The organism is Microbacterium sp. NPDC006705 (assembly GCF_044903545.1).
Taxonomy (GTDB): Bacteria; Actinomycetota; Actinomycetes; order Actinomycetales; family Microbacteriaceae; genus Microbacterium; species Microbacterium plantarum.
This window is the reverse complement of the sequence record NZ_JBJDQQ010000002.1, coordinates 1-54,515: the sequence shown is the minus strand read 5'-3', so window position 1 is coordinate 54,515 and position 54,515 is coordinate 1. Positions and strand designations below refer to the sequence as shown.

The following is a 54,515-nucleotide window of genomic DNA, read 5'->3' as shown; positions in this document are numbered from 1 at the left end:
ACGTCTCGCGTGCGGGCGACCTCGAGCGCCTCGCCGACGAGGCGGAGACGGTGTTCGGGCGCATAGACGTCTGGGCGCACAACGCCGGCGTCGGCACGATCGGCCTGTTCGGCGACGTCCCGATCGAGGAGCACGTCCGCGTCGTCGAGACGAATCTCATCGGGGCCATGCGCGGAGCGCACGTCGCGCTTCGTCGATTCATCGCGCAGGGATCCGGCGTGCTCGTGAACACGGCCTCGGTCGAGAGCGTCGTGCCCCTGGCCTACCAGGCCTCGTACGCGGCGGCCAAGGCCGGGCTGCTCAGCCTCACCCAGACGTTGCAGCAGGAGCTCCGGCTCACGGGAGTCTCAGGCGTCGCGGTGGCTGCCGTGCTGCCGTGGGCCGTGCGGACACCCTTCTGGCGGCACGCGGGCAACCACGCGGGCCGGGCGCTGCGGATGCCGCTCATGGATGAGCCGGAACCGGTCGTCGACGCCATCCTTCGTGCGGGCCTGCACCCGCGGGTCGCGCAGCCCGCCGGCTGGAAGGCACGGGCCTCGCTCATCGGTGCGCGGCTGGCGCCTCGGGTGACCGCGCGCCTGTCCGCCGACATCGCCGACGCGCGCGTCCGTCGCGGTGCGAAGACGCCGCCGAGTGACGGCGCGCTCTTCGAACCCCTCGCTGATCCGGCGACCGTCGCCGAGACACCGCGGCGCTGACCGCCCGCCCGGGCTAGCTCCGCCGAACTGTGCGACGCACGACGCGGAACACGCCCCACACGGCGAGCACCCATGGGCCCGCGACGAGAACGGGGTCGAGCCAGGTGTGGCGCTGATCGACGCGGCCGCGTCCGAACCGCGACCGGATCGGATGCCGCCGGGCCTCGCTCAGAACACCCGTCTCGGTGATCGGGTTATCGGGCCGCGTGGTCGCGAACGAACGCAGATGCGCACCGATCGCCTCGACGCGATCGCCGGCGATGAGGAGCAGCCAGTGCGCGGCGCGCCCCTCGCTGAACCGGACGTATCCGAGCCTGCGGATACGACCGGACAGTCCGTGAAGCGGCTGCGCCGTGCCGTAGACGGGGGTGAGGAAGGCATGCTCGATCGAGCGCTCGCGGCGCGGGTCGAGGCCCTGGCGTGGCGGCATCCCGCGCTCGGCGGCGGCCTCGTCGATTCTCTCGACGGTACCGGAGGGACGGTCGGCGGGATCGAGGTCGACGCCCCATCCCGGTATGCGGGCGCGCAGCGCCGCGCGGTCGGGAGCCGGGCGGGGCACGCTCGCGGTGTACGGGGTCGGCACGTCAGAGCGGTTCGAGGTCATGGGTCAGCCTTCCGAGGGGACGATGACCGTCTTCACGCAGTCATCGAGCTTGGACGAGAACATGTGGTATCCCTCGGCGATGTGGTCGAGAGGGATGCGGTGGGTGATCATGTCGCTCGGCGAGATGTACCCCGCACGGATGTGCTCGAACAGGCGCGGCCACTGCCGTTTGACCGGTGCCTGGTTCATCCGCAGCGTGAGTCCCTTGTTGAGCGCGTCGCCGAACTTCACCGCGCTGAACAGCGGACCGTACGCACCGATCACCGAGACCGATCCGCCTTTGCGTGCCCCGTCGATGGCCCAGTTCAGGGCGACGGGCGAGCCTCCCTGCAGCTTGAGCTTGGCAGAGGTGACGTGCTGGGTGACGTTGCCGTCCGCCTCGGCACCCACGGCATCGATGACGACGTCGGCGCCGAGGTAGTCGGTCATCCGCTTCATCTCGACGACGACGTCGCGGTGCTCGGAGATGTTCACCGTCTCGGCGTGCGCGAACTCGCGCGCCTTCGCCAGCCGGTAGTCGAGGTGGTCGAACGAGATGACCCGCCCCGCCCCCATCAGCCAGGCCGACTGCGCCGCCGCGAGGCCGACGGGCCCGGCACCGAGCACCATGACGGTGTCGCCCTCGACGATGCTCCCCAGCTGGGCGCCGAAGTAACCCGTCGAATAGGCGTCCGTGAGCATGAGCGCGTCCTCGTCCGACATCCAATCCGGGATGATGGTGGGTCCGACATCCGCGAAGGGAACGCGCACGCGCTCGGCCTGACCGCCGTCGTATCCGCCCGCCGTGTGCGAATAGCCGTAGATGCCGCCGACCGCGGTCGCGTTGGCGTTGACGTTGTGGCAGTTCGAGAACAGCCCGCGTGCGCAGAAGTAGCACGATCCGCAGTAGATGTTGAACGGCACCATGACCCGGTCGCCGACGGCGAGGTTCGTCACCGCACCGCCCAGCTGTTCGACCACGCCGATGAACTCGTGGCCGAAGGTGTGACCGATCCGGGTGTCGGGCATCATGCCGTGATAGAGGTGCAGGTCCGAGCCGCAGATGGCCGCGAGCGTCACCCGCACGATCGCGTCATGGGGGTGTTCGATGCGCGGATCGGGCTTCTCTTCCACACGGACCTTGTACGGTCCGCGGTAGGTCATGGCTTTCATCGATCGCCTCTCTGCCGGGGTTCGAGCGGACACGGTGCCGCCACGATGCGGCCGCAGCCCGGCGACGGCCCACGGGCTGGACGAGCCGACGACTGCGCGCTATCGTCCGCGCGCGTCGCGCCCGTTCCGTGAGGTGAGCTTGCATACGCGGATGATGCCGGTCAACCCGCTCGAAGGATGCCGCGCGGGGCACGTACGGTCACGGCTGTCACCCCCGAGGAGCCCCATGAGCACCACCATCGAGACCGTCCCGATCGATCTCGGCGTCGCCGACCCCCTGCCGTTCTGCTCGAGGGGACCTGTCAGCGCCATGCTCCAGCGGGTGCTCGTCGCGCCGGCGACGAGCGGTCTGCCCGTCGATGCTCCCGAGATCGTCGGTCGCGCGCTCGCCGAGACGGGCGACATCCTCCGCGACGATGATCTGCAGCTCGCCCTGTTCCTGATGTACGCCCTCCACTACGGCTCGCTGCCCGGCCTCGACGCCTCGTGGGAATGGGAGCCGTCGCTCATCGCCGCGCGCGGCCGCATCGAGCGCGCCTTCGAAGCGGCCCTGCGTGATTCCGCCGAGGTCATCGACCCGCCCGAGCCCGACCGTGACGCCGTCGCTCGCTGGCTGTTCGACCTGACCGCCCCGACCGCGGGGCCCGGCATGTCGCGATACGTCGCGAAGAAGGCCTCGCTCGAGCAGCTGCGCGAGTTCCTCATCCTCCGCACCGTCTACACGCTGCGCGAAGCGGACCCGCACTCGTGGGCGATCCCGCGGCTCAGCGGTCGCTCGAAGGCGGCGCTCGTCGAGATCCAGTCCGACGAGTACGGCGGCGGTGACCCGGCACGCGTGCACGCGACGATCTTCGCCCAGACCGTGCGCGGCGCGGGCATCGACGACACGTACGGCGCGTACATCGACACGGTGCCCGCCGTCGTGCTCGCCAGCCACAACGCCATGTCGCTGTTCGGGCTCCACCGTCGCCTGCGCGGCGCGATCGTCGGTCACCTCGCGGCGTTCGAGATGACCTCGTCGATCCCCAATCGCTCCTACGGTGACGGCTTCCGCCGCCTCGGATTCGGGACCGACGTCACGTGGTACTTCGACGAGCACGTCGAGGCCGACGCCGTGCACGAGCAGATCGCCGGCCGCGACCTCGCGGGATCCCTCGCCGAGGACGAGCCCGACCTGCTGCCCGACATCCTCTTCGGCGCCCGCGCGTGCCTGGTCCTGGACGACCTCGTGGGCGACCATGTGCTTGCCGCCTGGGAGGCGGGGCGCAGCGTGCTCCGCGGCGGCGTTCTTCCCGACCTGACGGCGTGATGCGCGGGGACGTCGAGTACGTTCTGCCGCTGCGCTGGGATGACGAGACCCATCGGGCCGATCAGGCCGAGCTGGGGGAGTACCTCGCCTGGCTCGCCCGTCGCGTCGACGTCACCGTCGTCGACGGCTCGCCCGCGCACCTGTTCGCCGCCCACCGCCGAGACTGGGACGCCGTGCGGGTGGTTCCGCCGTCGGTCCCCGGCCGCAATGGGAAGGCACGCGGAGCGATGACGGGGCTTCTCCTCGCCCGGCATCCGGTGACCGTGATCGCCGACGACGACGTCCGGTACGACGACGGCGCGCTGCAACGGGTGGTTGCGGCGCTGGCGGATGCCGACATCGTCCGGCCTCAGAACATCTGGCAGCGACCCCGCCCGTGGCACGCCCGCTGGGATACGGGCCGAACCCTCATCAACCGGGCCTTCGGGGGAGACTTCTCCGGAACCGTCGCCGTGCGGACCGCCCGCGGACGCCCCGGATACGACACCGACGTCCTCTTCGAGAACCTCGAGCTCGAACGCACGATCCTCGCCCGCGGCGGCCGCCGTCGCATCGTACGCGACATTTTCGTCGCGCGCCGGCCCGCGACTGCCGGCCGCTTCGGCGAGCGGCGGGTGCGCCAGGCGTACGACAGCCTCGCGCAGCCCGCTCGGCTCGCGGTGGAGCTGGCAGTCGTTCCGCTCATCCTCGCGCTGCGCCGGCGACCGGCAGCACTCGCGCTCGCCGGGGTGGCGGTCATCGCCGTCGCGGAGGCCGGGCGCCGCCGCGACGGGAGCCATGGGGTGTTCGGGCGGATGGATGCGTTGTGGGCCGTCCCCTGGGTCGTCGAGCGAGGCGTGACGAGCTGGGTGGCGCTGTCTCTGCGCCTGCGCGGCGGGGTGCCCTACCGGGGCACGCGACTGCGGAAAGCGGCGAACAGCATGAGAACGCTACGGAAGAAGGAGACACGATGAGCGAGCACCGCGGTGCATCCGTGACCATCACCGCGTGCCCCGACGGGCCGCTGCTCGTGCGGGGCGACGTGGAGCTGCTCGATGACGCGGGCAACCCGATCCCGCGCAACCGGCGCACGATGGCTCTCTGCCGGTGCGGCGTGAGCGCGATCAAGCCGTTCTGCGACGGCACGCATAAGCTCTCGGGCTTCAGAGCCGACTAAGCGCGCGCCCGCCCGGGCCACGGCGCGCGCCGATGCAAGGGATCACCATCGACACCCCGGCCGGAACGGCATCCGACCGGGGTGTCGAGTGAGATCCCTTGCATCGGGGCACGGCCGCGCGCCGGCGACCGTGCCCCGCCGAGGATCAGAGCTTGTCGCGGATGACGCCCTCGGCCTTGTCGAGGAGATTCGGCTTCGCGTCGGTGCCGTAGAACCGGGGGTCCGGCTGCGTGGGCGGGGGCATCGGAACCGAGGTGTCGGGTCCGTCGAGGTACGTGAACTCGCCCTTGCCGTCGGGGGTGGGACCCGATGCCCACGAGCCCTCGGCTGCCGCGGCACCGTCGGAGAAGTTGATGTACTTGTACGCGTGCTCGCGCGCCTCGTTCGAGAGCGGGAAGTTCGACGGCACGGGGATGTCCTCCACTCCCTCTTCGCGCAGCTCCTGCGCCGCGCGGATCCACTGGTTCTGGTGCATCGTGTCGCGCGCCAGGAGGAACGAGAGCATGTCCCGGACCCCCTTGTCGTCGGTCATGTGGTAGATCCGCGCGACCTGCACACGGCCCTGCATCTCGGCGTTGGCGTTGGCCGTGAAGTCGGCGAGCAGGTTCCCGCTCGCGGTGATGTACGAGCCCTGCCACGGGTTGCCGTTCGAGTCGACCGGGCGCGCACCGGCCCCGGCGACGATCGCGGACTGCACATCCATGCCGCCCATGACGGCGCCGAGGACGGGGTCGGACTTCGCCGCAGCCTCGGACTGCTCGGCCGGGGCCTTCTCGAGCAGCTGCGCGATCATGATCGCGAGCATCTCGACGTGGCCGAACTCCTCCGCCCCGATGCCGTAGAGCAGGTCGCGGTACTTGCCCGGGATGTGGGCGTTCCACGCTTGGAACCCGTACTGCATGGCCACGGTGATCTCGCCGTACTGGCCGCCGAGCACCTCCTGCATCCGTCGCGCGAAGATCGCGTCGGGCTTCTCCGGACGGGCCTCGAACTGCAGTTCCTGTCGATGAAAGAACATCTCGCCTCCTGGGGATCGGCCGAACGCCGAGTGCGCCGGCGCCGCGAACGTACGTCGGGCCCGCGGCGCACGCCACGGGCCTTGACTCCTCCCGGGCTCGGTGCAACCATCACGCCCGCGCGGCGGGTGGCGGCGGATCGATCTGTCAAGCCCCGCGCGCTCCTCCTAGCCCCCGCGGATCATCGGGCGGGACCGGAGGGGGAGCCATGACCGATCACCGACCGCGCGTGACCGAGGTCGCCGAGGGCGTGTATCAACTCGCCCGCGGCGGCGTGAACGCCTACCTCGTGGCGTCCGATGACGGGCTCGTCCTCATCGACGCGGGCCTCCCGCGCACGTGGCCGCTCCTCGAACAGGCCCTCGCGGCTGTCGGCGCCCACCCGTCCGACATCGACGCGCTACTGCTCACCCACGGCCACTTCGACCACGTGGGGATGTGCGAGCGCCTCGCAGACGAGCACCACCTCGTCGCCGACGTGCACCCCGGCGACGAGGAGCTGGCGCGGCATCCATACCGCTATGCGCACGAGGCCGCCCGGTTCCCGTATCCCTTCCGCTACCCGGCGGCGCTCCCGATCCTGGCGAGGATGGTTGGCGCGGGAGCGCTCGGGGTGAAGGGCGTGCGGACCGATCCGTCGATCGTGCCCGGACACTCCATCCCGCTCGCGGGCGGCATCCTCCCGATCGCGACACCCGGCCACACCGACGGGCACTGCGCGTTCCTGCTCGAATCGGCCGGGATCCTGCTGACCGGAGACGCACTGGTCACCCTCGATCCGTACACGGGACGCACCGGTCCGCGGGTCGTCGCTCGCGCGGCCACGGCGCACAGCGACGAGGCGCTGGACTCGCTCTCGCTGCTCGCCGAGACGGGTGCACACCTCGTGCTGCCCGGCCACGGCGCGGTCTGGCGGGACGGCGGCATCGCCCCCGCTGCGGCCATCGCCCGCTCGCGGGGCGTCGACTGAGGCGGCCCCGCACGGTCGCGCGATGCCGGACTCGGCCCTCTCGTGTCAAGCCCCGTGAATCCGACGGCCGAGGGGGATCGGGTAGAAGCACCGTTCGACGACAGAGAGGGATGACCATGGAACCCCAGCAGCAGAACGTCCCGGGAACCGATCAGGCGATGGTGCCGAAGCCCGACTACGGCGAGGAGACCTACCGCGGCTCCGGGAAGCTCGCCGGCAAGCGCGCGCTCATCACCGGCGGCGACAGCGGCATCGGCAAGGCTGTGGCGCTCGCCTACGCCCGCGAGGGAGCGGATGTCGCCATCAGCTACCTCGAGGAGCACGAGGATGCCGAAGAGGCCAAGCGCTTCGTCGAAGAGGCCGGGCGCCGCGCCGTCCTCATCCCGGGTGACATCTCCGACCCGGCCCACTGCCGTGAGGTCGTCCGCCGCACCGTGGAAGAGCTCGGCGGGATCGACATCCTGGTCAGCAACGCCGCCTTCCAGATGAACCGCGAGACGCTCGAGGAGATCCCCGACGAGGAATGGGACTTCACGTGGGCGACGAACGTCGACGCGTACTTCCACCTGACAAAGGCTGCGCTGCCGCACATGGGGCCGGGGTCGTCGATCATCGGGTCGAGCTCGGTGCAGTCCGACCAGCCCTCGCCCAACCTCCTGCCCTACGCGGCGACGAAGGCGGCCATCGCGAGCATCACGGCATCGCTCGCGCAGATGCTGGGCGAGCGCGGCATCCGCGCGAACAGCGTCGCCCCGGGGCCCATCTGGACCCCGCTGATCCCGGCGACCCTGCCGGCGGATGCGGTGGAGAGCTTCGGCGAGCAGACGCCGCTGGGACGCGCCGGGCAGCCCGCCGAGCTCGCCTCGGCCTACGTGCTGCTGGCGTCGGACGAAGCGTCGTACATCTCGGGCGCACGTCTGGCGGTCACGGGAGGCAAGCCCATCCTCTGAGCCCGGCTCTCGGGACCGGCGTCCGGCGCCGTTCGTTCACGCAACGCTCGTCCGCGGTTCACTCGCCGCGGGCGGGCGTTGCCGCACGATGGATCGCACCCGCCGCGTCGATCCCGAAGGTCCTGAATGAGCGCTCCGCTTCGCGTCCTCTCCCTCACCGAGGGCTTCTTCGCCGGCGGGGCTCGAATCCTGCACAACGATGTCGTCGCCGGCCTCCACGCGCGGGACGAACAGCACCACAGCGTGCTCGCCATCGCGTCGCGGGCGCGGCGCGAGTCGACCGTCCAGCACATGGCCGGCGACCCGCGGTATCGGGCGCTGCGCGCCTCGGGCATCGGGATCACGTCTCTGGGAAAGACGGCGGGGCCGGTACCGCACGCGCCGCACGCCTTCTCCTCGCGGCAGTTGCGCACCGCGGCGCGCGCTATCGCCGCGGCCGACGTCGTGCTCACCCTCAAGGAGCAGCCGCTCGGACTCCTGCTCGCTCTCGACGAGGCGATGATGCTGCCCGACCGGCCTGTCGTGACATGCCTGCACCGGTCCGACCCGGAGCATTCGGGCGATGCTCTGGAGTGGCTGGGTGAGAGCGTCCGTCGTGGGATCGTCACGGCGGCGGTGTCATGCGCGCGGTCGACGGATGCCGCCTACGCGTCGGTCCTGGGCGACACGCAGCGTCATGTCGTCGACAACGGCATCGACCTCTCGCGCTTCGAGCCGTCGGTCACCCGCGGGGGTGACCGCGTGCGGCGTGAGCTCGGCATCCCCGACCGGGCGGTCGTCGTCGCCTATGCGGCTCGGTTCGACGCGATGAAGGATCCCGAGCTGTTCCTGCGGTCGGTCGCCGCGCATCGAGCGCTCGTGCCCGATGCGCACTACGTCATGTGCGGAGCGGGGATGACGCGCGAGAACCCCCGTCTCACGGAGCTGCTGGAGGTCATCGGCGGCGACCGCATCCATGCTCTCGGCATCCGTGACGACATGCCCGCGATCTACCGCGCCGCGGACGTCGTCTCACTCACGAGCGCGTTCGGCGAGGCGGCCCCCCTGTGCCTGCTGGAGGGGGCGGCGAGCGGCGCGGTACCGGTCACGACGGATGTCGGCGACGCGGCCCGCCTCGTCGAGGGGATCGGCATCGTCACCCCGCGCAACCCGGATGCGATCGCGGCCGGTTGGGGTCGTGCCGTCGAGGAGCGCGTCGCGTTCGGAGGTGCCGCGCTCGCCGCTCGGGACCGGTTGGGTCGAGACCGGATGATCACGGAGTACGGCGCCGTCATCGCCGAGCAGGTCGCCGGCCTGCGCATCGCCGCCTGAATCCGCGGTCAGGGCAGCAGGCCGAGACGCCGCGCGCGCGCGACGGCCGCATGACGGGTCGACGCGTCGAGCTTGGCCATCGCCGCCTGGAGGTACGACTTCACGGTTCCCTCCTTGAGGCTCAGAGCCGCGCCGATCTCCGCGTTCGTCGAGCCGAGGGCGCAGCAGGCGAGAACGTCGAGCTCCCGCGGAGAGAGCTGCACCTCGGCATCCTTCGCCGACGCCGCCCCGTCGCCCGCGACTGTGGTGAGCCGGCGCTCGATCGCCGCCAGCCGCGCCCGCAGGTCGGCGTCGTCGATCGTCGCGGCGATGCTGCGCAGCTCGGCGAAGCTCTCGCGCAGGTCCTCTCGCGCGGCGGGGGAGAGGCCGGCCGCGGACTCGGGTGCCGGCGCCAGCGCCAGCCGGCGCTGCACCTCGTCGCGGATGCGCAGCTCGGTGCTGATCGCGTCAGCCGCTCGGAACGCCGGATGCGCCACGAGGTCGCCCACCGGAGCCTGCGACCAGGAGCCGCAGTACAGCACCCCGCGCGCCCGGCCCTCGGTGACGATCGGTACGGCGAAGAGGGTGGCGATGCCCTCGCCGAGAATGGCCCGGTCGTAGTCGTGGGTGATGGTGCGCGCGGTGCGGTAGTCGAGAGCGAGCCGCGGACGCCGTTCGACCATCGCGGCGCCGCCCAGCCCGCGGCCGACGCGCACCACCAGATCGTCGATGGAATGCGACCGCGCTCCGGCGATCGCGGTGACGTGAACCGAGCCCTGGCTCTCGAGGCCGCCGAAGACGACGGGAAAGCGTGTGCTGCGCGCGAGGTCATCGACCGCGCGGGAGACCAGTTGCGCGTCGTTCTCGGGTGCCGCCAGTGCCGTCACGCACTACCTACTTCCGGGGGTGACGGCCTCGTTGCCGCCTTTCGTAGCGTCGACCCTACCATCGCGGTCGCTCGACGACGACGACCGCTGGAGAGCTGCTCACCATGAGGCAAGGAGGCCACATGACCGCATCGCCCACCCACTCGCCGCCTCCCGGCGGAGTGGACTATGTCGCCGTCGAGGAGTCGGCGCCGTTCCGGGAACTCAAGCGCAAGCACCGCAGCTTCGTATGGCCGCTGACGATCGTCTTCCTCGTCTGGTACTTCGTCTACGTGCTGCTGTCGTCGTTCGCGACCGACTTCATGGCGCAGCGTGTCTGGGGTGACATCACCGTCGGTCTGCTGTTCGGGCTCGGCCAGTTCGTCACGACCTTCGCGATCACCATGGGCTACGTCTGGTACGCCAACCACAAGCTCGACCCGATCTCGTCGGCGATCCGGAACGATCTCGAGCGACAGGAGGCCGGATCGTGAACGGATTCTGGGAAGCGGTGAACGGCCTGGGGGCGGCCGTCGTCGCGGCGGGGGAGACCGTCGACAACAACCCGGTGCTGAACATCTCGATCTTCGGCGCATTCGTCGCGGTGACGCTGTTCATCGTCATCCGTGCCAGCCGCAACAACAAGACCGCGGCCGACTACTACGCCGCGGGCCGCTCGTTCACCGGACCGCAGAACGGCTTCGCGATCGCGGGCGACTATCTGTCGGCGGCATCCTTCCTCGGCATCTGCGGCGCGATCGCGATCAACGGATACGACGGGTTCCTGTACTCGATCGGATTCCTCGTGGCCTGGCTCGTCGCGCTGCTGCTCGTCGCCGAGCTCATGCGGAACACCGGAAAGTTCACGATGGCCGACGTGCTGTCGTTCCGGCTGAAGCAGACGCCGGTGCGGATGGCGGCCGCCATCACCACGCTCGCGGTGTGCTTCTTCTACCTGCTCGCGCAGATGGCGGGAGCGGGCGGTCTGGTCTCACTGCTGCTGGGCATCACCGAGCAGGTCGGCCAGTCGATCGTGGTCGCCGTCGTCGGCGTGCTGATGATCGTCTACGTGCTGATCGGCGGCATGAAGGGCACGACGTGGGTGCAGATCGTCAAGGCGTTCCTGCTCATCGGCGGCGCGCTCGTCATGACGATCTGGGTGCTGGCGATCAACGGGTTCAACCTCAACACGCTCCTCGAGAGCGCGGTCGCCGCCTCGCCGAAGGGAGAGGCGATCCTCGGACCGGGCCTGCAGTACGGCGCCAACCCGTGGGACTTCATCTCGCTCGCGGTCGCGCTCGTGCTGGGAACGGCGGGTCTGCCGCACGTCCTCATGCGCTTCTACACGGTGCCCACCGCGAAAGAGGCCCGTCGCTCGGTGGTGTGGGCGATCTGGCTCATCGGCGTCTTCTACCTCCTCACCCTCGTGCTCGGCTACGGTGCGGGCGCCCTCGTCGGTCCGGAGCGCATCGCCTCGGCGCCCGGCGGGGTCAACTCCGCTGCTCCACTGCTCGCCCTCGAACTGGGTGGCCCCCTGCTGCTCGGCTTCATCTCGGCGGTGGCTTTCGCGACGATCCTCGCGGTCGTGGCGGGCCTCACGATCACGGCGGCGGCGTCGTTCGCGCACGACATCTACGCGAACGTCGTCAAGAAGGGGAACGTGCCGCCCGACGGCGAGGTCAAGGTCGCTCGCCGCACGGTTATCGTGATCGGCATCCTCGCGATCGTCGGCGGCATCGGCGTGCAGGGACAGAACGTCGCGTTCCTGGTGGCCCTCGCCTTCGCCGTCGCGGCTTCGGCGAACCTCCCGACGATCATCTACTCGCTCTTCTGGCGGAAGTTCACGACGCGTGGCGCGGTGTGGAGCATGTACGGCGGCCTGGCGGCAGCCATCATCCTCATCATCCTGTCGCCCGTGTTCTGGGGCACCGAGACCAGCGTGTTCAAGAACGTCGGCACGGCCATCTGGCCGCTCAACAACCCGGGCATCGTGTCGATCCCGCTGGGCTTCTTCCTCGGCTGGCTGGGTTCGGTCACCGAGCGGCGGCGGGAGGACCCGGTGAAGGCGGCCGAGATGGAGGTGCGTTCTCTGACCGGTCATGGCGCGGAGAAGGCGGTCGATCATTAGGCCGCGACACCTCGCTGATCGAGACGACGGCCCCGGGCGCGCTGGCCGGGGCCGTCGCCGTTCCGGCGCGGCCTACACGCGGCCGGAGTCGGCTCTGCTCTCGAGGTCGAGCAGGAATCGCTTGCGCTCGGGATGGCCGCCGTACTCTCCGATCGACCCGTCGCTGCGGACGACACGGTGTGCGGGCACGACGATCGAGATCGGCGTCCGCGCGCACGCAGACCCGACGGCTCGGTGCGCTCGCGGTGAGCCGGCGGTGATCGCGATCTCGCCGTAGGTCGCCACCTCGCCGTAGGGAACGCGGCAGACCGCGCGCAGTGCGTCGCCGGCGAATCCCGGCGGGGCCAGGAGCCAGTCGATCGGCGTCCGGAAGTGCCGCAGCCGGCCCGCGAAGTACTCGTCGAGTTCGGCGGCCACGTCGGCAGCCGCGCCGGGGTCGTGGACCGGGAGCGCGCCGAGGCTGAGGGCGAGGTCGGCGAGGGCTATTTCGGCGGGGCGGTCGAGGATGTCGAGGTGGGCGAGGCCGGTCTCGGTCACGACCAGGAGGGCATCGCCGATCGGCGTGGGGTGCACCGCGAATGCTGCGTCGGTCATGGCTCCATCATCCCGGGCGGCCCCGCTGCGCCCCGCGCGCGGCGACGATGCGGGGGATGGGCGGCGGCGACAGGCGCCGGGGGAGGAACCGCCGATCGTCCGGCGTGTCGGAAATAGCGCGAAACTCGGCGGCGCCTGAGGGCCGGATGCAGGCGCGCCGCTTAGGGTGTGTGCTGTGTGGCGAGGAGATCGAGGAGCCGTCCGTCCGGACGCAGCCGACGAGGTTCGGGTCGATTCGGTGACCCCGGCGCAACTCGATGTCGCCGAAGACGACGTCGCCGTCGCCCACGTGGCCGACCCGGAGCGTGAACGCATCCGTGTGCAGGCCGCCCGCCTCGGCGGCCGTTCGACGCTGCTCCACTACATCGCTTCCGACGATGTCGGCATCGACATCACCAAGGCGCATCCGGGCAGCCTCCCGCAGTTCATCACCGGCCGTTCGACGCTCCTGTCGAACCTCTTCCGCGACGAGGTGGCGCTGCGCACGGCCCGCCTCGCCGCCGGGCGCATCACCGCGAAGGACGTCGAACTCCGCACCACGCGCGGCCTCGACACCGTCCACCTCGGCGTCGGATTCGCCTCGTGGCGGGCCGGAGGTCTCACCTACAACGCCCCGGTCCTTCTCCGACCGCTCGCCATCCGCCGCCATCACGGCGACTTCGATCTCAAACTCCACGGCTCGTTCTCCGTCAATCCCGAGCTCGTCGAGATCGCGCGTGCGCACTTCGGAATCGACCTCGACCGGCGCGGGCTCGCCGCGCTCGCGTACGACGGCGGCGTCTTCAAGCCGCAGCCCGTCATCGACCATCTGCGCGCCCTGACCGCCCATGTCGACACCTTCACGGTTCAGCCACGGCTGATCGTCTCGACGTTCGCGGATGTCGCCGCTCGCGCCGAGCGCGATGCGGCAGACCTCGACGTCCCCGTGCTCAACGCTCTCGCCGGCCACGAGGACGACCGCGCGCTCGTGGCGACTCGTTACCCCGTTCCCGACGCCATTCCCTCGGACGACCGCCCGCCGGCATCCGACCGACTGCTGCTCGACGCCGACGCCGAGCAGGAAGGCGTCCTCGACCGGATCGTCGCCGGGCAGTCGCTCGTCGTCCACACGCTGCCGGGCACAGGGGGCACGCAGACGATCATCAACGCCGTCGGCGAGCTGGTCCGCCGCGGCAAGCGCGTCCTCGTCGTCAGCGCTCGCCGCTCCACTCTGGAGGGAGTCCGTCACCGCCTCGCCGGCATCGGGCTGCCCGGGCTGGCCGTCTCGCCACGGGGCGTCCACCGCGACCTCATTCGCGCGATCGCCCGCAACGAGAAGGCGCAGCACCCGAAGATGGGCGAGATCGACGACGCCCTCGTTCGGCTGCGCACGGTTCTGCGCGACTATCGCGTCTCGCTGACGCAGCGGCATCCCATGCTCGGCGTCTCGCCGCTCGAAGTGCTGCAGAAGCTGACGACGATCGCGGCCGAGTCGCCGCAGCCGTCGGCAGCCACGCGCTTCGATGCCGCGACCCTCCAGCGCCTCTCGACGCGTCGCGCCGAAGCGGCCGCATCGCTCGCGACCGCCGCTCGGCTCGGTGAGTTCCGTTTCGGGCCCGATGACTCGCCGTGGTACGGCGTCGCGTTCGAGACGACCGAGCAGGCACGCGCGGCACACGCTCTGGCAGGCCGCCTGCATCGCACCGAGATCCCCGAGATCCTCGAGCGCGGGTACGAGCTCATCGGGCAGACCCGGATGCGGCCGTTCACGACGCTCGCCGAGCTCGGTGCGTACATCCGCCTTCTCCAGGGGATCCGCGCGTCGCTCGACCGCTTCAGCCTGACCGTCTTCGAGCGTCCGCTGGGCGATCTGATCGAGGCGCACTCCACCCGCCGTGACACTCCCGAGATGAACGGTGCGACACGGCGTCGCCTGCGACGGCTCTCGAAGGAGTACGTCCGGCCGGGCATGCACGTCACCGACATGCACGACGCCCTCGTGCGCGTGCAGAAGCAGCGCGAGCAGTGGCAGCGTCTGGCCGAAGTGGGCGTCGTCCCCGAGATCCCCGCGGGTCTCGACGCGGTCGCGACCTCGTGGCAGCGCGTCGACGCCGACCTCGCCGAGCTCTCGCGCGTGCTCGGCCCGGGGCACGATCTGCTCGCGACGCCGATCCCCGAGCTCGTGCGGATCCTCGCCGGGCTCGCCGCGGAGTCCGACGTGTTCGACAACCTCGTCGAACGAGCGACGCTGCGCGGTGAACTCGCTTCCCTCGGCCTCGAGGGCCTGCTCACCGAGCTTTCGGTGCGCCATGTGCCCGAGGAGCGCGTCGCGGCGGAGTTCGAGTTCGCCTGGTGGCAGTCCGCCCTCGAGGCGATGCTTCGCAGCGACCGTGCACTGCTCGGAGCCAACACCAGCGTCGTCGATCGTCTCGAACGCGACTTCCGCCTCGTCGACGAGGCGCACGCCGCCTCGGCGGGGCAGCAGCTGGCGGCCGAGCTCGCGACGCGATGGAAGATCGCGATCGTCGACGAGGCTGACGAGACCGCGGCGCTCAAGGCCGCGCTGCGCGAGGGCACAGCGTCGGCTGCCGAACTGCTCGCCGTCGCACCGAAGCTCCTGCGCACGCTCGCGCCCGTCTGGATCGCGTCGCCCTACGAGGTGGCCTCCCTGCCGGCTCGGCCCGCATTCGACGTCGTGATCCTGGCGGATGCCGGCGCCCTGAGCGTCGCCGAATCGGCCTCGGCCCTTCGCCGCGGGCGGCAGATCGTCGCATTCGGCGACCCCGTCACGCAGCGCCCGACCCCGTTCGAGATCGCCGCCGACCGCGATCCGTCGGACGAGCCGATCGCAGACCCCGACGAGCGGAGCGTCTTCGAGCGCCTCGCCGAGATCGTTCCGGTCGAGACCTTGACCCGCAGTTACCGCGCAGGCGGCGAAGACCTCGCCGAACTCGTCAACGAGGCCTTCTACGGCGGCGAGATCGTCTCGTTCCCCTGGGCCGGCTCGTATCTCGGACGCGGCAGCCTCAGCGTCGACTACGTCGAAGGCGGTGTCGGTGCACCGGACCCCGACTCGGGAGCGGTCGAGAGCCCCGATGCCGAGGTCGCCCGTGTCGTGACGCTCGTCGTCGAGCACGCCGTCAACCGGCCGAACGAGTCGCTGATGGTCGTCACGGCGTCGACCAAGCACGCCCTCCGCATCCGGGCCGCCGTCGAGGCCGCTTTCGCCGGACGATCGGATGTCGCCGAGTTCGTCGGCCGCGAGACGGCTGAGCCCTTCGCCGTGCTCGGGCTCGAGGAGTCGGTCGCCGAGAGTCGCGACCGCGTCGTGTTCTCGCTCGGTTACGGTCTGACGCGCCACGGGCGCGTGCTGAGCGACTTCGGTGTGCTGTCGGGGCCGGACGGTGAGCGCCTGCTGACGGTCGGCATGACGCGCGCCCGTCGTTCCATGGTGATCGTGTCGTCGATCCGGCCGTCGGCGTTCGACGACGGACGCCTCGAGAACGGCGCCGCCACGCTCATGTCGATCCTCGGCGGAATCGCGGCACGCGCTCGCGAGGCCCGCCTCGAAGACCTCGCCGACCCGCTGACTCTGGCCCTCGCGCAGAACCTCCGCCGTCTGGGCGTGGCGGTCGACGTCGCGTACCGCGGGCTGCTGCCGCTGGTGGCCCAGCGCGACGGCAAGGCCGTCGTCGTCGAGGGCGACCCTGAGACGATCGGGCAGTCGCTCCGGGAGTCGCTGCGGCTGCGGCCGCAGATTCTGCGCCGGCTGGGATGGCACTACATCCGCGTGCACTCGTTCGACCTCTACAGCGACCCCGCCGGTGTGGCCGCGCGTGTCGCTGCGATCCTGGGCGTCGAGCCCGAGGCACCGACCGCGGACGCGAGCACCGAGCCGCTCGATGTCATCGAGTGACCGACAGCGGGTCGAGCGGGTCGGCAGCCGCCGAGCTCGACTGACCGCCGCTCCGGGTACGACGGCCGAGCCGACATCGGCCGATGAGACGACGGATGCCCCGGCCGGCGCCAAGGGCGCGGCCGGGGCATCCGGTCCGAATGATGCGCGGATGCGGAACGAGGTTCCGCCGCACTACTGATCCGGTCAGGCGGAAGGCGCCGCCGGGGGAGTGTTCTGCGAACGGCGCAGCGGGGCGTCGGTGGTCGCGGCTGCGGCGCTCGAAGCAGAGGTCGCGGCGTTGTTCTTCTCCAGCAGATCGCGGATCTGGATGAGGAGCTCCTGCTCGGTCGGGAGCTTCGCCGCCTCTTCGACGACGCCGGCCTTGGCGGCCTGACGCTCCTTCCACTTGTTCATCGGAACGACGAACACGAGGTAGACCACGAGAGCGACGGCGAAGAAGCTGATGATCGCGCTGATGAGTCCCCCCAGGGGGAACGCGACCGGCTGACCGTAGATCCCGGTGAGCGTCGGGCCGGCGATGCCCTCTTCGTTGGGCTGGTAGAACAGCTCGACGAGTGGGTTGATGATGCTCGACACGATCGCGTTGACGACGGCGGTGAACGCACCGCCGATGACCACGGCGACCGCCAGGTCGATGACGTTGCCGCGCATGATGAAGTCGCGGAAGCCCTTGATCATGGCTCTCCTCTCTCCGGACGCGCCGGGTGTCACGAGCCCGCCGCGGCGGGGGAGGACTTCGCCTCGGACTTCGATGATGCCGAAGACGACGAGTCGCCGCCACCGGTTGACGTGCCCGCCCCCGAGCCGCTCGCGCGGGAGTCGGTGCGGTAGAAGCCGCCGCCGTTGAAGGTCACGCCGATCGACCCGTACTGCTTCCGCAGCTCGCCAGAGCACTCGGGGCAGACCGTGAGAGCGGGGTCGGCGAAGGACTGGACCGCATCGAAGCGGTGCCCGCACGACTTGCAGGCGTAGGCGTAGGTGGGCATGGTTCCTCGGTGTTCAGTGCGCCTCGGGGGCGAGGACGACGGTTCGGGTGGGAGTGACGACGCCGGTGACCGGCTGATCGTGCAGATCGCGCGGCACCTCGTCGACGAGTTCGGAGTCGAAGAGCACGGCGTACACCGGCGGGCGGTTCTCCATCGAACCGAGGGTCTTGTCGAAGTAGCCGCGGCCCCAGCCGAGACGCATGCCGGCGGAGTCGACCGCCGCGGCGGGGATCACCAGCAGATCGACCTCTCCGACGGACATCGGACTGAGCACTTCGCCGATGGGCTCGGGAATGCCGAACAGTCCGTCCGAAACGGCGGCGCCCGGCTCGGCGACGACCCAGTCGAGCAGACCGTCGTTGCGGCTGATGGGCAGGAGTACCCGGACGCCCGCGGCCACGGCTTCGTCGATGAAGGCGCGCGTGCCGGGCTCGGTCGGCGCCGAGAGGTAGCACGAGATCGAGCGGGCACCGGTGCTGGCGACGAGTTCGCGGAGCTGTGTGCGGATGCCGTCGGCCGCAGCTGCGCGAGCGGCATCCGACATCCCGTACCGGCGTTCGCGTAGGTCCGCCCGCAGAGCGCGCTTGGCGTTGTCGATCGCGTCGGACATGCCCCCGATTGTAAAGGGTGGGCGTCAAACCACTCGCCTGCGCCACCTGATCGATATGGTGGACCCATGTCTCAGCAGCGCATCAAGGCGGTCATCCCCGCCGCAGGCCTCGGCACCCGCTTCCTTCCCGCCACGAAGGCGATGCCGAAGGAGATGCTGCCCGTCGTCGACAAGCCGGCGATCCAGTACGTCGTCGAAGAGGCGACACAGGCCGGCATCGACGACGTCCTGATCATCATCGGCCGCAACAAGAACAACCTGTCGAACCACTTCGACTCCGTTCCCGAGCTCGAGCACAACCTCACCCGCAAGGGCGACGACGTCAAGCTTCGCAAGGTGCAGGAGTCGTCCGACCTCGCCGACATCCACTTCGTCCGTCAGGGCGAGCCGAAGGGCCTGGGGCACGCCGTGCTGCGCTCGCGTGCGCATGTCGGTGACTCGAACTTCGCCGTCATGCTCGGCGACGACCTGATCGACGAGCGCGACCCGCTACTGCCGAAGATGCTCGCGGAGCAGGAGCGCTCGGGTCTCACGGTCGTCGCCCTCATGGAGGTCGACCCCGACCAGATCCACCTCTACGGCGCCGCGGCCGTCGAGCCGACCGACGATCCGGATGTCGTGAAGGTCACCGGCCTCGTCGAGAAGCCGAAGAAGGAGGACGCCCCCTCCAACTACGCGATCATCGGGCGTTACGTCCTCAAGCCGAACGTGTACGAGATCCTCGAGCGCACCGAGCCGGGCAAGGGTGGCGAGATCCAGCTAACCGATGCGCTGCAGGAGCTCGCGACGACCGAGGGTGTGCTGGGCGTCGTCTTCCGCGGACGCCGTTACGACACGGGCGACCGTCTCGACTACATCAAGGCGATCGTGCAGCTGGCATCCGACCGTGATGATCTCGGCCCCGAGCTGCGTCCGTGGCTGCAGGAGTTCGTCGGCACCCTCTGACGCGAGAAACGGTAGAGCGCGTGGATGCCACCGCCCCCCGTCACCACGGACCGGTGGCCATTCGCCTGATCAGGCCGCGCGACGCCCGCATCCTGCAGTCCGAGCTGCTCGCGAACCGGTCGTGGTTGCAGCGGTGGGAAGCGACGAGCCCCGACGGTCCCGTGTCGTTCGACATGCGCCTCGGGATCCGGCGTCTGTTGCAGCAGTACCGTGACGGCGCCGGTGTGCCCTTCGTCATGGAGCACGAGGGGCAGATCGCGGGGCAGCTGAACGTCTGGGGCATCGCGCGCGGCTCACTGTCGTCGGCGACGATCGGGTACTGGGTGAGCGAGCGTTTCGCCGGCAAGAGCATCACGCCGACCGCTGTCGCCCTGGCGACCGACCTCTGCTTCGAGGAACTGCGGCTGCACCGGATGGAGATCTGCATCCGGCCGGAGAACCGGGCGAGCCTGCGGGTGGTCGAAAAGCTCGGATTCCGCTACGAGGGACTCCGCCGTCGCTACATCCACATCGACGGCGACTGGCGCGATCACTTCGCTTTCGCACTCGTCGCGGAGGAGGTGCCGCGCGGCGTCCTCGGGCGCTGGCTCGAGGGCGCAGTGCCGCCTGATGCGGCGGCCATCCCCCGTGCCGACCGTCGCGCGGCGGGACTCGAACCTTAAAGTTGAACAAGAACTTCAGACACGCGTGTGTCTGATGTGTCACCACGCGGGATGCCACGTACGGTTGTCCCCATGGGTGGGCAGGTTCTCGGCGGTGGCGTGATCGTCCTCGTCGCGGTCGCGTTGTGGATGGTCTATCTGCTTCCGTCCTGGCACAGTCGTTACCGCTACGACGCCGCCGAGCGCAACGCCGTCCGCCTGAACCAGGCGCTGCGCGTGCTCGCCGAGACGGCTGAGGCGCCGGAGGAGGTGCGGGTCGAGCTCTCGACGCGCACCGCGCTGGCGCAGCAGAAGCTCGCGCGTCAGGTGCAGCACGAGAAGGAGCAGCTGCGACTCGAGAGCGAGCGCCGCCGGCTCATCGAAGCGCGCCGCGAAGTGCGTGTCGCGCGCTCCGCACGCATGGCGTCGCCCGAGCACCGCGCGCGTGTCCGTCGCCGTCTCCGCCTGGCGACGACGATCACCGCTCTGCTGGCTGTCGGCGCGAGCGGCGCCGGCGGCTGGATGCTGGCGTCGTCCGGATCGGCCGCGCTGCTGATCGCGGGCATCGCGACCCTGCTCGTGGCCACCGTCGTGCTCAACCGTATGGCTGCGGTGGCTCGACGCGCCGCTCGCTCGGCCGTCGTCGCGCCGTCTGTCACCGCTACCGTCCAGCCGGCCTCGGCCGTGGTGCCCGAGTTCGAGTTCGCCGACGCGCGTGCCACGTGGACTCCCCGCGAGCTGCCCCGCCCGCTCACGGCCTCGGCCGGCTCGCGTGCCGCGGCCGTTCTCGACGAGGTCGATGCGCGCGAAGCTCTCCGTCAGGCCGCCGTCGGCGAGGCGATCCAGCGAGAGGCCGCGCGTCGCGCGCCGGCATCCATTGCCGCCAGCCGCGCCGCCAAGGCACCCACCCCGGCGTTCGTGCCGACGGGTCAGGTCGACGACGCGCAGATCGAGGACCACGTCCGGCGACTTCTCGCGCAGCGCGCAGCAGGCTGATCCCGGCTCAGCGCTGCAACAGGACGCGCCCGTTCCCCACGACGAGCTCGCGCTCGGGCGTCCGAACGAGGGCGTCCATCGGGTTCTCTGCGTCGACGAGGATGATGTCGGCGCGAGAGCCCGCCTCGATCCGGCCGACCGGCAGTCCCGCGAAGGGGGCCGAACCGCCCGTCGCGATGTCGACCACACGGCGCAGGTCGTCGTCGCGGACGAGGCTCGAGGCGCGGGCGTACTGCCAGGCGATGCCGAGCAGATCACCGGTGCCGTAGGGGCTCCACAGGTCGCGGATGCCGTCGGTGCCGAAGCCGAAGCGCACGCCCGCGGCATCCATCTCGTGAAGCGGCAGCTGGGAGAGGCGCAGGGGCGCCACTGTCGTCATCGTGATGTCGAGCGCGGCCATCGCCTGCAGCAGGTCGCGTCGGTGCGACGCGCCGACCTGTGCGAGCGCGAACCCGTGCGCGAGGTTGACGCGTCCCGCGAGGCCGAACCGCTCGGTCCGCTCGATGATCAGCTCAATCTGGAACGCGCCGAGCTCGGCGGGGTCGTGCAGATGCAGGTCGATTCCGACCCCGCGGTCGGCGGCGACGCGGAAGAGCGCGTCGAGCTGGCCGACCGGGTCGCGATCGATCGACGCAGGATCCAGCCCGCCGATGAACTCCGCGCCGGCGGCGGCCGCCTCGTCGAGCAGGTCGATGACGCCGGGGCGGCGCAGCACGCCGTCCTGGGGGAAGGCCACGATCTGCACCTGGAGGGCCCCGTCGTATGCCGCGACCGCTTCGCGCACCGCTTCGATGCCGCGCTGGGCGACACCGAGGTCGACATCGACATGCGTGCGGATCGCGGTCGTGCCGTGACGGACGAACTGCTCGAGGACGTGCGCCGTCGTCGCGACGCTCGGGATCCCCAGCTCGTCGCGGCGGGCGCGTTCGTGTCGGATGCGGCCATCGGTGCCGCCCTCGCCGCCGTACGACTGCCACGGGAGTCCCCACCACGACTTGTCAACGTGGGCGTGGGTGTTGACGAGGCCGGGCAGCGCGAGCATCCCGCGCCCGTCGATCTCGAGGCCAGTGTCGCCCGCGTCTGCGGACGGCGCCTGCGGCGTGGCCGGCTCGACCGAGGTGATCAGGCCGTCGGCGATGCGGATGTCGACGGCGGTGGCGTCGGAGACGCGGACTTTGCGAATGACAGATGCCGCGGGGTGGTGCATCCCTCCATTGTGCGCGCGCGGGTGCACCCTGACAGCGTGATAGTGTGGGGGAGTTCCGGGCCTGTGGCGCAGTTGGTAGCGCGCTTCGTTCGCAATGAAGAGGTCAGGGGTTCGAATCCCCTCAGGTCCACCGAGAAAGCCCCCGCATCGCGGGGGCTTTTCGCGTTCTACGACGGGTACACTGTATGCAAATGAATCGATCCCCCGGGAGGTTTCGTCCATGACCACCTACAACGTCGGCGTCATCGTCGGCAGCATCTCGTCGACCTCGATCAACCGTCGTCTGGCGAAGGCGCTCACCAAGCTGGCCCCGCAGGCCGGGCTCGAGCTCACCGAGATCCCGATCGCACCGCTGCCCTTCTACTCGGCTGACAACGACGCGTCGATCCCCGCCGAGGCTGCCGAGTTCAAGGCTGCGGTCGAGAAGGCCGACGGTGTCATCATCGTCACCCCCGAGTACAACCGCTCGGTGCCCGGCGTCCTGAAGAACGCTCTCGACACCGCGAGCCGTCCGTGGGGCGACAACAGCTTCGCCGGCAAGCCGTCCGCCGTCATCGGCATCTCCATCGGCGCGGTGGGCACCGCCGTCGCGCAGCAGCACCTGCGCTCGATCCTCTCGTTCCTCGCGTCGCCCGAGCTCTCGCAGCCCGAGGGCTACCTGCAGCTCACCGAGGGGCTGATCGACGACGACGGCACCGTCACCAACGAGTCGACGTCCGAGTTCCTGCTCTCGTGGCTGAAGGCCGTGCACGCGCACGTCGCGAAGAACCTCGCTGCCGCCAGCTGATCAGCAGACCCCTCTCGACAGGGCGCCCGACCACACGGTCGGGCGCCCTGTCGTCGTGATGCACCCCGGCGCATGGTGTCGTCGCCGGTAGGGTGACAGGCGTGACGCGCCCTCCCGAGACCGACGAAGCCCAAGCGGTGCGCGCTCTCGGCGCGACCGTCCGTGACTCGCGTAAGCGCCTCGGGCTGAGCGTGCACGCCCTCGCGGAGAAGGCGGGAGTGAGCTTCGGGCTCGTCAGCCAGCTCGAGCGCGGAATGGGCAATCCGTCGCTCCAGTCGATCCATCGACTCGCGGGTGCCCTCGGTGTGCCGGTCGGCCAGTTGCTCGACGAGCCGGCGGGTGAGCTCGCCGTCGTGGTCGCCGGCCAGGGGCACCGGATGCCGCCGATCGCCGACATCCCCGCCGGTCAGCAGTCGGTCCGCGAACTGCTGACCCCCCGGGGGGAGTCGATGCTGCAGCTGATCCGGTCGACCCTGCCGGTCGGGTTCAGCAACGAGAGCCGCCCGTTCCGGCACATCGGCACCGAGACCGTTACGGTCGAACGCGGGGTGCTCATCGTCGCGCAGGGCGAGCGCCGCGTGCGGCTCGAAGCCGGCGACACGGTGACCTACGGCTGTTCCGAGGCGCACTGGTGGGCCAACGGGCACGATGATGTGACGGTCGTGCTCGGCGCCGTTACGCCCTTCGAGCGCTGAGATCCGCGCGCAGATCGCTCGCGCGCAGCTCGACGAGCCGGTGGAGCTCGGCGAGTGGGTTGCCGTGGTCATCGACCCGGAGGTCGACCCATGCGTCTCCGGCGAGACTCGACGAGGTCACGACGACCGCAGCGCTCTGGCGACCCCGGCGATCACCGCCTTGCGCTTCCCCCGCCGCGAGAGCGGCGACGAGACGCGCGGCGAACGCGGCCGCATCGGGGGCCGGGGCGACCTCGTCATCGTCGTCACCTGCCATCCAGGCGTCTCGGATGGCAGTGAGCACGTCTTCGCCGGTCAGCAGGTTGCCGGCGACGATCAGGTCACTCTCGACGAGGTGGCCGCTCCACGGCGACGTGTCCGCACCCGTGTGCGCTGCCCCCGCGCCCGCCGCCGGCAGAACGGCGGCCTGGCGCAGTGCCGGCTCGTCATCCCAATGGGGGATGAGGGCGACGGCATCCGCTGCGGATCCCGACGGGACGGCGTCGAGAAGGCGGCCCCGCAACGCCCGGTTGGTCCAGGCCTGGCTCGCCGCCGCGCCGACGCCCCGCCGCACCTCGATGACGGCGTTGCCAACGGCGAGCGACCTGCTCGCCGTGGCGGCGCCGATCAGGCCCGTACGGCCGTCGCGTGCCAGGACGGTGAAGGTCATGCGATTCCTCTCGCGGGGCGATTGTGAAGATTCTGTTTCGAGATGGGCCTGTGCTTGTCGCCCTCCCTCATGGTGGCACATACTGATCGAATCATCATCAAAATGATGCACCAGCGATGATGCCCTGACCGATGACCCGATAGGCAGACCATGAACAAGCGCACCGCATTCGGCGCCGTGACTTTCGTCGCGGCGCTCACCCTCGCCGGTTGCTCCGCGGGCGAAGGCGTCGACCTCGACGGCGCCGCCGGCGTCGAAGGAGACGTCCTCGTCGCGGCCATCGGCGGTGAACCCGACCAGCTCGACCCGCATCGCACGAGCTCGTACTTCGCGTTCGAGGTGCTCGAGAACGTCTTCGACACGCTCGTCGCCCCCGATGAGAACCTCGAGATGCAGCCCGCTCTCGCCGAGAGCTGGGAAGTCAGCGACGACCAGCTCACCTGGACCTTCGATCTGCGCGACGGCGTCACCTTCCACGACGGATCCGACTTCACCAGCGCGGATGTCGTCTACTCCTACGACCGCATCATCGACGAGGAACTCGCCAACGCCTGGAAGTTCAGCGCGGTCACCGACGTCACCGCTCCCGACGACGACACCGTCGTCATCACCGTGTCGCAGCCCACGCCGAACCTGCTGAGCAACCTCGGCGGCTTCAAGGGCATGGCGATCGTGAAGAAGGAGAACGTCGAGTCGGGCGACATCACCACCGCGCCGATCGGCACCGGACCGTTCTCGGTCGCGAGCTACACGGCCGGCGACCGCATCGACCTCGCCGCCAACGAGGACTACTGGGGTGGTGCGCCCGACCTCGGCGGTGTCGAGTTCCGCTTCATCTCCGAGCCGGCGACGGCTCTCGCCGCGCTCCGCGCCGGAGACATCCAGTGGACCGATGTCGTGCCGACGCAGCAGGTCGCCGACCTTCAGGGCGACGACGCGGTGCAGCTCGGCCTCACGCCCTCGAGCGACTACTGGTACCTGGCGCTGAACGAGGCACGGGGACCGTGGAGTGACGTGCGGGTGCGGCAAGCGATCGCTTACGCGATCGATCGCGACGCGATCGTCCAGGCGGTCAGTTACGGAACCGCAGCCCAGAACCAGCTCGCGATCCCCGAGCAGAGCGTCTGGTACACCTCGTACGACCGGTACTCGACCGACCTCGACACCGCCCGCGGGCTGCTCGACGAGGCCGGCTTCGCCGGCGGAACGCTCGACCTGCTCGCGACGTCGGACTATCCCGAGACCGTCACGGCTGCACAGATCATCGCCGCGAACCTCGAACCGCTCGGCATCGACGTGCAGATCCGCCAGCCCGACTTCTCGACCTGGCTCGACGAGCAGAACTCCGGCAACTTCGACATGCTCATGATGGGCTGGCTCGGCAACATCGACCCCGACGACTTCTACTACTCGCAGCACCACACCAATGGGGCCAGCAACGCGCAGAAGTACTCCAACAGTGAGGTGGACGGACTGCTCGACGCCGCCCGTGTCGAGGTCGACCAGGACGCGCGCAAGGGCCTCTACGCCCAGGCCGCGACCATCATCGCCGACGAGGCCAGCTACATCTACCTCTACAACCCGTCGGTCATCCAGGTGTGGTCGCCGCAGGTCTCGGGCTACGAGACGCGCGCCGACCGCGCCATCCGATTCGCCGGCGCATCGATCGGCGACTGACATGACGACCTCGAGCAGCACGCTCCCCCCGAGAGGAGGCCTCATGAGAATCAGCCCCGCACGCATCGCCCGGTTCCTCGGCGTGCGCCTGCTCTCGTCGGCACTCGTGCTGCTCGGGGTCGCCGTCGTCGTCTTCGCCCTCATCCAGCTCGTGCCGGGCGACCCGGTGCGCCTGGCCCTCGGCACGCGGTACACCCCCGAGGCCTACGAGGCGCTGCGCGCGGCATCCGGTCTCGACCGCCCGCTGTGGGAGCAGTTCTTCGGCTACCTCGGCAGCGCCGTCACGGGGGACCTCGGGGTGAGCTTCCGCAACGGCCAGCCGGTGACGGTGACCTTGCTCGACCGCCTGCCGGCGACGGTCTCGCTGGCTCTGGTCGGCCTCGTCATCGCGCTGGTCCTGGCCGTGCCCGCCGGCATCTACTCAGCCCTCCGCGAGGGACGCCTGAGCGATGTCATCGTGCGGCTCACGAGCCAGTTCGGCGTCTCGATCCCCGACTTCTGGCTCGGGATGCTGCTCATCTCGCTCTTCTCCGTGACGCTCGGCTGGCTGCCGGCGAGTGGCTACGTCGCCTTCGGCACCGACCCCGGCGGGTGGCTGCGACAGGTGTTCCTGCCCGGGCTCACCGTCGGCCTGGTCGCGGGAGCGATCATGACCCGCTACATCCGGGCGGCCGTCATCGACGTGGCGTCGGCGGGGTATGTCCGCACCGCGGTGTCGAAGGGCCTTCCGCGCCGTGTCGTGACGTTCCGGCACATCGTGCGCGGCGCTCTGGTTCCGGTTCTGACGATCGCCGGGATTCAGCTCGCGACCATTCTCGGCGGCGTCGTCGTTGTCGAGGTGGTCTTCGCCTGGCCGGGTCTCGGACGTCTCGTGTTCGAAGCCGTGGCCGCCCGCGACTATCCGCTCATCCAGGGGGCCGTGCTGCTGGTGGCCGTGATGTTCATCGCGGTCAACCTCATCGTGGACGTGCTCTACGCGATCGCCGACCCGAGGATCCGTGTCTCATGACCATCGACGCCTCTTCCGCCTCCGAGCCCGCCACGGCACCCGCCGCCACCGAGCATGGCCGCACGCCTGCCTGGCGTCTGCTGCTGTCCAACCCGACGACCGTGGTGAGCGGTGCGGGCCTGCTCGCCATCGTGCTGCTCTCGGTGCTGTCGGGCTGGATCGCCCCCTACGGCATCAACGACATCGACGTCTCGCGTGCGTTGCAGCCGCCCGGCCCCGAGCACTGGTTCGGCACCGACGAGCTCGGTCGCGACGTCCTCTCGCGCGTGCTCGTGGCGGGGTCGACCTCGCTCACGATCGCGGTGGTCGCCGTGCTGTTCGCCCTCGTCCTCGGCCTCGCGATAGGCGCCGTCGCGGGTTACCGCGGCGGGTGGGTGGATGCCGCCCTCATGCGGGTCGTCGACGTGATGTTCGCGTTCCCGGTGCTGCTCCTCGCGCTCGCGATCGTCGCGATCTTCCAGCCGGGCCAGGTGACGACGACGATCGCGATCGGCATCGTCTACACCCCGATCTTCGCCCGGGTGGCTCGAGCCAGCGCGCTGTCGGTGCGCACCTCGGCGTTCGTTCAGGTGTCGCAGACGATGGGGACGCCCGGATGGTGGATCCTCAGCCGCCACGTCCTCCCCAACATCGCCGGACCCGTCGTCGTCCAGACGTCGCTCTCGCTCGCCTTCGCAATCCTCTCCGAGGCGGCGCTGTCGTTCCTCGGACTCGGCGTGCAGCCTCCCGCGCCCTCGTGGGGAGGGATGCTGTTCACCGCGCAGGGCTTCCTCGGCCAGGCCTGGTGGATGAGCGTCTTTCCCGGCGCCGCGATCTTCGTCACGGCGCTCGCCTTCAACCTCGTGGGCGATGGCCTGCGCGACATCCTCGATCCGCGTCAGCGGACCCTTATCGAAGCGAGGAGGGCGCGATGACCGCCGCTGCTCACCCGGTGCTCTCGGTGCGCGATCTGCGCGTGACCATCGGTACGAGAGAGATCGTTCACGGCCTCGGCTTAGACGTCATCGCCGGCCAGACCCTCGGTATCGTGGGCGAGTCGGGGTCGGGCAAGACGATGTCGGTGCTCGCCGCGACCGGGCTCATCGACGCCCCGGGGGCCCGCGTCGGCGGATCGAGCGTGCTGCGCCGCCGGAACGACGACGGCAGCATCGATGCCGCGGGCGTGGAGCTCGTCGGCGCATCCGAGCGCACGCTGCGCAGCGTGCACGGCGACCGCGTCGGTTTCGTCTTCCAGGACCCGTCGACGTCGCTCAACCCGTTCCTGACCGTGGGTCGGCAGATCACCGAGTCGCTCGAGACCCATCGCCGTCTGTCACGCCGCGCGGCGCGCACGCGTGCGATCGACCTGCTCGACGCCGTCGGCCTGCCCCGACCCGACGAGCGTGTCGACGCCTACCCGCACCAGTTCTCCGGTGGTCAGCGTCAGCGCGCGATGATCGCGATCGCGCTGGCCTGCGATCCGGCGCTGCTGATCGCCGACGAGCCGACGACTGCGCTCGACGTCACCACCCAGGCCCAGATCATCGACCTCGTGCGCGAGCTCCAGAACGAGCGCGGCACCGCCGTGGTGTGGATCAGCCACGACCTCGGCGTCATCGGGCAAGTGGCCGACGACGTCCTCGTACTGCGCGAGGGACGGACCCGCGAGCACCGGCCCATCGGCGACATCTACGCCGCCCCCGACGACGACTACACGCGTGAGCTGCTCCGCGCGCGGCCGCGGATCGTGGCGGATGCCGGCCCGCCCGAGCCCGCGGCATCCGAGTCCCTTCTCGAGGTGACAGATCTCGATGTGTCGTTCACGATTCCGACTCCCACCGGACGTCGTACCATCCACGCCGTCGACGGGGTGTCGTTCTCGGTGCGGCGCGGCTGCACGACGGCTCTCGTGGGCGAGTCGGGGTCGGGCAAATCGACGATCGCGAATGCGCTGACGGGTCTCGTGCGACCCGACTCGGGCACCGCGACGCTCGCCGGACGCGACGTGCTGCGCTCCGGGCGGCGCGACCGCCGGCGGATCTCCATGGTCTTCCAAGACCCGTTCGCCTCGCTCGACCCTCGGCGGAGCGTCGGCGACGCCATCGCCGAACCCCTCACCGTGCACCGGCTCGGCGGGCCGAACGCCGTCGCGAGAGAACGGCGCACGGCAGAGCTCCTCGACATGGTCGGTCTTCCCGCGGCATTCGCGACCCGGTTCCCCCACGAGCTGTCGGGCGGGCAGCGTCAGCGCATCTCGATCGCTCGCGCCCTCGCCCTCGAACCGGAGCTGATGATCCTCGACGAGGCGACGGCGTCGCTCGACGTCTCGGTGCAGGCGCGCGTGCTCGACCTTCTGCGCGACCTGCAGGGCGAGCTGGGACTGACGTACCTCTTCATCGCCCACGACCTCGCGATCGTGCAGCAGATGAGTCACGACGTGGTCGTGCTGCGCGACGGCAAGGTCGTCGAGTCGGCGCCGGCCCGGCAGATCTTCGCCGAGCCGTCGGATGACTACACCCGGCGACTCCTCGCCGCCGTGCCGCCCGAGGAGCCGCGGGTCCGCCTGTCGCTTCCGTGACCTGGCGACGGCGCGGGTCGCGACGGCGCTGTCGGGTTCGTTCAGGTGCGAGGCGTAGCATGGTCGGCGGGGTTCGGCCCGCGGCATCCGATGTGCCGCCGCCCGGCCCGTGATCGACGGCAGATCCTCATCTGCCCGTCGTCGACCTGCGAGAAAAAGGAAGTGAGGTGAGGTGCTCAATGAGCGGTGATAGTTGCCATCGCGAGATCATCAGCGCCGCGCCCGCTGCCGGCCCGCTCGTCGACCGAATCGACTCCTGAGCGGACGAGCCGCGGTGCGACGCGCCAGCAGGCTTCGCGATGTTCTCCGTGCCGTCGTCTTCGTGACGATGCCACGGATGTGCGCGCGTCCACATGAGGAGGGCTCCCATGACTCCGGAGCAGATCAACGAACTGACCATCGTCGTCGACGGCATCGCCGCGCCCCTGTCGCGCGGTGATCTGCCGTCGGCCGCGGCCGCTCTCGCCGACGTCGAGCCCGAGCGTCTCGCCGAGGTGCTCGAGCGACTCGACGGTCGTCGCCGCGCCGTCGCCTACCGGCTGCTGCCGAAGGACCACGCGCTGCAGGTCTTCGAAGCGCTCTCGCCGAACATGCAGGGGGAGCTCATCGGAGACCTGCGCGACGCCGAGGTGGCGCACATCTTCGGCGACCTCGACCCCGACGACCGCGCCTGGCTCGTCGACGAGCTGCCGGCATCGCTCGCATCCCGGCTGATGCGCGGGCTTCCCGCTCACGAGCGCGAGATGACCGCCGCCGTGCTCGGCTACCGTCGCGGCTCGATCGGGCGCCGCATGAGCCCGGAGTTCGTGTCGGTTCCGATCGGCAGCACGGTCGCGGGCGCGCTCGACCGGGTGCGGGCGCGTCTGCACGACGCCGAGACGGTGTACACGCTCCCCGTCGTCGACGCGGGTCGTCGCGTCGCCGGGGTCGTCAGCCTGCGCGACCTGCTCGCCGCCGACCCCGACGCCGGCCTCCGCGACATCATGCAGAGCGCGCAGACCGCGAGCGTGGACGACGACGCCGAGACCGCCGCGCGCCGGTGCACCGAACGCGGCCTGCTCGCGCTGCCCATCGTCGACAGCGAGGAGCGACTCGTCGGCATCCTGACTGTCGACGACGCCGCCCGCATCCTGGAGCACGAGGAGAGTGAGGATGCCGCGCGCCAGGGTGGCGCCGAACCCCTGCGCCGGCCCTACCTCTCGACGCCGATCCTGCAGATCGTGCGATCGCGGGTCGTCTGGCTGCTCGTCCTCGCCGTCGGAGCCACCCTGACCGTGCAGGTGCTGTCGGCGTTCGAGGCGACGCTCGCGCAGATCACGGTGCTCGCGCTGTTCGTCCCGCTACTCATCGGCACCGGTGGCAACACCGGCAATCAGGCGGCGACGACGGTCACGCGTGCGCTCGCGCTGGGCGACGTGCGACCTCGCGACGTCGTGCGGGTGCTGAGCCGCGAGGTGCGCGTGGGATTCTTCCTCGGCAGCATCCTGGGGCTCGTCGGGTTCGCGGTCACGGCCCTCGTCTATGAGCCGCGCATCGGTCTCGTCATCGGGGTGACTCTGATCGCGGTGTGCACGATGGCCGCGACGGTCGGGGGCGTCATGCCCCTGCTCGCGCGTGCGATCCGGGTCGATCCGGCCGTCTTCTCGAACCCGTTCATCACGACGTTCGTCGATGCCAGCGGCTTGATCCTGTACTTCCTGATCGCCCGCGCCATCCTGCAGATCTGAGCCCATGCCTGCGCCGTGGGTCGGTGCCGGGATGCAAGGTATCGGGCGCGGCGCGCCGGTGCGGATGCCGTTCCGCCGGCGTGTCGGCCACGATCCCTTGCATCCCGGTTACGCGGTCAGACCAGGGCGTCGCGCGCTGCCCCGGCGGCGAGGCGTTCGGCGGCGAGCGACTCCGCGGCGGCGAGCGGCGTGACACCCCGGGCCTCTGCCTCGTCGAAGATGCGCCGCAGCACGTCGCCGATGCCCTCGACGCGCGTCGCGATCTCGCTGCGATCGCGCTGCTTCGCGGCGAGGTCGAGGTAGATGACGCCGCCCGCGTTCACGACGAAGTCGGGGGCGTACAGGATGCCGCGCGCGGCCAGGCGGTCGGCGCCGGAGCGGTGCGCGAGCGGGTTGTTCGCCGGTCCGCACACCGCCCGCGCATCGAGGGCATCGATCACCTCGTCGGTCAGCACGCCGCCGATGCCGGCGGGCACGAACACGTCGGCCGGGGCGAGGTGGGCCTCGGCGGGCTCGATCCAGGTGGCGCCCAGGCTCGTCGCGAGCTCGCGCTTGGCCGGGTTCACATCGGTCACGGTCAGCTCTGCTCCCTCGGCGGCGAGCTGCACGGCAAGCCGGCTGCCCACCTGCCCGAGCCCGGCGATCGTGACCCGGCGTCCGGCGACCTCGCGAGAACCGGTCGCGCGCTCGAGCGTCGCGAGCAGCGACGCGTGCACGCCGATGCTCGTGGGGCCTGCGGGCTCGCCCGAGCCGCCCACACGGTCGGGGAGCCCCACGACGTGTGCCGTTCGCTCGCTGACGGTCAGCATGTCGTCGGTGGTCGAGCCGACATCCTCGGCCGTGCGGTACAGGCCGCCCAGCGACTCGACGGCGTCACCGAGGTCGAGGAATGCGGCACGGCGCCGCTCGGCGTCGAGCACGGTTCCCGGAGGCAGCCCGATCACGGCCTTGCCGCCGCCGGCATCCAGACCCGCGGCTGCGTTCTTCAGCGTCATCGCCGCCGACAGGCGCAGGGCGTCGCCGAGGGCGTCGCTCCAGTGCGGGTACGTCCACACCCGGGCGCCACCGAGGGCGGGGCCGAGCACCGAGGAGTGCAGCGCGGCGGAGATGAAGAGGCCGCTCCGCCGCCCCGTGATCACCTCCACGCGCTCGTGCGTGAAATCGGGCAAGGGCAGGGCGTGGGTCATCGCGATCCTCTTTCGGCGGAGCCTTGTGGGCTCATGCTCTCCGTGCCGCGGCGTTGCGGCATCCAGCCCATTGTGCCCCTTCTAGAGTGTGAGCGTGACCACCGATCTGCCTCCACGAAGCCGAATCGTCCACGACTCCGTGCGCGCTGCCGGCATCCTCGGCGACATCGTCGTTCTGCCGGATGCCGCATCCACGGCCGCCCTCGCCGCAGCGGCGCTCGGCCTCGAGGTGGGGGCAATCGCCAATAGCCTCGTCTTCTGGTCCGACGGCGAGCCGCTGCTGGTCATGACCAGCGGGGCGCACCGCGTCGACACGGCCGCACTGGCCGAGCGCACCGGGCGCAGCGCGATCACGCGCGCGAGCGTCGAGCAGGTCCGCGCCGCGACGGGACAGGCGATCGGCGGGGTCGCGCCGACGGGACACCCGGCACCTCTCGCGACGCTCATCGACGAAGACCTCGCGCAGTACGACGAGATCTGGGCGGCCGGCGGCACCCCGCACACCGTCTTCCCGCTGACCTTCGACGAGCTGGTGCGCCTCACCGGCGGAACGGTCGTCGCCGTCGTCTGAGCGGGGCTCAGCCCTTCGGGCTGTCGAAGGTCCATTCGTCGGGGTCGGTCGCGGTCGCGACATCCCAGTCGTCGGTCCGCCACGTGAAAGTGGCCACCGCGCACGTCGGCATCCCGCCGATGCCGCCGTTCGACAAGCGCTCGGCGAGCACCGTCATCCCCGGGTCATGCGCCACCACGAGCACCGACCGCGCACCGCTGCCGCTCGCCGCGTCGAGGAGCACGCGCGCCGAGGCGCCGTAGAGCTCGTCGCGCAGTTCGGGTTCGAGCCCGAGCACGGCACCGAAGGCGGCCGCCGTCGTGCGAGCGCGAAGCGCGGTCGAGGCGAGGATGCGCTCGACCTCGACGCCCGTGCTCGCCAGCCGCTCAGCCATCGCGGGGGCGTCGCGCATGCCGCGGTCGTTCAGCGGACGGTCGTGGTCGTCGAGTGAGGGCGAGCCCCAGTCGCTCTTGGCATGCCGCGCGAGGATGAGCGTCGTCATGGAATCATCCTCCCGCGCCGAAGACCGCGTGGGCGATCGTGTAGATGACGAGTCCGGCGAGCGATCCCACGATCGTGCCGTTGAGTCGGATGTACTGCAGGTCGCGGCCGACCATGAGCTCGATCTTCTCGGTCGTCTCCTGAGCGTCCCAGCGCTCGACCGTCTCGGTGATCACCGAGGCGATGTCGGCCCGATGCCGGGCCACGAGAGTCGCGGCGGCGTCGATGACGCGCGCGTCGATCCGCTGCTGCAGTGCGGTCTCGGTCGACAGGCGTTCGCCGACCTCGGTGAGCGCGGCAGCGATGCGACGGCGGAGCGGGCTCTCGGCGTCGCCGAGCGAGCGGACGAGACCGGCCTTCGCCGTGCCCCACGCCTCGGCGGCCAGGGCGCGAACGCGAGGACTGTCGAAGACCGCCGCTTTGGCGGCCTCGAGCCGCGCCGCCGTCTCGGTCTCGCCCTGCAGATCGCCGGCGAGACGAGCGAGGTAGCCGTCGATGGCCTTTCGTGCCGGGTGCTCGGGGTCGTTTCGCACGGCCGCGACGAACGTCAGCGCCTCGCGGTAGACGGTGTCGTCGACGAGCCGTGTTGCCACCGACGGTAACCACGACGGCAGGCGGCGGGAGACGAGCCCGGTGAACACCGAACGGTTGGCGACGAGCCAGGTCTCGATGTTGTCGATGGCGAGATCGACGGCGCCGTGGTGAGCGCCGGCGCCGACGACGCGCTCGAGCCATCCCCCGATCGAGGGCCCCCAGGAGGGGGCCAGCAGGTGCTCGCGCGCCAGGTCTTCGAGCAGGTCCTGCACCTCGTCGTCGCTCAGCGCCGTCAGGATGCCGGATGCCGCCGCCGATGCCTCGGCCGAGACGCGCTCCGCGTTCTCGGGACGCCGCAACCACGCGCCGAGCCGCGTCGCGATGCCCATCGATTCGAGCTTGCCGCGGATGACGCCCGCTTCGAGGAAGTTCGTCTCGACGAACTCGCCGAGGGTGTGGCCGATCTCGTCCTTGCGCCTCGGGATGATCGCCGTGTGCGGGATGGGCAGGCCGAGCGGATGCCGGAACAGCGCGGTGACTGCGAACCAGTCGGCGAGGGCTCCCACCATGCCGCCCTCCGCGGCGGCGCGGACATAGCCGAACGCGGGGACGGTCTGCTGCAGGGGGAAGGAGATCGCGAAGACGATCGCCATGAAGATCAACGCGCCGAGGGCGACGGCCTTCATCCGCCGCAGCCCCTGGCGTCGAGCCTGGTCGGCGGGGGAGAGCAGGGAGGTCGGCGTGCGTGCCATCCGGTCATCCTCCCACGGGGCTTCGCCGAGCGGGGCCGGTCTCGGCGTATCCTGACCGCGTGATCGACGACATCCAGAAGCGAGCCCTGCGCCGCACGAGCATCCTCGAAGGCCAGGTCCGCGGGCTCGCCCGGATGATCGAGAACGAGGACTACTGCATGGACATCATCGCCCAGTCGCGGGCCATCCAGAAGGCACTCGCCTCGCTCGACAAGCTCCTCATCGAGAACCACCTCCGCACCCACGTGACCCACATGTTCGAGAACGGCGGCGCCGATCGCGAGCAGGCCGTCGCCGAGCTCCTCAAGGCCTACGACCTCGAGACCCGCTGACCGCATCCGTCCCTCCGCCTACCGTCGAGTCGCCAGGAATTGCGGATCCGGTGGCCCCGGCATCCGCGGTTTGTGGCGAGTCGACCGGCCCGGGCCGAGCGGGCGACCGGTCAGGGGGTGAGAGGGCCGAGCCAGGCGGCGGCGACGGTGCTGTGGGCGGACTCCGGGTCGGAGGGGTGAAACATCCCCGCCAGGACGTCGCGGTAGAGGCGGCCGAGCTCAGAGCGGGAGAAGTACGATGACCCGCCCGCCACGAGCATCGCCTCGTCGACGACGGCCTTCGCCGCGGTGACGGCGCGGTGCTTCAGGCCGCTGAGCTTCGCGAACCACAGGCCACCGTGATCGGCCCGCTCAGCGATGTCGCGCGCGATCGCCTCGAGCTGCGGCAGCATCCCGTCGTACGTCAGCGCCATGTCGGCGATGCGCCATCGGATGTCGGGATCCTGGCTGTACGCGAGTCCCGTCTTCTTCGAGGTGCGCGATTGCGCGGCCACGACAGCGAGGTCGAGGGCACGCCGGGCGATGCCGGTGTACACCGACGCGAGCAGCAGCTCGAAGACCGAGAAGATCCCGAACACGAGCGGATCCGGGTTCGGGCCGGGGGAGAGGCGGCGGACGACGCGGTCGGGCGATGCGAGGGCGCCGTGCAGCTCCGTCGTGCGCGACTGGGTTCCGCGCATGCCGACGGTGTCCCAATCATCGCGCGTGCGCACGGCATCGGTGCGGTCGACGAAGGCGAACACCATCTTCGGCGCGTCCTCGCTCGTCGTGTCGAGGCCGTGCAGCCCGAGGTGGTCCCACACCGGAGCGAGCGAGGTGAAGATCTTCGTGCCCGTGAAGGCGTACCCGCCGTCGGACTGCGGCTCGGCCACGGTGTCGCTGCCGAACAGGACGAGGTCGTTGCCCGCCTCGCTGATGCCGAACGCGAACACCTCGCCCGCAGCGGCGCCCTCCTGCACGAAGCGCAGGGCGTCGTCACCGCGGTCGGACAGCACCTTGGCAACACCCGTCCACACGAGGTGCATGTTGATCGCGAGCGCTGTCGCGGGCGCGGCACCGGCCAGCCGCTGCTGCAGAACGGATGCCTGCGCGAGCGACAAGCCCGCGCCGCCGAGCTCTTCCGGAACGAGGATGCCGAGGTAGCCGGCTTCTCGCAGCTCGGCGAGATCCTCGTCGGGGAAGATGTTGTCCGCGTCGACGCCCGCGGCTCGCTCGCGGATCCGTTCGATGAGGCTGTCGGGAAGGTATCGGGCCGGGTCGAAGTCGCTCACGGCATCCATTCTGCTCCCGCCCTCCTCACCCGGTCGCCTGGTGCAGGATGGGGGCATGATCTCGACCGACGCCGCGCTCGCCCTGCGCGAGGCCGGGCTCGTCTGGCGCCCGGCATCTGGAGACCGCTTCCAGCTCAACGAGCCGGAGTTCGAGGCCGACGTCTTCACCGTCAGCGAGATGACGATCGAGCCGCGGCGCTATCCGACCGGGACGATCCTCGCGTTCAACGGCACGACGGAGTGGGCGCTCGACTCCGTCGCGCTCGACGAGGCGCTTTGGCTTCCCCGTGAGGACCAGCTGCGTGAGATGCTCCGCGGCGGCTTCCGGAGTCTGCGCCGGCTCGCGGACACTCACCGCGTGGAGATCGAGTTCGCCGGCGAGGAGCTGGCGTTCGAGCATCCGCAGCCCGAGGATGCCTACGCGGCGGCCGTCCTCGCGATGCTGCAGCGCGTCAACGACTGAGCGATCGTCCGCGCGGAACCAGCCTCACGTAATCGTGTGGACCGGTGCGGTGTCGGGAATGGGCGACGCGTCGCGCCCGCGGAGGTCGGGGAACCACTGCACGCACGTCACCGCGACGACGAGGCCGACGACGGCGAACAGGGTAGCGGCCACATATGCGCCCTGCGGGCCCACGCCGTCGATGAGGAAACCGGCGATGGCGGAACCCGCCGCGGCTCCGATGAGCTGCCCGGTGCCGATCCAGCCGTAGGCTTCGGCCGTCTCGCTGAACTTCACGCTCGCCGAGGTGATGGCGAACATGACCGCGAGCGCCGGCGCGATGCCGATGCCGGCGACCAGCAGCGAGCCGCCGAGCCACCAGGCGTTGAGCGAGAAGATGGTCGCCGCCAGCCCGACGGTGACGATGAGGAAGCGGCGAGCCATGGCCCACCGTCCGATCGGGATGTGGCCGAACGACAGGCCGCCGGCCAGGCTGCCGACGGCGAAGACCGCGAGGACGAGGCCGGACTCGAGTCCGCCGTGACCGAACGACGCGACGACGCCCGCTTCGACCGCGGAGCACGCGCCGATGAGGAGGAAGCCGGTCGCGGTCGCGAGCATGACCGGCGGCTTGAGCAGCACGCGGCCCAGGCTGCGCCGGCTGCGCGGGATGCGGACGCGTCCGAGCTCGGGTGAAGAGATGAACCATGCGCCGCCGCCGATGAGGATGACGACGACGAGCAGGAGCCCCGGCACCGTGCCGGCCTGCAGCGCGACGAAGGTGATGAGCACCGGCGCGATGATCCAGATGATCTCCTGCAGCGATGCGTCGAGGGAGAAGAGGGGGGTGAGCTGCCGCGACGTCACCATCTTCGGGTAGATCGTGCGCACGGCCGACTGCACCGGCGGGGTCGACAGGCCCGCGATGAGACCGAGCGCCATGTAGACCCAGAGCGGCACGTCGAGCACCGCGAGCAGAGCGATCGACGCGGCGCACACGGCGAGCGTCAGCGTCAGCACCCGCCGCATGCCCCAGACGCCCATCCATCGACTCGTCACCGGACCTGCGATCGCCTGTCCGACTGAGGTCGCCGCCAGGACCAGACCGGCCGACCCGTAGGATCCGGTCACGTGCTCGATGTGGAGCAGGATGGCGAGGCTCGTCATCCCGCTCGGAAAGCGAGCGGTCAACTGTGCGGCGATGATGCGCGCGACACCCGGTGCGCGCAGCAGTTCTCTGTATCCCGCCACCCCTCAACGGTAGCGATTCCGAAGCCCGGTCGGCGACGCCCGGACGGCTGCCGCGGCGACACGCCCGCGACACGCCGATGCGACGAGATCCGCCCGAATCGGATGTCGGTGGGTCGGTCTAGCGTCCGACCTGTGGACAGACTCGCTCGACGTCGCCCGGAAGCGCGGAATCACGCGTCGAACCGGGCTTCGATCGAGTCGCTGATCTGTGGATGAAACGGTGGACAAGATGTGTTGTACCTGGGGAGAGCGGTGCAAAACTACAGACTTGTAACTACTACCCCTTGTGGTGCCCCCCGATGTCGGCACCCATATGTAGTATTGAGGCTCCGGCAGGTTCTCAGCCGGAGATGCGTAAGAAGCGAAGGGAAACCACACTCGACATGGCGATCACGGTCTACACCAAGCCCTCCTGCGTGCAGTGCAACGCGACGTACCGTGCGCTGGACTCGAAGGGCATCGAATACGACGTCCTCGACCTCTCCGAGGACCCGGCGGCGCTCGAGCGCGTCAAGTCGCTCGGCTACCTGCAGGCCCCCGTCGTCATCACCGACGAGGACCACTGGTCGGGCTTCCGTCCCGACAAGATCGACGAGCTGGCCGCTCGCTTCGCCTGAGCCATGAGCACGGCGGTCGCGACGCGGGCGCCTCTGCTCGTGTACTTCTCGAGCGTCTCCGGCAACACCGCGCGATTCATCGACAAGCTGGGATTGCCGGCGCTCCGCATCCCCCTTCACTCCTCACCGACGCCCCTCGTCATGACCGAGCCCTTCGTGCTCGTCACCCCCACCTACGGCGGGGGACAGGGTCGCGGTGAGGAGAAGGGTGCGGTGCCCAAGCAGGTCGTTCGCTTCCTGAACGACGTGCGCAACCGCACCCTCCTCCGGGGAGTCATCTCCACCGGCAACACGAATTTCGGCGAGTCGTACTGCCTCGCCGGCGACATCATCAGTCGCAAGTGCTCCGTGCCGCACTTGGACAAGGTGGAACTGTTCGGCACGCCCGAAGACGTCGAGCGCGTGAGCGCAGGATTGGAACGATGGTGGAATCAGCACTGGAAACAGCCTTGACCGATAACGGCTTCAAGGTCGACGCACGCTTCGACGGGCTCGACTACCACGCCCTCAACGCGATGCTCAACCTCTACGGCGCGGACGGCAAGATCCAGTTCGACGCCGACAAGCGTGCGGCCCGGGAGTACTTCCTCCAGCACGTCAACCAGAACACGGTCTTCTTCCACTCCCTCAAGGAGCGTCTCGACTACCTCGTCGAGAAGGAGTACTACGAGCCCAAGGTCATCGAGAAGTACTCGCTCGAGTTCATCCAGAAGCTCAACGACTTCGCCTACGGCAAGAAGTTCCGCTTCGAGACCTTCCTCGGCGCGTTCAAGTACTACACGAGCTACACGCTGAAGACCTTCGACGGCAAGCGCTACCTCGAGCGCTTCGAGGACCGCGTCGTCATGACCGCCCTCGGCCTCGCCGACGGTGACGAGAACCTCGCGATGCAGCTCGTCGACGAGATCATCTCGGGTCGTTTCCAGCCCGCCACCCCGACGTTCCTCAACACGGGCAAGGCACAGCGCGGCGAGCTCGTGTCGTGCTTCCTGCTCCGCATCGAAGACAACATGGAGTCGATCGCCCGCGGCATCAACTCCGCCCTGCAGCTCTCGAAGCGCGGCGGCGGCGTCGCCCTGCTGCTGTCGAACATCCGCGAGGCCGGTGCTCCGATCAAGCAGATCGAGAACCAGTCGTCGGGCATCATCCCCGTCATGAAGCTGCTCGAAGACAGCTTCAGCTACGCCAACCAGCTCGGCGCGCGTCAGGGAGCCGGCGCGGTGTACCTGTCGGCGCACCACCCCGACATCCTCAAGTTCCTCGACACCAAGCGCGAGAACGCCGACGAGAAGATCCGCATCAAGACGCTGTCGCTGGGTGTCGTCATCCCCGACATCACCTTCGAGCTCGCCAAGAACGGCGAGGACATGTACCTGTTCTCGCCCTACGACGTCGAGAAGGTCTACGGCGTTCCGTTCGGCGACATCTCGGTCACCGAGAAGTACCGCGAGATGGTCGACGACGCGCGCATCAAGAAGACGAAGATCAACGCTCGTGAGTTCTTCCAGACCCTCGCCGAGATCCAGTTCGAGTCGGGCTACCCGTACATCATGTTCGAGGACACGGTGAACAAGGCCAACCCGATCAAGGGTCGGATCAACATGTCGAACCTGTGCTCGGAGATCCTCCAGGTCAACACCCCGACGACGTACAACGAGGACCTCTCGTACGCCCAGATCGGCAAGGACATCTCCTGCAACCTCGGGTCGATGAACATCGCGCTCGCGATGGACGGCAAGGACCTCGCGCAGACCGTCGAGACCAGCATCCGTGCCCTCACCGCGGTCAGCGATCAGAGCCACATCGCCTCGGTCCGCTCGATCGAGGACGGCAACGACCGTTCGCACGCGATCGGTCTCGGTCAGATGAACCTGCACGGCTACCTGGCGCGCGAGCACGTCCACTACGGCTCGGAAGAGGGCCTGGACTTCACGAACATCTACTTCTACACGGTGCTGTTCCACGCGCTGCGGGCCTCGAACAAGATCGCGATCGAGCGCGGCACGTACTTCGAGGGCTTCCCCGACTCGACCTACGCGTCGGGCGAGTTCTTCGACAAGTACATCGAGCAGGAGTGGGCGCCCCAGACCGACAAGGTGAAGGGTCTGTTCGACGGCATCCACATCCCGACGCAGGACGACTGGCGCGAGCTGAAGGCATCCATCCAGCAGCACGGCATCTACAACCAGAACCTGCAGGCGGTGCCCCCGACTGGCTCGATCTCGTACATCAACAACTCGACGTCGTCGATTCACCCGATCGCGTCGAAGATCGAGATCCGCAAGGAAGGCAAGCTCGGCCGCGTCTACTACCCGGCGCCGTTCATGACGAACGACAACCTCGAGTACTACGAGGACGCGTACGAGATCGGCTACGAGAAGGTCATCGACACCTACGCCGCCGCGACCCAGCACGTCGACCAGGGTCTGTCGCTCACGCTGTTCTTCAAGGACACCGCGACCACGCGCGACATCAACAAGGCCCAGATCTACGCCTGGCGCAAGGGCATCAAGACGATCTACTACATCCGCCTGCGGCAGATGGCGCTCGAGGGCACCGACATGTCCGAGTGCGTCAGCTGCATGCTGTGACGGATGCCGGAACCCGAACCAGGAACTGAAGCGACATGACTCCCGAACCGCTCAAGCTCGTCGACCACGTGCAGGCGATCAACTGGAACCGCATCCAGGACGATAAAGACCTCGAAGTCTGGAACCGTCTGGTGAACAACTTCTGGCTGCCCGAGAAGGTGCCGCTGTCGAACGACATCCAGTCGTGGAACACGCTGACGCCCGATGAGCAGACGCTCACCATGCGCGTGTTCACGGGGCTGACGCTCCTCGACACGATCCAGGGCACCGTCGGCGCCGTCTCGCTCATCCCCGATGCGATCACGCCGCACGAGGAGGCCGTCTACACGAACATCGCGTTCATGGAGTCGGTGCACGCGAAGAGCTACTCGTCGATCTTCTCGACGCTCGCCTCGACGCCCGAGATCGACGACGCGTTCCGCTGGTCGGTCGAGAACCCGAACCTTCAGAAGAAGGCCTCGATCGTCATGGATTACTACCGTGGCGACGAGCCGCTCAAGCGCAAGGTCGCCTCGACCCTGCTCGAGTCGTTCCTCTTCTACTCGGGGTTCTACCTGCCCCTGCACTGGTCGGCGAAGGCGAAGCTGACGAACACCGCCGACATTATCCGCCTCATCATCCGTGACGAGGCCGTGCACGGCTACTACATCGGCTACAAGTTCCAGAAGGGCTACGAGCAGCTCACGCAGGCCGAGCGCGACGAGATCAAGGACTACACGTTCTCGCTGCTCTACGAGCTCTACGACAACGAGGTGCAGTACACGCAGGACCTCTACGACGCCGTCGGGCTGACCGAAGACGTCAAGAAGTTCCTGCACTACAACGCCAACAAGGCGCTGATGAACCTCGGCTTCGAGGCGATGTTCCCCGCCACGGTCACCAACGTGAACCCGGCGATCCTCTCGGCCCTGTCGCCGAACGCCGACGAGAATCATGACTTCTTCTCGGGGTCGGGCTCGTCGTACGTCATCGGCAAGGCCGAGGCCACCGAAGACGAGGACTGGGACTTCTGAGCCGACTCGCGCACGAAAGCGGCGCGTGTGACGGGAGCGCTCCGGCGATTCCCGGCGCACGCGCCGCTTTTTCGTTGACGCCGCGCCGCGCCCACGCATAGGGTTGCGACGCCGCGCGAATCCGCACGGCATCACCGGAGGAACGACATGACCACGCGCAACGAGCGCCTGATCGCAGCGGACCTGGGCCAGTTCCAGCTCCGCAATGAGTCGTACCCTCCGGTGCGAGACGTCTGACCCGCCACTGTCAGCACGCCCCGCACCGCACAGGTCCGGGGCGTTCGTGTGTTCCTCTCCATGCGCCCGTTCCCGGACCGTCATCACAAGGAAAGGAACCATGGAGAAGCTCTCGAACAGGCTGCTGTCGTGGGCGAGCATCATCGACGAGAAGACCCTCGATCAGGCTCGCACCGCGTCTGGCATGCCGTTCATCCACCCGCACCTGGCGCTCATGCCCGACGCGCACCTCGGCAAGGGGGCGACCGTCGGGTCTGTCATCCCGACGCTCGGGGCGATCATGCCGGCCGCTGTCGGCGTCGACATCGGATGCGGCATGATCGCTGTCCGCACGCAGTTCACGAAGTCGCAGCTGCTCGGCCGTGACCTCGGGGCGCTGCGTGAGCAGATCGAGCGGGCGATCCCGCTGTCGGCCGGTCGCGACAACCGCAGAATCGTCGCGACCGCGGAGCCGCGCATCGCCGAGCTGGAGGAGCTCGCCGAGAAGCACGAGTTCGACCCCGCGCGCTACGCCGGACACTGGCGCAACCAGCTCGGGTCGCTCGGCTCGGGCAACCACTTCATCGAGGTGTCGGTCGACGAGACCGACGCGGTGTGGATGTTCCTGCATTCCGGCTCGCGGGGAGTGGGCAACAGAATCGCGACGCACCACATCGGCGTCGCTCAACGGCTCGCGAAGCAGTGGTGGATCGACCTGCCCGATCCCGACCTGGCGTACCTCGTCGAGGGCACGGAGGAGTTCCGGCGCTACATCCGCGAGCTCCGGTGGGCGCAGCACTTCGCGCTCCTGAACCGCGAGGAGATGATGGACCGCGTCGCCCGTCAGCTGTCCGAGACGATGGGCGCCGACGTCGAGGAGCTCGAGCGCATCAACTGCCACCACAACTTCACCGAGAGCGAGAGGCACTTCGGCAAGCAGGTGTGGGTGTCGCGCAAGGGCGCGATTCAGGCGGATGCCGGCCGGCCCGGCCTCATCCCGGGATCCATGGGCACGGCGTCGTACGTCGTCTCGGGGCTCGGCAACCCGCTCTCGCTCAACTCGTCCCCGCACGGCGCGGGGCGGGAGTACTCGCGGTCGGCCGCGCGCCGGACCTTCACGCACGACCAGCTGCGGGAGGCGATGGCGGGGATCGAGTTCCGCGACACGGATGCGTTCATCGACGAGATCCCGCAGGCTTACAAGCCGATCGATCGCGTCATGGCGGATGCCGCCGACCTCGTCGAGGTGCGGCACACGCTGCGTCAGCTGGTCAACGTGAAGGGCGACTGACCCTCGCCGTGACGGATGGGAGGGGCGGATTCTGCGGCATCCGCCCCTCCCTTATCGATCGCCGACAGCACCTACGACGGGACGAGCGCATAGGGGTAGTCCGCGCACACCCCTCGGAGATCGCCTCGATTCTTTGCTCTGTGTCACCGGTAGATGGTTGGCTCGATGGATGGTCGAGGTTCTGGCATCCATCGCGGCGCTCCTCGCGCTCGTTCTGGTCGTCGTTGTTCTGGTGTGGAGGTATCGCGCTCGGTCGACTCGCGTGCGCACCGCGGCCGAGCGCGCGGCGAGCGAGCAGCATCTGGCGGAGGTCACCGCGTCTCATGCGGCGGCGGTGAACCAATTGCGGAACGAACACGAGGCTGCAGTGCAGGCCGTGATCGACGAGCGTGATCGCGCCGTGGGCGAATCGCGCCGAGCGCGTGAGCAGATGGCGCGTGTCCTCGGAACGGACGCGGTCTCGAAGCGTCTGATCGCGGCGGCCTGCGCTGATGTCGGTCTGTCGGGCGTGCTCGTCACGAATGTCGTCTTCGTGCCTGACGACACTCGGAACACCTTCTTCGCCCAGATCGACCACGTCCTCTTGACTCGGCAGGCCGCGATCCTCATCGAGAACAAGTACTGGCAGGGCCTGATCTTCGACGATGTCCGACCGAGTAGCGTGATCCCGGCGTTCCGGGCGATGCTCGACGAGGAGAAGCTCGAGGCGCCTTTCGCGCTACAGATCCGGCCTATCTCAGAGTCTGCGTGGGAAGTCCTGCGGCACGTCGGTGCTGACTCTCCGGCCGTGCAGGTCCGCCGTCAGGCGAGACGCCTGGCCGAACACCTCAGGGCGCGATGGGGCGAGGCCCCGTTCTTCACCACCGCGGTGCTCTACTCGCACGGCGATGCGTCCGTCCACGCGAAACCGGTGAGTCGGAGCTCCAGCGGCGTGACGACGAGAGTCCTCAGCGGCTCAAAGGGGCTCGTGCGCATGCTCGCCGAGGTCCGGCAGCAGCCACCCACCGCGCTGACGGTGGCACAGCTCGAACAGCTCCGTGCCTACTTCGAGTCGCTCGGAGCTCACGTCGAACGCGTCGGCGACTGAACCGCATCCCTTTCGGAGGAGAAAAGCACGTCGGAGGGTGGATTCCAGGAGTCCGCCCTCCGACGTGCAGATGTCCTCCGGAAGCGGTCAGGCGTCGCCTCGGCCGATGTCGGCGGCCTCGGCGATCGCGGTCTCGTGCGGGCGGCCGAGGTGGCTGAGGGTCCGGCCGGCGAAGGCGAGGATCGCGATCGCGACGATGAGCGCGGCGACACCGAGCCAGTAGGGCGCACTCGGGGTGATCGCGGCGGCGAGGGGGCCGGCCACGGCGGGAGCGATCGCGCCGCCGATGAAGCGCACGCCCGAGTAGGTGCCGCTCGCGACGTTTCGGGGGAGGTCGGTGGCTTCCATGACGGCCTCGGTCAGCGCGGTGTTCAGCACGCCGAGGAACAGACCGGCCACGATGACGGTGACGATGAGCACGGTGGCGCTGTCGATGCCGATCGCGAGCACGGCTTCGGCGACGGCGAGCAGCCCGAGCATCGTGAACAGCACGGGCCGAAGGCCCAGCCGCCGGGTCAGCACGGGAGCGGCGAGCACTGACGTCAGGGCGACGGCGAGCCCCCAGCCGAAGAAGACGAGTCCGAGCTCGTGGGCTCCGAACGTCATCCCGGCCTGCGCCGCGGCGGACTCGATGGGATACGGGCTATAGGCCAGCAGCACGAAGAACGCGACGTTGTAGAAGAACGCCGTCAGCGACAGCGTCAGCAGGGCCGGGTTGCGCAGCGCGCGGAACGACGCGAGAAGCGACACCTTCGCCGGCGCGGCGGCACCAGCCGCCGGCGCGGGGGAGCGGAACACGACGAGGATCGCGAGCAACGCGATGGCCATGAGTGCGGCGGTACCGAAGAAGGGACCGCGCCACGACAGCTCGCCGAGCGCGCCGCCGAGGAGCGGTCCGACCGCCAGGCCGATGCCGAGGGATGCCTCGTACAGCACGATCGCCTGACGGCTTCCGCCGCTCGCGGCTCCGACGATCGCGGCCAACGCCGTCGCGATGAAGAGCGCGTTGCCGATTCCCCAGCCGGCGCGGAAGCCGATGATCTCGACCACGCCGCCGGAGAGTCCTGCTGCCGCGGCGAACACGACGATCAGGGCGAGCCCGAGCAGCAGGGTCTTCTTGACGCCGAGCCTCGACGACACCCAGCTCGCGAACAACATGACGATGCCGGTGATGAAGAGGTAGCTGGTGAAGAGCAGCATCGTCTCGGATGGCGTTGCATCCAGCTCGCGGCTGATCGCCGGGAGGATCGGATCGACCAGACCGATGCCCATGAACGACACCGTGCAGGCGAAGGCGATCGCCCATACCGCGACGGGTTGGCGCCAGATGGACGCCTTCGCGGTCTCGGCTGTCGCCTTCGTCTGATCGCCGGTCGCGGACCGTTCTGTATGCATCGCGCTGGTCACGCGCACCTTCCTCTCTTCGGGGTCTGTGGTGGTCATCGCAGTTCCGGCTCCTCGAGCAGCCCTGCAAGGAGCTCGGCAGCGCGCGCGAGGGTCGATCGGTCGGCGGCACTGAGCCTCGCCCATGCCGGCCCGGTCACCTCGAGCGCCTGCGAGCGGAACGCCTCGAACTGGCGCCGCCCCTCCGCGGTGATCGACACGAGCGAGGCCCGGCCGTCCTCGGGGTCGGGTGCGCGCTCGACGAGCCCCTCCGCTTCCATCCGACGCACCAGCGTCGTCATGGTGGGCTGGCTGACGCGTTGCCACTCGGCCAGGTCGCTCACCCGCGTGGGGCCGAGCTCGTTGAGGGCGGCGAGCGCACGCCACGTTCCCGCGGCGGCGGCGACCTCGACCCGGCGGGCCACAGCACGGTTGAACCGGCTCGACGCCGACATCAGGAGGATGGGGGAGTCGGAGAACTGCATAGCTCAACTATACAACATGCATAGAGGAGCTATCTAAAAGGCTCGACCCCCGAAAATGACGAAGCCCCCGGCATCCTCCTCGCGAGAGAGGATGCCGGGGGCATTCGCGTGGCGTCAGCGGCCGCCGTTGATCAGCCCGAGCCATTGACCGAACGGCTTCTCGCCGCGGATGTCGGTGTGTTGCTCGTTCTGCTCTTCGTTCGTGATCATGGTGACCTCCCCGCTTCTTCCGTGGAACTCATCATGAACATCGGCTCGCGTCGGCGCGCGGTCCTTGACGAACGACGCTCGGCGCGTTAGGCGCGCGACACAGCTTTTCTCGGTCGCCATCACCGCATGAGAGAGCCCGCGCCTCCTACAATCGTGACCGTGTCGGAAACTCCTGCCCTCACGCGCGAGCCGCGCTTCAGCCCGGTCATCGCGCTCATCGCCGTCTCGGCGTCGTGGGAAGGCCGGCTCTCCGCAGCCCTGCGCGACCTCGGCCTGTCCACCCGCAAGTTCGGCCTGCTCGGGCACATCGGCTCGGAGCCCGGGATCTCGTTCTCCGAGCTCGCCCGCCGGTCGCACATCACGGTGCAGTCCGCGCACACCGCGGTGCGCACCCTCGTCGACGAAGGGCTCGTCGCCGATGCGACCGCGCACGCCGGCTCGGCATCCGATCTGCGCATCACAGCGAAAGGCATCGCCGTCATGGAGCAAGCCCACGAGCGGCTGCTCGAGCTCGACGCCACGCTCAGCGACAACATGCCGGGCCTGGCCTCGTCGATGGACGGCATCCGCGCAGGAATCGTCTAAGTCCGCTGGATAGGGTTCGAGGGTGTTCCGAACCCCGCTGACCGCTTTCCGTTCTCTGGCGATCGCCGAGGCATTCTCGTGGACGCTGCTCATCCTGGGCCTCATCCTCCGGTCCGCCTTCGACCTTCCGATCGCCGTGACGATCGGCGGGGGCATCCATGGCTTCGTGTTCCTCTGCTACGGCGCGACCGCGGTCCTCGTCGCGTGGAACAACCGGTGGTCGCTCGTCCCGACGATCTGCGCCGTCGCCGCCGCCGTGGTCCCGTACGCGACCGTGCCGACGGAGATCGTGCTCCGTCGTCGCGGGCTCCTCGAGGGGGAGTGGCGCACCGAGGCGACCGACGACCCGCGCGACCAGCGGGCAGTCGACCGATTCCTCCGGTGGTTCGTCCGCCGTCCGGCGGTGCTCGCCGTGATCCTCGCGGTCGGCATCATCGCGGCGTACGTCGTGCTGCTGGTGATCGGACCTCCCGGACGGGCGTAACGTGATCGGATGCTGCGCATCGTTGCCCGCTTCGCCCTTGCCGCTCTGCTGATCGTCGCGGGAGCCGCGCATCTGACCGTGCTCCGGCGGGGGTATCGCATCGCGGTGCCCGACTGGGCGACGCGGCTGCTGCACACCGACAAGGACATGATCGTCGTCGCCAGCGGCGCGGTCGAGATCATGCTCGGCACCGGGCTCATCGCGCTGCCGCGCGAGCGCCGACGCATCGCCGCCGCGATCGCCGCCTTCTTCGTCGCGGTGCTCCCGGGCAACATCCACCAATGGCGCACCGGAGCCGCGGCTCCCGGCCTCGACACCGACGCGCGGCGATTCGGCCGCCTCTTCCTCCAGCCGGTGCTCGTCGCCTGGGCGCTGTGGGTGGGCGGCCCCGCGCGCGATACGTCAGCGTCGTCGCGCTGACGACGCAATACGCGGACACGGAATTTCTCGGGACGGCCCCGCGTTTGGTTGCCTGTCATGGTGAGCACATCCGCATCCGCAGCAGCATCCGTCTCTTCGGCTGAGTCCGACTACCGAGCCTGGGCGGCCTACCGCCGGGAATCGGTCGCAGCTCCGCAAGGGTCCCTCGCCCTCGTGCTCACGCACTGGTCGGCTCCGGGCGAGCCCGCCGTCGACGACGAGACGGCGCGTGCGGGGCATCCGGTCGACGCGCTGCTCACCCGACTGCAGCGAACCGACATCGAGACCGGTCTTCCGCAGGAGGGCTACCGCATCTGGCGGCAGGACTCGCCCGCCAACGAAGCGTTCGAAGACATCGAGCGCTGGGAGTACGACCCGGCCTGGGTCATCGAGGGCCGCTTCGAGCTCGTCGACGAAGACCGCGTGGTCCCCTTCGAGCACATCAAGGACGGCGGCGCGACGCGGGGCCTCCCTGTCTCGGGCGACCTGGTCTTCGAGATCGACGGCACCGAGTACCGACTCGCCGCTTTCGACACGAACTACGGCGGGCCCAAGCTGCACCTCGTCTTCGGCGATCAGACCAACGGGGCCGAGTCCTATGGCGCCGGTCGCTTCCTCTTCCTCGACCACCCCGGCGCGACCGGCGACCTGGCTCCGGGCGACAGCACGCCGGTCACGGTCGACTTCAACCGGGCCGTCGTTCCGCCGTGCGGCTTCTCGAACCAGATGAACTGCCCCCTCCCGCCGCTGCAGAACCGCCTGCCCTTCCCGGTCCGTGCCGGGGAGAAGAAGGTCCGGTTCGCCGGCGACTTCTCGCTCTGACCTTTCTCCTGCACCACTCGAAATGGCGGAGCGCCCGCACCTCGCTCCGCCGCCCCCTCCACACAGCAAAGGAACACCCGTGACTTCACGCGGCTTCTCCCGGATCGTCGCCGCCACCGCGGCAGCGACGGCCGGTCTTCTCGTCCTGGCCGGATGCTCCGGATCCACCGAGCCGGCTGGTTCGGCCGGCGCGAGCGACCCGAATGCCGAGATCGTCGTCGGATCGCAGAACGAGCCGACCAACCTCGACCAGATCTTCGGCGGCTCATCCGGGGTCACCGAGGTCTTCACGGGGAACGTGTACGAGGGTCTGTTCCGGATCACCGATGACGCGCAGGTCGAGCCCCTTCTGGCAGCCGAGACGACGGTGTCGCCAGACGGGCTGGTGTACACCTTCACCCTCGAGGACGCGACCTTCCACTCGGGTAAGGAGCTCACCGCGGATGACGTGAAGTACAGCCTCGAGCGCTTCGTGGGCGACGAGTCGATCGCGGCGCGCAAGCGCCAGCTGAGCGTCATCGACACCGTCACGGCGGTCGACGACAAGACCGTCGAGGTGACCCTCTCGCAGCCCTCGATCAGCTTCACCTACAACCTGGGCTACGTCTGGATCGTCAACGAGGATGCCGGCGACCTGACGGCGACTGCCGACGGCACCGGTCCCTACGAGCTCGGTGACTACCGCAAGGGCGACTCGATCACCCTCGATGTCAATGACGCGTACTGGGGCGACGCGCCGAAGAACGGCGGAGTCGTCTACCAGTACTACGCCGACCCGACGGCCCTGAACAACGCTCTGACGACCGGGGCGGTCGACCTCGTCACGAGCCAGTCGAACCCCGACAGCATCGCCGAGTTCGAGGCGGCCGGCTTCCAGGTCATCGAGGGCACCTCGACGACGAAGGAGCTGCTGGCGTTCAACGACCGGATCGCTCCGTTCAACGACGCGCGCGTGCGCAAGGCGATCTACTCGGCTATCGATCGCGAGAAGCTGCTCGATGCGATCTGGGACGGCCGCGGCGAACTCATCGGCTCGATGGTGCCGCCCTCCGAGCCCTGGTACCTCGACCTCGCGGACAACAACCCCTACGACCCGGCGCTGTCGGAGAAGCTCCTCGCCGAGGCCGGTCAGCCGGGAGGGTTCACGTTCACCGTCGACACCCCCGACTCGGGCGTGCACTCGACGGTGGCCGAGTTCCTGAAGTCGGAGCTCGCGAAGGTCGGAATCACGCTGAACATCAACATCATCACCGACGACGAGTGGTACCAGAAGGTCTACACCGAGAAGAACTTCGAGGCCACGCTGCAGGGCCACGTCAACGACCGCGACATCAACTTCTACGGCAACCCCGACTTCTACTGGGGTTACGACAACGCCGATGTGCAGACGTGGCTCGCGGACTCCGAGGCGGCCGCATCCGTCGACGAGCAGACCGAGCTGATCAAGAAGGCGAACCAGCAGATCTCGGATGACGCGGCCAGCGTGTGGCTCTACCTCAACCCGCAGCTGCGCATCGCGGCCGAGGGCGTGTCGGGCGTGCCCAAGAATGGACTGAACTCGTTGTTCTACGTCTCCGACATCACGAAGGCCTGATCTCCATCACCCGGTATCTGATTCGACGGACAGGATTGCTGCTGCTGGCCTTCGCGCTGGCGGTGGTGATCCTGTTCGTCGTGCTGCGCGTTCTCGGCAACCCGGTTTTCGCTCTCATCTCGGTGGGGGCGACGGATGCCGAGATCGCGGCCGCCGCGGCACGGCTCGGCGTCGACCGGCCGATCCCGGAGCAATTCCTGGCGTACCTCGGCCAGCTCGCGAGCTTCGACCTGGGGCGATCGTTCACGAACAATCTGCCGGTCGGCGACGAGATCCTCCGTCGGCTGAACGTCACGCTGCCCCTGACGCTCATCGCGTTCGTCCTGTCGGTGCTGATCGCGGTGCCGGTGGGGTTCGTCGCGGCGTGGAAGGCGCGCACCTGGTACGGGACCGCCTTCTCGGCCGTGTCGCAGCTCGGCGGAGCGATCCCGGTCTTCTGGGTCGGCATCCTGCTCGTCGCGGTGTTCGCGCTGAACTGGCGGCTGCTGCCGGCGGGCGGATTCCCGCGGCGCGACTGGGAGGACCCCGGGGCCGCGCTCGTCTCGCTCACGCTTCCGGTGCTCACGATCGCGCTCGTCGCGGGCAGCGATCTCGCGCGGTACGTCCGCAGCGCGACGCTCGACGTGCTCGGCCAGCAGTACCTGCGGGCGGCTCGGGCGACGGGGCAGAGCTTCGCGACGGCGATCTGGCGTCACGGCGTGCGCAACGCCGTCGTCCCGTTGATCTCTATCCTCGCGATCCAGCTCTCGACGACGTTCGTCGGTGCCGTCATCATCGAGCGGGTCTTCGCGCTCCCCGGTCTCGGCGACATGCTGCTCGTCGGCATCAAGGAGCAGGACTTCCCGAGCGTGCAGGGGGTGCTGCTGTTCTCGACCGCGCTCGTGCTTCTGCTCGGCTTCGCGGCCGACATCACGCAACGCATCATCGACCCCCGACTGCGCGACACCATCTCGGGCAACCGCAGAGCGAAGGTGGCGGAATGACGGCGACGACCATGCCGGACTCGGGAACGGTCTCGGTGCCCGAGCGCCCGCGCAGCCGACGCCGGCGTTCGGTGAACCTGGCCGTCGGCGGCATCCTGTTCGGCGCGATTGCGGTGATCGGCCTGGTCTCGCTGCTGTGGACCCCGTTCACCTTCGATGACACCAGCGGCGGCCGGCTGCAGCCGCCGTCCGCCGAGCACTGGGCCGGAACCGACCGCCTTGGCCGTGACCTCTTCACGCAACTCATGATCGGGGCGCGGCTGGCCCTCACCGTCGGATTCGGGTCGGTGCTGATCGCGGCCATCGTCGGCATCGGGCTCGGTCTGCTCGCGGCTGTGGCCCGGCGGTGGGTCGATGATGCGCTCACGAGCCTGCTCGACATCGCGATCGCCTTTCCGACCCTGCTGCTGGCGATGCTGATCGTCGCCTGGCGCGGGGCATCGGTCGACTCGGCGATCCTCGCGATCGGTCTCGCCGGCTCGGCGGTGATCGCCCGGCTCACCCGCATCGCCGCGACACGCGTCCTCGCGATGGACTACGTCACCGCCGCTCGAACCTCGGGCACGAGCAGGCTCGGCATCGTGTTCCGACACGTGCTGCGGAACGTCTGGCCGACCCTCATCGTGCCGCTCGCCCTGCAGTTCGGCGGCGCGGTCGGCGCGGAGGCGTCGCTGTCGTACCTCGGGCTCGGCTCCCCGCCGCCCAACGCATCGTGGGGCCGGATGCTCGAGGAGGCGCAGAGCACGGTGCTCGTCGCACCGACGGCGGCGATCCTCCCCGGCGTCCTGCTGGTCGCCTTCATCATCGGCGCGAACCTGCTGGCCGACGGCCTGCGCGACATCGCCGATCCGACCACGAGGAGCATCGGATGACCGCCGCGCTGACCGCATCCGGTCTCGGCGTCCGGATCGGCGACGACCGCACGCTCGTGCACGGCGTCGACGTGACGCTCGAGCCCGGCGAACGTCTGGGCATCATCGGCGAGTCCGGCTCGGGCAAGTCGCTGACCGCGCTGGCGATGCTCGGTCTGCTCGCGTTTCCGCTGACGCCGTTCGGTTCGGCGACGATCGCGACCCCCGACGGCCGGGTCGAGGTTGTCGGAACCGCCTCGCGCCGCCTCGACCGGGTGCGCGGCCGGACGATCTCGGCGGTCTTCCAGGAGCCGCTCGCCTCGCTCGATCCGCTCATGCGTGTCGGCAGACAGCTGGCGTGGCCGCTCGCCAAGCACCGCGGCCTGAGCGGTGACGGGCTGCGTCGCGGCGTGCTCGATGCGCTCGCGGACGTGCAGCTGCCCGACCCCGAGCGCATCGCGCGATCGTTCATCCACGAGATCTCCGGCGGCCAGCGACAGCGCGTCGCGATCGCGCTCGCCCTGGCCGCCGGGCCGAGCATCCTCATCGCCGACGAGCCGACGACCGCGCTCGACGTGACGGTCCAGGCAGGCATCCTCGATCTGCTCCAGCGCGAGGTGAGCGAGCGAGGGATGACGCTGCTGTTCATCAGCCACGACCTGCCGGTCGTCTCGCGTATCGCCGACCGCGTCCTCGTCATGCGTGATGGGCGTCAGGTCGAGCTCGGCGACACGGCGCAACTGCTCCGGTCTCCCCAGCACGAGTACACCGCGCAACTGGTCGCCGCCTCGCGCGCTCTCGACGACTTCCTGCCGGCGAAGGGAACCCGATGACGGCCGACGGTCGCGCGACACTCGCGCTCGAGCATGTCGACTTCGCCTACGGTCGCAGCGCGAATGTGCTCCACGACGTATCGCTCTCGCTCGCTCCCGGCGAGACCGTCGGGCTCGTGGGGGAGTCGGGCGCGGGGAAGACGTCGGTACTCCGGCTGCTGCTGGGCCTGGCGACGCCGACATCGGGGCGCGCGCTCTTCGAGGGCGCGCCGCTTCGCGGCGCGGACCGTGCACAGATGCGTTCGCTGCGCCGAGCGGTGCAGCCGGTCTACCAGGACCCGTTCTCGTCGCTCGACCCGCGGATGACGGTGGGGCAGTCGATCGCCGAACCGCTGCGGTCCCTCCGCATCACCCGCGACCGATCGCAGCTCGACGCCCGGGTCGCCGAGCTCCTCACGGCGGTCGACCTCGACGCGGATGCCGCGGGCCGCTACCCGGACGCGTTCTCCGGAGGACAGCGCCAGCGGATCGCCATCGCTCGCGCCCTCGCGCCGCGGCCCCGACTGCTGCTGGCGGATGAGCCCGTGAGTGCTCTCGACACGTCTGTGCGCATGCATGTCATCCAGCTGTTCCAGCGGCTCGCGGCAGAGCAGGGCATCGGAATGCTGCTGGTCTCGCACGACCTGACGATCGTGTCGGCGCTGTGCGAGCGGATGACGGTGCTCCGCGCCGGTCGCGTCGTGGAGGAGGGCCCGACGTCGCGGCTGCTCACTTCGCCGGCGAACGAGTACACCGCGCAGCTCGTCGACGCCGTGCCCCGTCTTCCCGCGGAATGACGCGGATCTGCGGACGCGACACGCCCGGGATGTCGCGTCGCTTTGCCACGATGCCGGGAGCCGCGTAACTTATTACTTGTTCGCCCCACAGGGAAGAGCGAGAGGGCCGGAAGGTCCCGCCTCCCTCAAGCGGAGAACAACCCGAAACAGACGCTTCCGAGCGTCGCAGGTCCAAGGCCTGCCACAGGGTCCCCATCACACCCCCACAACTGACTCGGTCTCCGAGTCTCGTTCTGGAACAGGTCGTCGGTGGGGTATGGTTGTGAAGTTGCCCTCTGGGCTGGCTGTGAGGTCAGTTGGGGGAGCGTCCGATCCTTGAGAACTCAACAGCGTGCAC

57 protein-coding genes and 1 tRNA gene (1 of these 58 running past the window's edge) are annotated in these 54,515 nt (G+C 69.4%); 40 read left to right on the top strand and 18 right to left on the bottom strand.

Annotated features, from left to right (window positions below; translation table 11 throughout):
- Positions 1 to 698 carry the 3' portion of an SDR family NAD(P)-dependent oxidoreductase gene (locus ACI2K6_RS10800; protein WP_404568613.1) on the top strand. 205 nt of this gene lie to the left of the window's left edge, so 698 of the gene's 903 nt are visible here — the last part of the coding sequence; its start codon lies beyond the left edge, outside the window; it ends in the stop codon at positions 696 to 698.
- A 13-nt stretch (positions 699 to 711) separates the two neighbouring features.
- On the opposite strand, the gene ACI2K6_RS10795 is transcribed toward ACI2K6_RS10800, so the two are convergent.
- Both ACI2K6_RS10795 and ACI2K6_RS10790 read right to left on the bottom strand, forming a co-directional pair.
- A complete protein-coding gene (locus ACI2K6_RS10795; protein WP_404568612.1) occupies positions 712 to 1,302 on the bottom strand; it encodes a hypothetical protein in 591 nt (196 codons plus the stop codon).
- Between the two features lie 3 nt (positions 1,303 to 1,305).
- Positions 1,306 to 2,454: a zinc-dependent alcohol dehydrogenase gene (locus ACI2K6_RS10790; protein ID WP_404568611.1), complete on the bottom strand. Its 1,149-nt coding sequence runs from the start codon at positions 2,452 to 2,454 to the stop codon at positions 1,306 to 1,308.
- A gap of 226 nt (positions 2,455 to 2,680) precedes the next feature.
- On the opposite strand from ACI2K6_RS10790, the gene ACI2K6_RS10785 reads away from it, so the two are divergent.
- The 3 genes from ACI2K6_RS10785 to ACI2K6_RS10775 are packed head-to-tail and all read left to right on the top strand — an operon-like array spanning position 2,681 to position 4,919.
- Positions 2,681 to 3,763, top strand: a complete 1,083-nt coding sequence (locus ACI2K6_RS10785) for an iron-containing redox enzyme family protein (protein ID WP_404568610.1) — start codon at positions 2,681 to 2,683, stop codon at positions 3,761 to 3,763.
- Positions 3,763 to 4,716: a glycosyltransferase gene (locus tag ACI2K6_RS10780; RefSeq protein WP_404568853.1), complete on the top strand. Its 954-nt coding sequence runs from the start codon at positions 3,763 to 3,765 to the stop codon at positions 4,714 to 4,716. The genes ACI2K6_RS10785 and ACI2K6_RS10780 overlap by 1 nt, the downstream gene beginning before the upstream one ends.
- A complete protein-coding gene (locus ACI2K6_RS10775) occupies positions 4,713 to 4,919 on the top strand; it encodes a CDGSH iron-sulfur domain-containing protein (RefSeq protein ID WP_112617036.1) in 207 nt (68 codons plus the stop codon). The genes ACI2K6_RS10780 and ACI2K6_RS10775 overlap by 4 nt, the downstream gene beginning before the upstream one ends.
- A 145-nt stretch (positions 4,920 to 5,064) precedes the next feature.
- On the opposite strand, the gene ACI2K6_RS10770 is transcribed toward ACI2K6_RS10775, so the two are convergent.
- On the bottom strand, positions 5,065 to 5,937 hold the full coding sequence (locus ACI2K6_RS10770) for a manganese catalase family protein (RefSeq protein WP_112617034.1): 873 nt from the start codon (positions 5,935 to 5,937) through the stop codon (positions 5,065 to 5,067).
- A 206-nt stretch (positions 5,938 to 6,143) separates the two neighbouring features.
- Between ACI2K6_RS10770 and ACI2K6_RS10765 the strand changes: the two genes are divergently transcribed.
- From ACI2K6_RS10765 to ACI2K6_RS10755, 3 genes are all read left to right on the top strand, one after another.
- Positions 6,144 to 6,905, top strand: coding sequence for an MBL fold metallo-hydrolase (locus ACI2K6_RS10765; RefSeq protein ID WP_112617033.1), 762 nt, complete (start codon positions 6,144 to 6,146; stop codon positions 6,903 to 6,905).
- A gap of 110 nt (positions 6,906 to 7,015) precedes the next feature.
- Entirely contained in the window at positions 7,016 to 7,855 is an 840-nt protein-coding gene (locus ACI2K6_RS10760; RefSeq protein WP_404568609.1) for an SDR family oxidoreductase, read from the top strand.
- 126 nt (positions 7,856 to 7,981) lie between these two features.
- Positions 7,982 to 9,166: a glycosyltransferase gene (locus ACI2K6_RS10755; protein WP_404568608.1), complete on the top strand. Its 1,185-nt coding sequence runs from the start codon at positions 7,982 to 7,984 to the stop codon at positions 9,164 to 9,166.
- A gap of 8 nt (positions 9,167 to 9,174) precedes the next feature.
- On the opposite strand, the gene ACI2K6_RS10750 is transcribed toward ACI2K6_RS10755, so the two are convergent.
- Complete coding sequence (locus tag ACI2K6_RS10750) at positions 9,175 to 10,032, bottom strand: LuxR C-terminal-related transcriptional regulator (RefSeq protein ID WP_404568607.1); 858 nt, start codon at positions 10,030 to 10,032, stop codon at positions 9,175 to 9,177.
- 122 nt (positions 10,033 to 10,154) lie between these two features.
- Here ACI2K6_RS10750 and ACI2K6_RS10745 point away from each other — a divergent pair, with 122 nt between their 5' ends.
- Positions 10,155 to 10,505, top strand: coding sequence for a DUF485 domain-containing protein (locus ACI2K6_RS10745; protein WP_112617029.1), 351 nt, complete (start codon positions 10,155 to 10,157; stop codon positions 10,503 to 10,505).
- 17 nt (positions 10,506 to 10,522) lie between these two features.
- Positions 10,523 to 12,139, top strand: coding sequence for a cation acetate symporter (locus ACI2K6_RS10740; protein ID WP_404568852.1), 1,617 nt, complete (start codon positions 10,523 to 10,525; stop codon positions 12,137 to 12,139).
- A gap of 72 nt (positions 12,140 to 12,211) precedes the next feature.
- On the opposite strand, the gene ACI2K6_RS10735 is transcribed toward ACI2K6_RS10740, so the two are convergent.
- Positions 12,212 to 12,733 carry a methylated-DNA--[protein]-cysteine S-methyltransferase gene (locus tag ACI2K6_RS10735; protein ID WP_404568606.1) on the bottom strand — a complete coding sequence of 174 codons (522 nt, stop codon included), beginning with the start codon at positions 12,731 to 12,733 and terminating at the stop codon, positions 12,212 to 12,214.
- A 166-nt stretch (positions 12,734 to 12,899) separates the two neighbouring features.
- On the opposite strand from ACI2K6_RS10735, the gene ACI2K6_RS10730 reads away from it, so the two are divergent.
- Positions 12,900 to 16,628, top strand: a complete 3,729-nt coding sequence (locus ACI2K6_RS10730) for an AAA family ATPase (protein ID WP_323985957.1) — start codon at positions 12,900 to 12,902, stop codon at positions 16,626 to 16,628.
- Positions 16,615 to 16,809, top strand: coding sequence for a hypothetical protein (locus ACI2K6_RS10725; protein WP_404568605.1), 195 nt, complete (start codon positions 16,615 to 16,617; stop codon positions 16,807 to 16,809). The genes ACI2K6_RS10730 and ACI2K6_RS10725 overlap by 14 nt, the downstream gene beginning before the upstream one ends.
- A 5-nt stretch (positions 16,810 to 16,814) precedes the next feature.
- On the opposite strand, the gene mscL is transcribed toward ACI2K6_RS10725, so the two are convergent.
- The 3 genes from mscL to ACI2K6_RS10710 are packed head-to-tail and all read right to left on the bottom strand — an operon-like array spanning position 16,815 to position 18,227.
- Complete coding sequence (mscL, locus tag ACI2K6_RS10720) at positions 16,815 to 17,309, bottom strand: large conductance mechanosensitive channel protein MscL (RefSeq protein ID WP_282501085.1); 495 nt, start codon at positions 17,307 to 17,309, stop codon at positions 16,815 to 16,817.
- A 29-nt stretch (positions 17,310 to 17,338) separates the two neighbouring features.
- Positions 17,339 to 17,617, bottom strand: a complete 279-nt coding sequence (locus tag ACI2K6_RS10715; RefSeq protein ID WP_112617024.1) for an FmdB family zinc ribbon protein — start codon at positions 17,615 to 17,617, stop codon at positions 17,339 to 17,341.
- A 13-nt stretch (positions 17,618 to 17,630) separates the two neighbouring features.
- Positions 17,631 to 18,227, bottom strand: coding sequence for a 5-formyltetrahydrofolate cyclo-ligase (locus tag ACI2K6_RS10710; RefSeq protein ID WP_404568604.1), 597 nt, complete (start codon positions 18,225 to 18,227; stop codon positions 17,631 to 17,633).
- 66 nt (positions 18,228 to 18,293) lie between these two features.
- On the opposite strand from ACI2K6_RS10710, the gene galU reads away from it, so the two are divergent.
- The 3 genes from galU to ACI2K6_RS10695 all read left to right on the top strand — a co-directional run bounded on the left by galU (position 18,294) and on the right by ACI2K6_RS10695 (position 20,809).
- A complete protein-coding gene (gene galU, locus ACI2K6_RS10705) occupies positions 18,294 to 19,172 on the top strand; it encodes a UTP--glucose-1-phosphate uridylyltransferase GalU (protein ID WP_404568603.1) in 879 nt (292 codons plus the stop codon).
- A gap of 20 nt (positions 19,173 to 19,192) precedes the next feature.
- Positions 19,193 to 19,834, top strand: a complete 642-nt coding sequence (locus ACI2K6_RS10700) for a GNAT family N-acetyltransferase (protein ID WP_404568602.1) — start codon at positions 19,193 to 19,195, stop codon at positions 19,832 to 19,834.
- A 72-nt stretch (positions 19,835 to 19,906) separates the two neighbouring features.
- A complete protein-coding gene (locus tag ACI2K6_RS10695; RefSeq protein ID WP_404568601.1) occupies positions 19,907 to 20,809 on the top strand; it encodes a large exoprotein in 903 nt (300 codons plus the stop codon).
- 7 nt (positions 20,810 to 20,816) lie between these two features.
- On the opposite strand, the gene ACI2K6_RS10690 is transcribed toward ACI2K6_RS10695, so the two are convergent.
- On the bottom strand, positions 20,817 to 22,016 hold the full coding sequence (locus tag ACI2K6_RS10690; protein ID WP_282501082.1) for an amidohydrolase family protein: 1,200 nt from the start codon (positions 22,014 to 22,016) through the stop codon (positions 20,817 to 20,819).
- A 57-nt stretch (positions 22,017 to 22,073) separates the two neighbouring features.
- Between ACI2K6_RS10690 and ACI2K6_RS10685 the strand changes: the two genes are divergently transcribed.
- From ACI2K6_RS10685 to ACI2K6_RS10675, 3 genes are all read left to right on the top strand, one after another.
- Positions 22,074 to 22,146, top strand: a tRNA-Ala gene (locus ACI2K6_RS10685).
- 90 nt (positions 22,147 to 22,236) lie between these two features.
- On the top strand, positions 22,237 to 22,803 hold the full coding sequence (locus tag ACI2K6_RS10680; RefSeq protein ID WP_023954623.1) for an NADPH-dependent FMN reductase: 567 nt from the start codon (positions 22,237 to 22,239) through the stop codon (positions 22,801 to 22,803).
- 101 nt (positions 22,804 to 22,904) lie between these two features.
- Positions 22,905 to 23,498, top strand: a complete 594-nt coding sequence (locus ACI2K6_RS10675; RefSeq protein WP_282501081.1) for a helix-turn-helix domain-containing protein — start codon at positions 22,905 to 22,907, stop codon at positions 23,496 to 23,498.
- On the opposite strand, the gene ACI2K6_RS10670 is transcribed toward ACI2K6_RS10675, so the two are convergent.
- Entirely contained in the window at positions 23,479 to 24,147 is a 669-nt protein-coding gene (locus tag ACI2K6_RS10670) for a DUF1028 domain-containing protein (RefSeq protein ID WP_404568600.1), read from the bottom strand. The two genes, ACI2K6_RS10675 and ACI2K6_RS10670, sit on opposite strands and share 20 nt — an antisense overlap.
- A 150-nt stretch (positions 24,148 to 24,297) precedes the next feature.
- On the opposite strand from ACI2K6_RS10670, the gene ACI2K6_RS10665 reads away from it, so the two are divergent.
- The 5 genes from ACI2K6_RS10665 (at position 24,298) to mgtE (ending at position 31,117) form a co-directional block, all read left to right on the top strand.
- Positions 24,298 to 25,824, top strand: a complete 1,527-nt coding sequence (locus ACI2K6_RS10665; protein WP_404568599.1) for an ABC transporter substrate-binding protein — start codon at positions 24,298 to 24,300, stop codon at positions 25,822 to 25,824.
- Positions 25,825 to 25,867: 43 nt separating this feature from the next.
- A complete protein-coding gene (locus ACI2K6_RS10660) occupies positions 25,868 to 26,833 on the top strand; it encodes an ABC transporter permease (RefSeq protein WP_274178569.1) in 966 nt (321 codons plus the stop codon).
- Positions 26,830 to 27,747, top strand: a complete 918-nt coding sequence (locus tag ACI2K6_RS10655; RefSeq protein ID WP_404568598.1) for an ABC transporter permease — start codon at positions 26,830 to 26,832, stop codon at positions 27,745 to 27,747. Before ACI2K6_RS10660 ends, ACI2K6_RS10655 begins: the two co-directional genes overlap by 4 nt.
- Entirely contained in the window at positions 27,744 to 29,390 is a 1,647-nt protein-coding gene (locus ACI2K6_RS10650; protein ID WP_404568597.1) for a dipeptide ABC transporter ATP-binding protein, read from the top strand. The genes ACI2K6_RS10655 and ACI2K6_RS10650 overlap by 4 nt, the downstream gene beginning before the upstream one ends.
- A 368-nt stretch (positions 29,391 to 29,758) precedes the next feature.
- Positions 29,759 to 31,117 (top strand): magnesium transporter, encoded by a 1,359-nt coding sequence (gene mgtE / locus ACI2K6_RS10645; RefSeq protein WP_404568596.1) that lies wholly within the window; start codon positions 29,759 to 29,761, stop codon positions 31,115 to 31,117.
- A 116-nt stretch (positions 31,118 to 31,233) separates the two neighbouring features.
- Here the strand turns inward: mgtE and ACI2K6_RS10640 are convergent, their stop codons facing one another.
- Entirely contained in the window at positions 31,234 to 32,304 is a 1,071-nt protein-coding gene (locus ACI2K6_RS10640) for a Glu/Leu/Phe/Val dehydrogenase dimerization domain-containing protein (RefSeq protein WP_404568595.1), read from the bottom strand.
- 94 nt (positions 32,305 to 32,398) lie between these two features.
- Here ACI2K6_RS10640 and ACI2K6_RS10635 point away from each other — a divergent pair, with 94 nt between their 5' ends.
- Entirely contained in the window at positions 32,399 to 32,875 is a 477-nt protein-coding gene (locus ACI2K6_RS10635) for a YbaK/EbsC family protein (RefSeq protein WP_404568594.1), read from the top strand.
- Between the two features lie 7 nt (positions 32,876 to 32,882).
- Here the strand turns inward: ACI2K6_RS10635 and ACI2K6_RS10630 are convergent, their stop codons facing one another.
- Both ACI2K6_RS10630 and ACI2K6_RS10625 read right to left on the bottom strand, forming a co-directional pair.
- A complete protein-coding gene (locus tag ACI2K6_RS10630) occupies positions 32,883 to 33,356 on the bottom strand; it encodes a histidine phosphatase family protein (RefSeq protein WP_282501076.1) in 474 nt (157 codons plus the stop codon).
- A gap of 4 nt (positions 33,357 to 33,360) precedes the next feature.
- Complete coding sequence (locus tag ACI2K6_RS10625; RefSeq protein ID WP_274178562.1) at positions 33,361 to 34,641, bottom strand: DUF445 domain-containing protein; 1,281 nt, start codon at positions 34,639 to 34,641, stop codon at positions 33,361 to 33,363.
- A gap of 59 nt (positions 34,642 to 34,700) precedes the next feature.
- Between ACI2K6_RS10625 and ACI2K6_RS10620 the strand changes: the two genes are divergently transcribed.
- Entirely contained in the window at positions 34,701 to 34,973 is a 273-nt protein-coding gene (locus tag ACI2K6_RS10620) for a metal-sensitive transcriptional regulator (RefSeq protein WP_023954607.1), read from the top strand.
- Positions 34,974 to 35,083: 110 nt separating this feature from the next.
- Here ACI2K6_RS10620 and ACI2K6_RS10615 read toward each other — a convergent pair whose 3' ends face one another.
- Positions 35,084 to 36,253, bottom strand: a complete 1,170-nt coding sequence (locus ACI2K6_RS10615; RefSeq protein WP_404568593.1) for an acyl-CoA dehydrogenase family protein — start codon at positions 36,251 to 36,253, stop codon at positions 35,084 to 35,086.
- Positions 36,254 to 36,299: 46 nt separating this feature from the next.
- Between ACI2K6_RS10615 and ACI2K6_RS10610 the strand changes: the two genes are divergently transcribed.
- On the top strand, positions 36,300 to 36,707 hold the full coding sequence (locus ACI2K6_RS10610) for a pilus assembly protein CpaE (RefSeq protein WP_112617009.1): 408 nt from the start codon (positions 36,300 to 36,302) through the stop codon (positions 36,705 to 36,707).
- Between the two features lie 24 nt (positions 36,708 to 36,731).
- Here ACI2K6_RS10610 and ACI2K6_RS10605 read toward each other — a convergent pair whose 3' ends face one another.
- The gene (locus ACI2K6_RS10605; RefSeq protein WP_112617008.1) at positions 36,732 to 37,937 is read right to left on the bottom strand and encodes an MFS transporter; all 1,206 of its coding nucleotides are present in this window, start codon (positions 37,935 to 37,937) and stop codon (positions 36,732 to 36,734) included.
- A 383-nt stretch (positions 37,938 to 38,320) separates the two neighbouring features.
- On the opposite strand from ACI2K6_RS10605, the gene nrdH reads away from it, so the two are divergent.
- The 6 genes from nrdH (at position 38,321) to ACI2K6_RS10575 (ending at position 44,752) form a co-directional block, all read left to right on the top strand.
- Positions 38,321 to 38,554 (top strand): glutaredoxin-like protein NrdH, encoded by a 234-nt coding sequence (gene nrdH / locus ACI2K6_RS10600; RefSeq protein WP_023954603.1) that lies wholly within the window; start codon positions 38,321 to 38,323, stop codon positions 38,552 to 38,554.
- 3 nt (positions 38,555 to 38,557) lie between these two features.
- Positions 38,558 to 39,007 carry a class Ib ribonucleoside-diphosphate reductase assembly flavoprotein NrdI gene (nrdI, locus tag ACI2K6_RS10595; RefSeq protein WP_023954602.1) on the top strand — a complete coding sequence of 150 codons (450 nt, stop codon included), beginning with the start codon at positions 38,558 to 38,560 and terminating at the stop codon, positions 39,005 to 39,007.
- Positions 38,977 to 41,145 (top strand): class 1b ribonucleoside-diphosphate reductase subunit alpha, encoded by a 2,169-nt coding sequence (gene nrdE, locus ACI2K6_RS10590; RefSeq protein ID WP_023954601.1) that lies wholly within the window; start codon positions 38,977 to 38,979, stop codon positions 41,143 to 41,145. Before nrdI ends, nrdE begins: the two co-directional genes overlap by 31 nt.
- A gap of 35 nt (positions 41,146 to 41,180) precedes the next feature.
- On the top strand, positions 41,181 to 42,158 hold the full coding sequence (gene nrdF / locus ACI2K6_RS10585) for a class 1b ribonucleoside-diphosphate reductase subunit beta (protein WP_094259728.1): 978 nt from the start codon (positions 41,181 to 41,183) through the stop codon (positions 42,156 to 42,158).
- A 337-nt stretch (positions 42,159 to 42,495) separates the two neighbouring features.
- Positions 42,496 to 43,665, top strand: a complete 1,170-nt coding sequence (locus ACI2K6_RS10580; RefSeq protein ID WP_274178560.1) for an RtcB family protein — start codon at positions 42,496 to 42,498, stop codon at positions 43,663 to 43,665.
- 169 nt (positions 43,666 to 43,834) lie between these two features.
- Positions 43,835 to 44,752 carry a nuclease-related domain-containing protein gene (locus tag ACI2K6_RS10575; RefSeq protein WP_274178559.1) on the top strand — a complete coding sequence of 306 codons (918 nt, stop codon included), beginning with the start codon at positions 43,835 to 43,837 and terminating at the stop codon, positions 44,750 to 44,752.
- A gap of 87 nt (positions 44,753 to 44,839) precedes the next feature.
- Here the strand turns inward: ACI2K6_RS10575 and ACI2K6_RS10570 are convergent, their stop codons facing one another.
- From ACI2K6_RS10570 to ACI2K6_RS10560, 3 genes are all read right to left on the bottom strand, one after another.
- On the bottom strand, positions 44,840 to 46,147 hold the full coding sequence (locus tag ACI2K6_RS10570) for an MFS transporter (protein ID WP_404568851.1): 1,308 nt from the start codon (positions 46,145 to 46,147) through the stop codon (positions 44,840 to 44,842).
- A gap of 44 nt (positions 46,148 to 46,191) precedes the next feature.
- On the bottom strand, positions 46,192 to 46,620 hold the full coding sequence (locus ACI2K6_RS10565; RefSeq protein WP_282501072.1) for a MarR family winged helix-turn-helix transcriptional regulator: 429 nt from the start codon (positions 46,618 to 46,620) through the stop codon (positions 46,192 to 46,194).
- A 114-nt stretch (positions 46,621 to 46,734) separates the two neighbouring features.
- The gene (locus tag ACI2K6_RS10560; RefSeq protein ID WP_282501071.1) at positions 46,735 to 46,950 is read right to left on the bottom strand and encodes a hypothetical protein; all 216 of its coding nucleotides are present in this window, start codon (positions 46,948 to 46,950) and stop codon (positions 46,735 to 46,737) included.
- A 39-nt stretch (positions 46,951 to 46,989) separates the two neighbouring features.
- On the opposite strand from ACI2K6_RS10560, the gene ACI2K6_RS10555 reads away from it, so the two are divergent.
- The 9 genes from ACI2K6_RS10555 to ACI2K6_RS10515 all read left to right on the top strand — a co-directional run bounded on the left by ACI2K6_RS10555 (position 46,990) and on the right by ACI2K6_RS10515 (position 54,178).
- Positions 46,990 to 47,415: a MarR family transcriptional regulator gene (locus ACI2K6_RS10555; protein ID WP_354450442.1), complete on the top strand. Its 426-nt coding sequence runs from the start codon at positions 46,990 to 46,992 to the stop codon at positions 47,413 to 47,415.
- Positions 47,416 to 47,437: 22 nt separating this feature from the next.
- Positions 47,438 to 47,899 (top strand): DUF3817 domain-containing protein, encoded by a 462-nt coding sequence (locus ACI2K6_RS10550; protein WP_112617002.1) that lies wholly within the window; start codon positions 47,438 to 47,440, stop codon positions 47,897 to 47,899.
- A gap of 9 nt (positions 47,900 to 47,908) precedes the next feature.
- On the top strand, positions 47,909 to 48,319 hold the full coding sequence (locus ACI2K6_RS10545) for a hypothetical protein (protein WP_274178556.1): 411 nt from the start codon (positions 47,909 to 47,911) through the stop codon (positions 48,317 to 48,319).
- A 57-nt stretch (positions 48,320 to 48,376) separates the two neighbouring features.
- On the top strand, positions 48,377 to 49,141 hold the full coding sequence (locus ACI2K6_RS10540; protein WP_112617000.1) for a DUF1684 domain-containing protein: 765 nt from the start codon (positions 48,377 to 48,379) through the stop codon (positions 49,139 to 49,141).
- Positions 49,142 to 49,220: 79 nt separating this feature from the next.
- Positions 49,221 to 50,735 carry an ABC transporter substrate-binding protein gene (locus tag ACI2K6_RS10535; RefSeq protein ID WP_404568592.1) on the top strand — a complete coding sequence of 505 codons (1,515 nt, stop codon included), beginning with the start codon at positions 49,221 to 49,223 and terminating at the stop codon, positions 50,733 to 50,735.
- Complete coding sequence (locus tag ACI2K6_RS10530; protein WP_404568850.1) at positions 50,732 to 51,718, top strand: ABC transporter permease; 987 nt, start codon at positions 50,732 to 50,734, stop codon at positions 51,716 to 51,718. Before ACI2K6_RS10535 ends, ACI2K6_RS10530 begins: the two co-directional genes overlap by 4 nt.
- Positions 51,715 to 52,590: an ABC transporter permease gene (locus ACI2K6_RS10525; RefSeq protein WP_404568591.1), complete on the top strand. Its 876-nt coding sequence runs from the start codon at positions 51,715 to 51,717 to the stop codon at positions 52,588 to 52,590. Before ACI2K6_RS10530 ends, ACI2K6_RS10525 begins: the two co-directional genes overlap by 4 nt.
- Positions 52,587 to 53,402, top strand: a complete 816-nt coding sequence (locus tag ACI2K6_RS10520) for an ABC transporter ATP-binding protein (protein ID WP_274178554.1) — start codon at positions 52,587 to 52,589, stop codon at positions 53,400 to 53,402. Before ACI2K6_RS10525 ends, ACI2K6_RS10520 begins: the two co-directional genes overlap by 4 nt.
- Positions 53,399 to 54,178, top strand: coding sequence for an ABC transporter ATP-binding protein (locus ACI2K6_RS10515; RefSeq protein ID WP_274178553.1), 780 nt, complete (start codon positions 53,399 to 53,401; stop codon positions 54,176 to 54,178). Before ACI2K6_RS10520 ends, ACI2K6_RS10515 begins: the two co-directional genes overlap by 4 nt.
- The last annotated feature ends 337 nt before the right edge of the window (positions 54,179 to 54,515 follow it).

Bases quoted from the DNA above. Each gene is read 5' to 3' on its own strand.
- ACI2K6_RS10795 (WP_404568612.1), bottom strand. From the start codon at position 1,302: ATGACCTCGAACCGCTCTGACGTGCCGACCCCGTACACCGCGAGCGTG.
- ACI2K6_RS10790 (WP_404568611.1), bottom strand. From the start codon at position 2,454: ATGAAAGCCATGACCTACCGCGGACCGTACAAGGTCCGTGTGGAAGAG.
- ACI2K6_RS10785 (WP_404568610.1), top strand. From the start codon at position 2,681: ATGAGCACCACCATCGAGACCGTCCCGATCGATCTCGGCGTCGCCGAC.
- ACI2K6_RS10780 (WP_404568853.1), top strand. From the start codon at position 3,763: ATGCGCGGGGACGTCGAGTACGTTCTGCCGCTGCGCTGGGATGACGAG.
- ACI2K6_RS10775 (WP_112617036.1), top strand. From the start codon at position 4,713: ATGAGCGAGCACCGCGGTGCATCCGTGACCATCACCGCGTGCCCCGAC.
- ACI2K6_RS10770 (WP_112617034.1), bottom strand. From the start codon at position 5,937: ATGTTCTTTCATCGACAGGAACTGCAGTTCGAGGCCCGTCCGGAGAAG.
- ACI2K6_RS10765 (WP_112617033.1), top strand. From the start codon at position 6,144: ATGACCGATCACCGACCGCGCGTGACCGAGGTCGCCGAGGGCGTGTAT.
- ACI2K6_RS10760 (WP_404568609.1), top strand. From the start codon at position 7,016: ATGACCATGGAACCCCAGCAGCAGAACGTCCCGGGAACCGATCAGGCG.
- ACI2K6_RS10755 (WP_404568608.1), top strand. From the start codon at position 7,982: ATGAGCGCTCCGCTTCGCGTCCTCTCCCTCACCGAGGGCTTCTTCGCC.
- ACI2K6_RS10745 (WP_112617029.1), top strand. From the start codon at position 10,155: ATGACCGCATCGCCCACCCACTCGCCGCCTCCCGGCGGAGTGGACTAT.
- ACI2K6_RS10735 (WP_404568606.1), bottom strand. From the start codon at position 12,733: ATGACCGACGCAGCATTCGCGGTGCACCCCACGCCGATCGGCGATGCC.
- ACI2K6_RS10725 (WP_404568605.1), top strand. From the start codon at position 16,615: ATGTCATCGAGTGACCGACAGCGGGTCGAGCGGGTCGGCAGCCGCCGA.
- mscL (WP_282501085.1), bottom strand. From the start codon at position 17,309: ATGATCAAGGGCTTCCGCGACTTCATCATGCGCGGCAACGTCATCGAC.
- ACI2K6_RS10715 (WP_112617024.1), bottom strand. From the start codon at position 17,617: ATGCCCACCTACGCCTACGCCTGCAAGTCGTGCGGGCACCGCTTCGAT.
- ACI2K6_RS10710 (WP_404568604.1), bottom strand. From the start codon at position 18,227: ATGTCCGACGCGATCGACAACGCCAAGCGCGCTCTGCGGGCGGACCTA.
- galU (WP_404568603.1), top strand. From the start codon at position 18,294: ATGTCTCAGCAGCGCATCAAGGCGGTCATCCCCGCCGCAGGCCTCGGC.
- ACI2K6_RS10695 (WP_404568601.1), top strand. From the start codon at position 19,907: ATGGGTGGGCAGGTTCTCGGCGGTGGCGTGATCGTCCTCGTCGCGGTC.
- ACI2K6_RS10690 (WP_282501082.1), bottom strand. From the start codon at position 22,016: ATGCACCACCCCGCGGCATCTGTCATTCGCAAAGTCCGCGTCTCCGAC.
- ACI2K6_RS10680 (WP_023954623.1), top strand. From the start codon at position 22,237: ATGACCACCTACAACGTCGGCGTCATCGTCGGCAGCATCTCGTCGACC.
- ACI2K6_RS10670 (WP_404568600.1), bottom strand. From the start codon at position 24,147: ATGACCTTCACCGTCCTGGCACGCGACGGCCGTACGGGCCTGATCGGC.
- ACI2K6_RS10665 (WP_404568599.1), top strand. From the start codon at position 24,298: ATGAACAAGCGCACCGCATTCGGCGCCGTGACTTTCGTCGCGGCGCTC.
- ACI2K6_RS10660 (WP_274178569.1), top strand. From the start codon at position 25,868: ATGAGAATCAGCCCCGCACGCATCGCCCGGTTCCTCGGCGTGCGCCTG.
- ACI2K6_RS10655 (WP_404568598.1), top strand. From the start codon at position 26,830: ATGACCATCGACGCCTCTTCCGCCTCCGAGCCCGCCACGGCACCCGCC.
- ACI2K6_RS10650 (WP_404568597.1), top strand. From the start codon at position 27,744: ATGACCGCCGCTGCTCACCCGGTGCTCTCGGTGCGCGATCTGCGCGTG.
- mgtE (WP_404568596.1), top strand. From the start codon at position 29,759: ATGACTCCGGAGCAGATCAACGAACTGACCATCGTCGTCGACGGCATC.
- ACI2K6_RS10640 (WP_404568595.1), bottom strand. From the start codon at position 32,304: ATGACCCACGCCCTGCCCTTGCCCGATTTCACGCACGAGCGCGTGGAG.
- ACI2K6_RS10630 (WP_282501076.1), bottom strand. From the start codon at position 33,356: ATGACGACGCTCATCCTCGCGCGGCATGCCAAGAGCGACTGGGGCTCG.
- ACI2K6_RS10625 (WP_274178562.1), bottom strand. From the start codon at position 34,641: ATGGCACGCACGCCGACCTCCCTGCTCTCCCCCGCCGACCAGGCTCGA.
- ACI2K6_RS10615 (WP_404568593.1), bottom strand. From the start codon at position 36,253: ATGGATGCCGTGAGCGACTTCGACCCGGCCCGATACCTTCCCGACAGC.
- ACI2K6_RS10610 (WP_112617009.1), top strand. From the start codon at position 36,300: ATGATCTCGACCGACGCCGCGCTCGCCCTGCGCGAGGCCGGGCTCGTC.
- nrdH (WP_023954603.1), top strand. From the start codon at position 38,321: ATGGCGATCACGGTCTACACCAAGCCCTCCTGCGTGCAGTGCAACGCG.
- nrdI (WP_023954602.1), top strand. From the start codon at position 38,558: ATGAGCACGGCGGTCGCGACGCGGGCGCCTCTGCTCGTGTACTTCTCG.
- nrdE (WP_023954601.1), top strand. From the start codon at position 38,977: ATGGTGGAATCAGCACTGGAAACAGCCTTGACCGATAACGGCTTCAAG.
- nrdF (WP_094259728.1), top strand. From the start codon at position 41,181: ATGACTCCCGAACCGCTCAAGCTCGTCGACCACGTGCAGGCGATCAAC.
- ACI2K6_RS10580 (WP_274178560.1), top strand. From the start codon at position 42,496: ATGGAGAAGCTCTCGAACAGGCTGCTGTCGTGGGCGAGCATCATCGAC.
- ACI2K6_RS10575 (WP_274178559.1), top strand. From the start codon at position 43,835: ATGGTCGAGGTTCTGGCATCCATCGCGGCGCTCCTCGCGCTCGTTCTG.
- ACI2K6_RS10570 (WP_404568851.1), bottom strand. From the start codon at position 46,147: ATGCATACAGAACGGTCCGCGACCGGCGATCAGACGAAGGCGACAGCC.
- ACI2K6_RS10565 (WP_282501072.1), bottom strand. From the start codon at position 46,620: ATGCAGTTCTCCGACTCCCCCATCCTCCTGATGTCGGCGTCGAGCCGG.
- ACI2K6_RS10560 (WP_282501071.1), bottom strand. From the start codon at position 46,950: ATGGCGACCGAGAAAAGCTGTGTCGCGCGCCTAACGCGCCGAGCGTCG.
- ACI2K6_RS10545 (WP_274178556.1), top strand. From the start codon at position 47,909: ATGCTGCGCATCGTTGCCCGCTTCGCCCTTGCCGCTCTGCTGATCGTC.
- ACI2K6_RS10540 (WP_112617000.1), top strand. From the start codon at position 48,377: ATGGTGAGCACATCCGCATCCGCAGCAGCATCCGTCTCTTCGGCTGAG.
- ACI2K6_RS10525 (WP_404568591.1), top strand. From the start codon at position 51,715: ATGACGGCGACGACCATGCCGGACTCGGGAACGGTCTCGGTGCCCGAG.
- ACI2K6_RS10520 (WP_274178554.1), top strand. From the start codon at position 52,587: ATGACCGCCGCGCTGACCGCATCCGGTCTCGGCGTCCGGATCGGCGAC.
- ACI2K6_RS10515 (WP_274178553.1), top strand. From the start codon at position 53,399: ATGACGGCCGACGGTCGCGCGACACTCGCGCTCGAGCATGTCGACTTC.